This is a genomic window from Cryobacterium sp. Hh11 (assembly GCF_004404045.1).
Taxonomy (GTDB): domain Bacteria; phylum Actinomycetota; class Actinomycetes; order Actinomycetales; family Microbacteriaceae; genus Cryobacterium; species Cryobacterium levicorallinum.
In genome coordinates, this window is the sequence record NZ_SOHF01000039.1 from 1 (window position 1) to 57,671 (window position 57,671).

Annotated in this window: 47 protein-coding genes, 1 tRNA gene and 1 pseudogene (1 of these 49 running past the window's edge); 25 read left to right on the forward strand and 24 right to left on the reverse strand. The window is 66.4% G+C overall.

The genetic code is table 11. The features are described 5' to 3' along the window. Positions 1–165: 165 nt before the first annotated feature. Together araA and araB are read right to left on the reverse strand one after the other, a co-directional pair. Entirely contained in the window at positions 166–1,683 is a 1,518-nt protein-coding gene (araA, locus tag E3T46_RS16955) for an L-arabinose isomerase (protein ID WP_134579447.1), read from the reverse strand. Positions 1,684–1,749: 66 nt separating this feature from the next. Further along, the gene (araB, locus tag E3T46_RS16960) at positions 1,750–3,453 is read right to left on the reverse strand and encodes a ribulokinase (RefSeq protein WP_134579448.1); all 1,704 of its coding nucleotides are present in this window, start codon (positions 3,451–3,453) and stop codon (positions 1,750–1,752) included. A 250-nt stretch (positions 3,454–3,703) separates the two neighbouring features. Between araB and E3T46_RS16965 the strand changes: the two genes are divergently transcribed. After that, complete coding sequence (locus E3T46_RS16965; RefSeq protein WP_241980879.1) at positions 3,704–4,750, forward strand: substrate-binding domain-containing protein; 1,047 nt, start codon at positions 3,704–3,706, stop codon at positions 4,748–4,750. On the opposite strand, the gene galK is transcribed toward E3T46_RS16965, so the two are convergent. Then, a complete protein-coding gene (gene galK / locus E3T46_RS16970) occupies positions 4,743–5,906 on the reverse strand; it encodes a galactokinase (protein ID WP_241980895.1) in 1,164 nt (387 codons plus the stop codon). The two genes, E3T46_RS16965 and galK, sit on opposite strands and share 8 nt — an antisense overlap. 5 nt (positions 5,907–5,911) lie before the next feature. Next, positions 5,912–7,090: a galactose-1-phosphate uridylyltransferase gene (gene galT / locus E3T46_RS16975; protein ID WP_134579450.1), complete on the reverse strand. Its 1,179-nt coding sequence runs from the start codon at positions 7,088–7,090 to the stop codon at positions 5,912–5,914. 85 nt (positions 7,091–7,175) lie between these two features. Between galT and E3T46_RS16980 the strand changes: the two genes are divergently transcribed. Genes E3T46_RS16980 through E3T46_RS16990 form a run of 3 tightly spaced genes read left to right on the forward strand, consistent with a single transcriptional unit; the run spans position 7,176 to position 10,017 of the window. After that, on the forward strand, positions 7,176–8,030 hold the full coding sequence (locus tag E3T46_RS16980) for a DeoR/GlpR family DNA-binding transcription regulator (RefSeq protein ID WP_134579451.1): 855 nt from the start codon (positions 7,176–7,178) through the stop codon (positions 8,028–8,030). A 9-nt stretch (positions 8,031–8,039) separates the two neighbouring features. Then, entirely contained in the window at positions 8,040–8,984 is a 945-nt protein-coding gene (locus E3T46_RS16985; protein ID WP_134579452.1) for an aldose 1-epimerase family protein, read from the forward strand. Between the two features lie 28 nt (positions 8,985–9,012). Then, positions 9,013–10,017, forward strand: coding sequence for a DMT family transporter (locus tag E3T46_RS16990; protein WP_134579453.1), 1,005 nt, complete (start codon positions 9,013–9,015; stop codon positions 10,015–10,017). A gap of 124 nt (positions 10,018–10,141) precedes the next feature. Here E3T46_RS16990 and E3T46_RS16995 read toward each other — a convergent pair whose 3' ends face one another. Next, on the reverse strand, positions 10,142–12,166 hold the full coding sequence (locus E3T46_RS16995) for a heavy metal translocating P-type ATPase (RefSeq protein ID WP_198419255.1): 2,025 nt from the start codon (positions 12,164–12,166) through the stop codon (positions 10,142–10,144). Positions 12,167–12,516: 350 nt separating this feature from the next. Here E3T46_RS16995 and E3T46_RS17000 point away from each other — a divergent pair, with 350 nt between their 5' ends. After that, positions 12,517–13,800 (forward strand): DUF445 domain-containing protein, encoded by a 1,284-nt coding sequence (locus E3T46_RS17000; RefSeq protein ID WP_134579455.1) that lies wholly within the window; start codon positions 12,517–12,519, stop codon positions 13,798–13,800. Between the two features lie 32 nt (positions 13,801–13,832). On the opposite strand, the gene E3T46_RS17005 is transcribed toward E3T46_RS17000, so the two are convergent. Genes E3T46_RS17005 through E3T46_RS17015 form a run of 3 tightly spaced genes read right to left on the reverse strand, consistent with a single transcriptional unit; the run spans position 13,833 to position 17,437 of the window. Continuing rightward, positions 13,833–14,843, reverse strand: a complete 1,011-nt coding sequence (locus E3T46_RS17005; protein WP_134579456.1) for an acetamidase/formamidase family protein — start codon at positions 14,841–14,843, stop codon at positions 13,833–13,835. 4 nt (positions 14,844–14,847) lie between these two features. After that, on the reverse strand, positions 14,848–16,275 hold the full coding sequence (locus E3T46_RS17010) for an APC family permease (protein ID WP_241980880.1): 1,428 nt from the start codon (positions 16,273–16,275) through the stop codon (positions 14,848–14,850). A 58-nt stretch (positions 16,276–16,333) separates the two neighbouring features. Next, positions 16,334–17,437: an ABC transporter substrate-binding protein gene (locus E3T46_RS17015; RefSeq protein WP_134579458.1), complete on the reverse strand. Its 1,104-nt coding sequence runs from the start codon at positions 17,435–17,437 to the stop codon at positions 16,334–16,336. A gap of 61 nt (positions 17,438–17,498) precedes the next feature. Between E3T46_RS17015 and E3T46_RS17020 the strand changes: the two genes are divergently transcribed. From E3T46_RS17020 to E3T46_RS17030, 3 genes are all read left to right on the forward strand, one after another. Next, positions 17,499–17,978 (forward strand): MarR family transcriptional regulator, encoded by a 480-nt coding sequence (locus tag E3T46_RS17020; RefSeq protein WP_134579459.1) that lies wholly within the window; start codon positions 17,499–17,501, stop codon positions 17,976–17,978. Between the two features lie 100 nt (positions 17,979–18,078). Next, positions 18,079–19,305, forward strand: a complete 1,227-nt coding sequence (locus tag E3T46_RS17025) for a GAF domain-containing protein (protein ID WP_134579460.1) — start codon at positions 18,079–18,081, stop codon at positions 19,303–19,305. 107 nt (positions 19,306–19,412) lie between these two features. Then, complete coding sequence (locus E3T46_RS17030) at positions 19,413–19,931, forward strand: pyridoxamine 5'-phosphate oxidase family protein (RefSeq protein ID WP_134579461.1); 519 nt, start codon at positions 19,413–19,415, stop codon at positions 19,929–19,931. A gap of 245 nt (positions 19,932–20,176) precedes the next feature. Here E3T46_RS17030 and E3T46_RS17035 read toward each other — a convergent pair. Then, a tRNA-Lys gene (locus tag E3T46_RS17035) sits at positions 20,177–20,249 on the reverse strand. Between the two features lie 95 nt (positions 20,250–20,344). Between E3T46_RS17035 and E3T46_RS17040 the strand changes: the two genes are divergently transcribed. The 7 genes from E3T46_RS17040 to E3T46_RS17070 all read left to right on the forward strand — a co-directional run bounded on the left by E3T46_RS17040 (position 20,345) and on the right by E3T46_RS17070 (position 26,960). Continuing rightward, complete coding sequence (locus tag E3T46_RS17040; RefSeq protein WP_092449680.1) at positions 20,345–20,974, forward strand: DNA-directed RNA polymerase subunit beta; 630 nt, start codon at positions 20,345–20,347, stop codon at positions 20,972–20,974. A gap of 392 nt (positions 20,975–21,366) precedes the next feature. Then, the gene (locus E3T46_RS17045) at positions 21,367–21,951 is read left to right on the forward strand and encodes a sigma-70 family RNA polymerase sigma factor (protein ID WP_241980881.1); all 585 of its coding nucleotides are present in this window, start codon (positions 21,367–21,369) and stop codon (positions 21,949–21,951) included. Then, complete coding sequence (locus E3T46_RS17050; RefSeq protein WP_134579463.1) at positions 21,948–22,856, forward strand: anti-sigma factor; 909 nt, start codon at positions 21,948–21,950, stop codon at positions 22,854–22,856. Before E3T46_RS17045 ends, E3T46_RS17050 begins: the two co-directional genes overlap by 4 nt. 132 nt (positions 22,857–22,988) lie before the next feature. After that, the gene (locus tag E3T46_RS17055) at positions 22,989–23,876 is read left to right on the forward strand and encodes an aminodeoxychorismate lyase (protein ID WP_134579464.1); all 888 of its coding nucleotides are present in this window, start codon (positions 22,989–22,991) and stop codon (positions 23,874–23,876) included. A gap of 128 nt (positions 23,877–24,004) precedes the next feature. Continuing rightward, positions 24,005–24,205: a hypothetical protein gene (locus E3T46_RS17060; protein ID WP_134579465.1), complete on the forward strand. Its 201-nt coding sequence runs from the start codon at positions 24,005–24,007 to the stop codon at positions 24,203–24,205. Between the two features lie 125 nt (positions 24,206–24,330). Next, the gene (locus E3T46_RS17065; RefSeq protein ID WP_134579466.1) at positions 24,331–25,641 is read left to right on the forward strand and encodes a UDP-glucose/GDP-mannose dehydrogenase family protein; all 1,311 of its coding nucleotides are present in this window, start codon (positions 24,331–24,333) and stop codon (positions 25,639–25,641) included. Positions 25,642–25,910: 269 nt separating this feature from the next. Next, the gene (locus E3T46_RS17070; protein ID WP_134579467.1) at positions 25,911–26,960 is read left to right on the forward strand and encodes a putative sulfate exporter family transporter; all 1,050 of its coding nucleotides are present in this window, start codon (positions 25,911–25,913) and stop codon (positions 26,958–26,960) included. Positions 26,961–27,195: 235 nt separating this feature from the next. Here the strand turns inward: E3T46_RS17070 and E3T46_RS17075 are convergent. Further along, positions 27,196–27,607: pseudogene (locus tag E3T46_RS17075) on the reverse strand (DeoR family transcriptional regulator); the annotation flags it as partial. A 361-nt stretch (positions 27,608–27,968) separates the two neighbouring features. Between E3T46_RS17075 and E3T46_RS17080 the strand changes: the two are divergent. Then, on the forward strand, positions 27,969–30,185 hold the full coding sequence (locus tag E3T46_RS17080) for an acyltransferase family protein (protein ID WP_134579468.1): 2,217 nt from the start codon (positions 27,969–27,971) through the stop codon (positions 30,183–30,185). A 161-nt stretch (positions 30,186–30,346) separates the two neighbouring features. On the opposite strand, the gene E3T46_RS17085 is transcribed toward E3T46_RS17080, so the two are convergent. Continuing rightward, complete coding sequence (locus E3T46_RS17085) at positions 30,347–30,970, reverse strand: flavin reductase family protein (RefSeq protein WP_134441081.1); 624 nt, start codon at positions 30,968–30,970, stop codon at positions 30,347–30,349. Between the two features lie 78 nt (positions 30,971–31,048). Between E3T46_RS17085 and E3T46_RS17090 the strand changes: the two genes are divergently transcribed. The 7 genes from E3T46_RS17090 to E3T46_RS17120 all read left to right on the forward strand — a co-directional run bounded on the left by E3T46_RS17090 (position 31,049) and on the right by E3T46_RS17120 (position 39,084). Next, the gene (locus E3T46_RS17090; RefSeq protein ID WP_134579469.1) at positions 31,049–31,816 is read left to right on the forward strand and encodes an HAD-IIB family hydrolase; all 768 of its coding nucleotides are present in this window, start codon (positions 31,049–31,051) and stop codon (positions 31,814–31,816) included. A gap of 282 nt (positions 31,817–32,098) precedes the next feature. Beyond that, on the forward strand, positions 32,099–33,157 hold the full coding sequence (locus E3T46_RS17095; RefSeq protein WP_166790320.1) for an acyltransferase family protein: 1,059 nt from the start codon (positions 32,099–32,101) through the stop codon (positions 33,155–33,157). Further along, complete coding sequence (locus tag E3T46_RS17100; RefSeq protein WP_134579471.1) at positions 33,154–34,065, forward strand: alpha/beta hydrolase; 912 nt, start codon at positions 33,154–33,156, stop codon at positions 34,063–34,065. The genes E3T46_RS17095 and E3T46_RS17100 overlap by 4 nt, the downstream gene beginning before the upstream one ends. Before the next feature lie 105 nt (positions 34,066–34,170). After that, complete coding sequence (locus E3T46_RS17105; RefSeq protein WP_134579472.1) at positions 34,171–35,661, forward strand: polysaccharide biosynthesis tyrosine autokinase; 1,491 nt, start codon at positions 34,171–34,173, stop codon at positions 35,659–35,661. A gap of 128 nt (positions 35,662–35,789) precedes the next feature. Next, entirely contained in the window at positions 35,790–36,776 is a 987-nt protein-coding gene (locus tag E3T46_RS17110; RefSeq protein ID WP_198419245.1) for a glycosyltransferase, read from the forward strand. Further along, positions 36,773–37,891, forward strand: a complete 1,119-nt coding sequence (locus E3T46_RS17115) for a polysaccharide pyruvyl transferase family protein (protein WP_134579473.1) — start codon at positions 36,773–36,775, stop codon at positions 37,889–37,891. Before E3T46_RS17110 ends, E3T46_RS17115 begins: the two co-directional genes overlap by 4 nt. Further along, positions 37,888–39,084 (forward strand): glycosyltransferase family 4 protein, encoded by a 1,197-nt coding sequence (locus E3T46_RS17120; protein WP_134579474.1) that lies wholly within the window; start codon positions 37,888–37,890, stop codon positions 39,082–39,084. The genes E3T46_RS17115 and E3T46_RS17120 overlap by 4 nt, the downstream gene beginning before the upstream one ends. Here E3T46_RS17120 and E3T46_RS17125 read toward each other — a convergent pair. From E3T46_RS17125 to E3T46_RS18100, 8 genes are all read right to left on the reverse strand, one after another. Continuing rightward, complete coding sequence (locus E3T46_RS17125) at positions 39,038–40,963, reverse strand: right-handed parallel beta-helix repeat-containing protein (protein ID WP_134579475.1); 1,926 nt, start codon at positions 40,961–40,963, stop codon at positions 39,038–39,040. The genes E3T46_RS17120 and E3T46_RS17125 overlap by 47 nt on opposite strands. A 504-nt stretch (positions 40,964–41,467) precedes the next feature. Continuing rightward, complete coding sequence (locus tag E3T46_RS17130; protein WP_134579476.1) at positions 41,468–43,003, reverse strand: right-handed parallel beta-helix repeat-containing protein; 1,536 nt, start codon at positions 43,001–43,003, stop codon at positions 41,468–41,470. A 487-nt stretch (positions 43,004–43,490) separates the two neighbouring features. After that, a complete protein-coding gene (locus tag E3T46_RS17135; protein WP_166790321.1) occupies positions 43,491–44,495 on the reverse strand; it encodes a glycosyltransferase in 1,005 nt (334 codons plus the stop codon). Then, positions 44,492–45,541 carry a polysaccharide pyruvyl transferase family protein gene (locus tag E3T46_RS17140; protein WP_134472892.1) on the reverse strand — a complete coding sequence of 350 codons (1,050 nt, stop codon included), beginning with the start codon at positions 45,539–45,541 and terminating at the stop codon, positions 44,492–44,494. Before E3T46_RS17140 ends, E3T46_RS17135 begins: the two co-directional genes overlap by 4 nt. Further along, on the reverse strand, positions 45,538–46,800 hold the full coding sequence (locus tag E3T46_RS17145; protein ID WP_134579478.1) for a glycosyltransferase: 1,263 nt from the start codon (positions 46,798–46,800) through the stop codon (positions 45,538–45,540). The genes E3T46_RS17140 and E3T46_RS17145 overlap by 4 nt, the downstream gene beginning before the upstream one ends. Then, positions 46,797–49,727: an oligosaccharide flippase family protein gene (locus E3T46_RS17150; RefSeq protein WP_241980896.1), complete on the reverse strand. Its 2,931-nt coding sequence runs from the start codon at positions 49,725–49,727 to the stop codon at positions 46,797–46,799. Before E3T46_RS17150 ends, E3T46_RS17145 begins: the two co-directional genes overlap by 4 nt. An 8-nt stretch (positions 49,728–49,735) precedes the next feature. Further along, positions 49,736–50,734 carry a glycosyl transferase gene (locus E3T46_RS17155; protein WP_198419247.1) on the reverse strand — a complete coding sequence of 333 codons (999 nt, stop codon included), beginning with the start codon at positions 50,732–50,734 and terminating at the stop codon, positions 49,736–49,738. Between the two features lie 130 nt (positions 50,735–50,864). Beyond that, complete coding sequence (locus E3T46_RS18100; protein WP_166790319.1) at positions 50,865–52,295, reverse strand: O-antigen ligase family protein; 1,431 nt, start codon at positions 52,293–52,295, stop codon at positions 50,865–50,867. Positions 52,296–52,530: 235 nt separating this feature from the next. On the opposite strand from E3T46_RS18100, the gene E3T46_RS18780 reads away from it, so the two are divergent. Further along, positions 52,531–53,049 (forward strand): acyltransferase, encoded by a 519-nt coding sequence (locus tag E3T46_RS18780; RefSeq protein ID WP_277870992.1) that lies wholly within the window; start codon positions 52,531–52,533, stop codon positions 53,047–53,049. A 31-nt stretch (positions 53,050–53,080) separates the two neighbouring features. Here the strand turns inward: E3T46_RS18780 and E3T46_RS17165 are convergent, their stop codons facing one another. The 4 genes from E3T46_RS17165 to E3T46_RS17180 form a co-directional block, all read right to left on the reverse strand. Further along, positions 53,081–53,659, reverse strand: a complete 579-nt coding sequence (locus E3T46_RS17165) for a YdcF family protein (RefSeq protein WP_134579481.1) — start codon at positions 53,657–53,659, stop codon at positions 53,081–53,083. Further along, the gene (locus tag E3T46_RS17170; protein ID WP_134579482.1) at positions 53,656–54,765 is read right to left on the reverse strand and encodes an acyltransferase family protein; all 1,110 of its coding nucleotides are present in this window, start codon (positions 54,763–54,765) and stop codon (positions 53,656–53,658) included. Before E3T46_RS17170 ends, E3T46_RS17165 begins: the two co-directional genes overlap by 4 nt. A gap of 14 nt (positions 54,766–54,779) precedes the next feature. Then, positions 54,780–55,526 carry a hypothetical protein gene (locus E3T46_RS17175; RefSeq protein ID WP_241980885.1) on the reverse strand — a complete coding sequence of 249 codons (747 nt, stop codon included), beginning with the start codon at positions 55,524–55,526 and terminating at the stop codon, positions 54,780–54,782. 183 nt (positions 55,527–55,709) lie between these two features. Then, positions 55,710–56,198 (reverse strand): VanZ family protein, encoded by a 489-nt coding sequence (locus tag E3T46_RS17180; protein WP_134579484.1) that lies wholly within the window; start codon positions 56,196–56,198, stop codon positions 55,710–55,712. A gap of 200 nt (positions 56,199–56,398) precedes the next feature. On the opposite strand from E3T46_RS17180, the gene E3T46_RS17185 reads away from it, so the two are divergent. Then, positions 56,399–57,424 (forward strand): hypothetical protein, encoded by a 1,026-nt coding sequence (locus tag E3T46_RS17185; RefSeq protein ID WP_134579485.1) that lies wholly within the window; start codon positions 56,399–56,401, stop codon positions 57,422–57,424. On the opposite strand, the gene E3T46_RS17190 is transcribed toward E3T46_RS17185, so the two are convergent. Then, a protein-coding gene (locus tag E3T46_RS17190; RefSeq protein ID WP_134579486.1) for an MFS transporter crosses the window boundary here: on the reverse strand, positions 57,421–57,671 show its 3' portion. It continues 1,234 nt past the right edge of the window; 251 of the gene's 1,485 nt are visible here — the last part of the coding sequence; its start codon lies off the right edge, out of view; its stop codon occupies positions 57,421–57,423. The genes E3T46_RS17185 and E3T46_RS17190 overlap by 4 nt on opposite strands.

Consider the following 57,671-nt stretch of genomic DNA (forward strand, 5'->3'; position numbering starts at 1 on the left):
ACCGAGGCGGCGGGCCAGCACGGGTCGGCGAGCCCCTGAGGCGAGCAGCCGACCGGCCGCGGCCCGCGCTCGTCGCAGCGCGCAGGCGGCCCGCCCCGGAATCGGGGAGGCCGATCGCGAGGGCCGCAGGAGGCCGAGTTCGGGACCGAACTCGGCCCGGCGGGATCAGATGCCCTGCGCCAGCCGATAGTAGGCCTGGTTCCAGCGCACCTCGCGGGTGAAGTCGCGCAGGGTGGTGGACTTGTCGATCACGAGGAGCTCCGTGCGCGCGATCTCGGCGAAGTCCTGGAAGGCGTCGATGCCGACAGCCGTCGACATGACGGTGTGGTGGGCGGCGCCGGCGGTTAGCCAGGCTGCGGCTGACGTGGCGAAGTCGGGCTCCGGACGCCAGACGGCGCGCCCGACCGGGAGTTTCGGGAGTGCCTCGGTGGGCTCGACCACCTCGACGACGTTCGCGATGAGACGGAACCGGTCGCGCATGTCGCTCATCGCGACCACGACCGCGGGGCCGGGGGCAGCGTTGAAGACGAGGCGCACGGGATCCTCGCGGCCACCGATGCCGAGCGGGTGGATCTCGAGGGTCGGCTTCTCGGTCGCCAGTGCCGGGTTGACCTCGAGCATGTGTGCGCCGAGGATGAGTTCGGCCCCGGGGGTGAGGTCGTAGGTGTAATCCTCCATGAGGCTCGCGCCGCCGGGAAGACCGGCGCCCATTACATTGGCCACGCGCACGAGGATGGCCGTTTTCCAGTCGCCCTCCCCGGCGAAGCCGTAGCCCTGCTCCATCAGTCGTTGCACGGCAAGGCCGGGCAGCTGGCGAAGCGCGCCGAGGTCTTCGAAGCTCGTGGTGAAGGCGCTGAAGCCGCCGGCCTCGAGAAAGGACTTGAGCCCGATCTCGATCGCGGCGCCGTAGCGGAGCGACTCGTGGCGATCGCCGCCGGTGCGCAATTCGGGAACGACGTCGTAGCGCTCTTCATACTCGGCGATCAGGGCGGTGATCTCGGCATCCGTTGCCGCGTGCACTGCCTCGGCGAGTTCATTGACCGGCCAGGTGTTCACCTGCACCCCGAAGCGCAATTCGGCCTCGGTCTTGTCACCCTCGGTGACGGCGACGTAGCGCATGTTGTCGCCGAACCGGGCGAGTTTCATGCTGCGGCTCGCCGCCCAGCCGGCGGCAGCGCGGGTCCAGGTGCCGATGGTGCGAGTCACGGCCGGGTTGGAGACGTGGCCCACGACGGTCTTGCGGGATACCCCGAGCCGGGTCTGGATATAGCCGAACTCACGGTCGCCGTGGGCGGCCTGGTTGAGGTTCATGAAGTCGAAGTCGATCTCGCTCCAGGGCAGCTCCACGTTGGCCTGAGTGTGCAGGTGTAGCAGCGGTTTGGTCAGAGCGTCGAGCCCGGAGATCCACATCTTCGCGGGCGAGAAGGTGTGCATCCAGGCGATCAGGCCGATCACCGCGTCGTCGGAGTTCGCGTCGAGTGCCGCCCGGCGGATCGATTCGGAGTCCTTGAGCACCGGTTTCCACACGATTTTCACCGGGATATCGCTCGACGCGCCGAGCGCGTCGGCGATGGCTCTGGACTGGTCGGCGACTTGCCGCAGCGTCTCCTCGCCGTAGAGGTTCTGGCTGCCGGTGAGAAACCAGACTTCTACGTGGTCGAGGGTCGTGGTGAGAGAAGGCATGGGTTGAGTGCTCCTTGTGCTGCTAGCGATTGAAGTATGAGGTGATTGCGGCGTCGAGGCAGGTGGTCACGCCGCCGCGCCGGCATCGCGTTTGAGGCCCTTGAGCCGGTGCATGACGTCGTTTGCGCCGCGGCCGAAGTAGTCGTGCAGCAGGGAATACTCGGCGAAGAGCTGGTCGTAGGCCGTGGCCGACTCGGCATCGGGCGTGTAAACGTTCTGGTTGAGCTTGCCCATGGCCTCGCCCGCCGCGCGCACGTCCGGATACGCGCCGGCGGCCACGGCAGCGTGGATGGCGGAGCCGAGTGCAGGCCCCTGCTCGCTGTCAATCGTGGAGATGGGCATCCGCAGAATGTCACTGTAGGTCTGCATGAGGAACGCATTCTTGAGCAGTCCGCCGGCCACGATGAACTCGGTCACCGGCACTCCGCTGGCGTTGAAAGTTTCCACGATGGTGCGGGCGCCGAACGCCGTGGCTTCGAGCAGGGCGCGGTAGATCTCCTCCGGGCGGGTGGTGAGCGTCGTGCCGAGCACGAGGCCGGAGAGCTCATGGTCCACGAGTACCGAACGGTTGCCGCTGTGCCAGTCGAGGGCGATCAGGCCGTGCCCGCCGACCGGCTGGTCCTTGATCAGTTCGGTCAGATACTGGTGCACGCTCAGGCCCGCAGCTTCCGCCGCGGCAAAGTACCGTTCGGGAACCTGGTTGTTGACATACCAGGCGAAAATGTCGCCCACGCCGGACTGGCCGGCTTCGTACCCGTACAGCCCGGAGACGATGCCACCGTCAACGACGCCGCACATGCCGGGTACCTCGGCGAGTCGATCCGAATTCATGACGTGGCAGGTGCTCGTGCCCATAATGGCCACCATCTGGCCCGGGTTCACGGCGCGCGCGGCCGGTGCCGTGACGTGCGCATCGACGTTGCCGACGCTGACGTGAATACCCTCGGGTAGTCCTGTCCAGGCCGCGGCTTCGGCCGTGAGGGTGCCGGCGGATGCTCCCAGTTGGCCGATCTCGTGGCTCACCTTGTCGAGGGCGAACCGGGAAAAAGCCGGATTGAGCGCCCCGAGAAATTCCTCACTCGGGTACTCGCCGTCCTGCAGGATTCCCTTGTAGCCGGCGGTGCAGGCGTTGCGCACATACCGGCCGGTGAGCTGCCAGACGATCCAGTCCGCGGCCTCGACCCAGTGGTCCATGCGCTCGTACAACTCGGGATCTTCCTCGAGCAGCTGCAATCCCTTGGCGAATTCCCATTCGCTGGAGATGAGCCCGCCGTAGCGGGGCAGCCAGCTTTCGTCGCGCTCGAACGCGAGATCGTTGATGCGGTCGGCCTGGGGCTGCGCAGAATGGTGCTTCCACAGCTTGACGTAGGCGTGCGGACGGTCGGCGTACTCCGGCAGCTCGTTGAGCGGGGTACCGTCGGCGATGACCGGAACCATCGTGCAGGCGGTGAAATCGGTGCCGATGCCGATGACCAGGGCCGGGTCGATTCCCGCACTGGCTAGTGCTGCCGGAACGGCGCTCTTCAGCACGGCAACGTAGTCCTGGGGAACCTGCAGGGCCCACTCCGGTGGCAGCTTCGCGCCCGTGGCCGCGAGGATGGTGTCCATAACTGCGTGGGGATAGTCGAGCACGGCCGAGCCGAGTTCGGCGCCGTCCGAGACCCGTACGACGACCGCGCGGCCGGATAGTGTTCCGTAATCGATGCCGATGACGTAGGACTCGGTCCCGGCTGGTGCGTCTGCGCGCGATTGCTCTGCGGTCGTGCTCACTGATCGACTCCCTTGGCGGCATGCGGATGCGATCGGTCATGTGCGCGAGATACTCGCCGTCGATGACCGATCACGATTACTAAATGTTAGCGCACTATCACTTCCTGTCAATTGACAATTTCTACCCTGGTTGCGCTGATCGACAATTGGTCAGAGGACTGTTCGACTTGGTTTTCGAGCCCTTCTGACGCTATTCATGGTGCGCTAACATAGGGCGACCGGGGTTGTCGCCTCGGAGGGGAGGAGTCGCATGGCTAGGGAGCCTCGGCCGCGCGGTCAGAGCGTACGCATGATCGACGTTGCGAAACTCGCCGGGGTGTCACAACAAACCGTCTCCCGGGTCGTCAACGGGCACAGCAACGTGGGCGCCGAGGTGCGGGACCGCGTCGAACGGGCCATTGCGCAGTTGCGGTACAACCGCAATTGGGCCGCACGCGCCCTGGCCACGAACCGATCCATGAATCTGGGTGTGGTGTCCCATTCCCTTCCAGTGCACGGTTCCGCCCTGGTGCTCTTCGGTATTGCCGAAGAGGCGCGGCGCAACGGCTATACGACCAGTCTGGTGACCATTCCCCGGGTCGATTCGGCCGGCATCCGTACCGCGCTTGATACGCTCGTCGCCGATGCGGTCGATGGGATCATCGTGCTCGCGCCGATGACGGCCGCCGCCCCGGTGTTGCTGGGGCTGGATCCCGAGGTGGCGATCGTACGGTTCGAGCAGGGTTCACCCGCGAGTTCGACGGCGGTGTCGATGGACGATGCGCTGGGAGCACAGCTGGCGACCCGGCACCTGCTTGATCTGGGGCACGACACGGTCTGGCACGTCGGAGGGCCGCCCGGCTGGATGGCTTCGGAAGCACGGCGCGCCGGATGGCTGTCCGAACTCGCGCGGCGCCACCGAACGGTCAATCCCGAGTTCCGCACCGAGGATTGGACAGCGGATTCCGGCTACCGGGCCGGAGTGGCCATTGCCGAGGATCCCACGATCACCGCGGTCCTGGTGGCCAACGACGCGATGGCGCTCGGAGTCATCAAAGCCCTCACCGAACGAGGGATCGACGTGCCCGGCGACGTGAGCGTCGTCGGCTTCGACGACATGAGCGAGGCCCGCTATTTTCAACCTGGCCTCACGACCGTTCGGCTCGACTTCAACGAGGTCGGCCGGCTGGCGGTGGAGCGGGTGCTGCGGCTGATGGGCGGCGAGCCCGCGGAGCTGATCCCGGTCATCCAGCCGGACCTGGTGGTGCGCGACAGCAGCGCGGCGCCGGGTCAGCGCCGCGCTCGTTCCTCTAGTTGAGCGGACTGCCGTCGCGGGCGGCTCCATCGGCGGCGTGCACCACGAACAGGTCGGGGGTGGTGAAGCCGTGGGCGGCGAAGGCGGCGAGAACGGCGACCTGTACGGCGGGCACGAGTTCGGTCGGAGTCAGGGCGATGGCCGCGCCGCCGAAACCGCCACCGGTCATGCGCGCACCGATCGCGCCGGCCGCCCGTGCGGTGACCACGGCGAGGTCGAGCTCCGGCGCTGAAATCTCGAAGTCGTCCCGCATCGACCGGTGCGAGGCATCGAGCAGATCGCCGATCGCGGCGCATCCGCTCACTCGCAGGGTCTGCACGGTGTCGAGTACGCGCTGATTCTCGGTGACGATGTGGCGCACCCGGCGAAAGGTTTCGTCGTCGAGCAGCGCCTGCGCTCGGGGGAGATCGTCGACGCTGAGGTCACGCAGGGCGGGCACCCCCATGATGCGGGCGCCGGCCTCGCAGGATGCGCGGCGCGCGGCGTAACCGCCCGTTGCGTGCGAGTGGCTGACCCGGGTGTCGATGATCAGCAGTTCCAGGCCGGCCGGGTTGAGTCCGAGCGGGATCACCTCGGACGCGAGGCTCCGGCAGTCCAGAAAAACGGCCGCGTCGACCTGGCCGAGCAGTGACGCCGACTGGTCCATGATGCCGGTCGGGGCGCCCACAACGCGGTTCTCGGCGAGCTGGCCGACCCGGGCCAGGGTTGGCCGATCGAGGTTCAGGCCCCAGACCTCGTTGAGGGCGACCGCGACGGCGCATTCGAGCGCGGCCGATGAGGACAGTCCGGCCCCGACCGGCACATCGGAGTCGACGTAGATGTCGAACCCCGGCAGGACAGCGAGGTCTGCTCCGAACTGTCCCAGCGCCCAGGCGACGCCGAGCGGGTAGGCCGACCAGCCGTTCAGGTTTTCGGGAACCAGTTCGTCGAGCGACACCGCGACGGTCTCGGCGGCGAAAGAACTGGCCACGCGAATAACCCGGTCGGTCCTCGTCGCCAGCGCAACGACGGTGCGCCGGTCGATGGCGAGCGGCAGCACGAATCCGTCGTTGTAATCGGTGTGCTCACCGATCAGATTCACGCGACCGGGCGCCGACCACAGTCCGGTCGCGGTGCGATCGAAGCGATTCGCGAAGTCGGCCTGGGCGGCGCGATCCAGATCATTCACGAGGGTGTTCCGTTAGTTTCGTTGGCAGCGTCCGCCTCGGCGGTTCGCGCGACGGCTGCGCGAATTGTGGCCGCGGCATCCTCTGGAGTGACATCGCCGATCCAAGCACCCATCGCTGCCTCCGAGCCAGCGAGGAACTTGAGCTTGTCCTCGGCACGCCTCGGGCTGGTCAGCTGAAGCATTAGACGGATGTCCGTGCGATGCACCCGAACCGGTGCTTGATGCCAGGCGGCGATATAGGGAGTCGGGGTGGTGTAAATGGCGTCGATGCCGCGCAGCAGTCGACGATACAACACGGCCAGCTCGTCGCGTTCGGCGAGGGTCGTCTCGGCAAAGTCGGGTACCTGGCGGTGCGGAAGCATGTGCACTTCGATGGGCCAGCGCGCGGCGAACGGCACGAACGCGGTCCAGTGTTCGCCGCGGAGAATCACCCGGTCGCTGGCCTGTTCGCTGGCCAGAATATCGGCGAACAGGCTGGAGCCATAACGCTCGAGAGAGTCGGCGAGACGCTGCGTTCGGGGGGTGACATAGGGGTAAGAGTAGATCTGGCCGTGCGGATGCCGCAGGGTCACGCCGATCTGCTCGCCTCTATTCTCAAACGGGAATACTTGTTCAATACCCGGCAGCTGCGAGAGTACGTGGGTGCGTTCGGCCCAGGCTTCGATCACGGTTCGCGCTCTGGTTACCGACAGGCTCGCAAAGGATCCCTCGTTTTCGGGGCTGAAGCAGACCACTTCGCAGCGGCCGACGGACCGGCGGGTGCGACCGATGCCGATGCGGTCGAGATCGGCCAGATCCGTGGGAGCATCCGCTACCAGTGGACCAAACGACGGGGACTTGTTCTCAAACACGGCTACGTCGTAATTGCTCGGGATCTCCGACGCATTACCTGGCGACTGCGGTGCGAGCGGGTCTTGCGTGGCCGGCGGCAAAAAAACCCGGTTTTGGCGGTTGGCGGCGATCGAGACCCATTCCCCGGTGAGGGGGTCCTGACGCATAGTCGCGGTGGTCGCGCGTTCGCTGGGCTCCCGCAGATCGGGGGCGCGATCGGGCGACAAGGTGGTGTCGGGGTCGTCGAAATAGATGAGGTCGCGACCGTCGGCCAGGATACTGGATTGCCGGGCAATGGTCTCGTCGGCGACAAAGTGGGGGAGGCGGGGCTTTGAGTTCGTCATGGCACTGCCACAATATCAAATTTGCACAAGCGAAACCATAATATTTCGCATTGAAAAGTAAAAGTAAGTAAGTGATACTGGGGGAATGATCGAGAACGACGAGACGCGCAGCCGGCTACCCGATCCACTTCCCGCACACGTTCGTCGGGAGCAAGCACAGCAACTCGTTGACGAACGCGGGTTTGTGCGGGTGAGCGAGCTGCGCAGCGCCTTTGGCATTTCCGGTGTGACCGCCAGGGCCGACCTCGATGCCCTCGAGCTTCAGGGCGGCGTGCGGCGCGTACACGGCGGAGCGGTGCCGGCCCAGTCCACGGGTGCGGGTCAACGGGCCGAACGTGAGTCCTCGTTCGAGGAGGCGCTCGGAGCATCCGTTGTTCCCAAACAGCAGATTGCCCAGATCGCGGCTGCCCTCGTGCAGAGCGGGCAGAGCGTGATTCTTGACGTCGGCACGACAACCCACGCCATCGCCCGCGCCCTGGTTGCGCGAGAAGACCTGCACGACGTGGTCATCATCACCAATGGGCTCAGCATCGCCCTCGAACTGGAAAAGGCCATCCCCCGATTTACCGTGATCGTCACCGGCGGGTCGCTGAGGCCGCTGCAGCACTCCCTGGTCGATCCGCTCGCCGGCCTGGTGCTGAGCCAGATTCACGCGGACCTGGCCTTTATCGGTTGCAACGGCGTCGATCTGGACGGCGGCGTGACCAACATCAACCTCCCAGAGGCGGGGGTCAAGGCGCTCATGCTCGCCGCGGCGGAGCGGGTGATCGTCGTGGCTGATCGTTCCAAGCTCGGCCAGGTGCACCTCGGTCGGGTCGGCCCGCTGAGCGCCTTCCACACCCTGATCACCGATGCCGCTGCCGACGCTGGAGCGCTGAAAGCGCTGCGCGAGGGCGGGCTCAGCGTTTTGCTCGCCCAAGCGGCGCAGCCGCGGTCATAGGCTGATCGGATGCGCGCACCCACCGGAATCCAATATGACCTGACACTGCAGACACCGAGCGGAACGGCCCGAGCGGTCGTGACGGAGGTGGCGGCCGGTCTGCGGGCATATTCCGTGAATGGCATAGACCTGGTCGAGACCTTCGACGAGTTCGTGCAGCCACCGATGGCAGCCGGAATCGTCCTCGTGCCCTGGCCCAACCGCATTCGTGACGGTCAGTGGACTCAGAACGGCATCAAACGTCAACTGGCCCTCACCGAGCCGACCAGGCAGAACGCCATCCACGGGCTGCTGCGTTTTGCCGCCTATCGTGAACTGTCCCGGCAGAGCGACTCGGTGACGCTCGGCGCCACCGTCTTCCCTCAGTCCGGCTATCCGTTCCACCTCGAGACCGAGGTGACCTACGCCCTCACCGCCGAGGGCCTGAACGTGACGCACCGGGTGACCAACGTTGGCGCCGAGGCCGCGCCGGTGGCCGTGGGGGCGCATCCGTATCTGAAAATTGGCGACGTACCGACCGGCGACCTCGTCGTGAGAGTGGATGCCGCGACCCACCTTGACGTGGACGACCGCCTCAACCCGACCGGCGAGACCCCGGTCGACGACACCCGGTTTGACCTTCGCGCGGGCATCGAGGTCGGCGACCTCGATCTTGACGACGGGTTTGGCGGGGTTGGAAGTGCTGGCGAACACACCCTCACCGCAGCGGATGGCCGCCGGGTCACTCTCTGGGGCGACGAGAACATGCGTTACGTGCAGGTGTTCACACCGCGCATCTTTCCGGTGAGCACCGCCGGCGCCGAGCTGATTCGCGGCCAGGCGATCGCCATCGAACCCATGACGGCACCCGCCGATGCCTTCAATTCCGGTGCGGGCCTGCGCTGGCTGGCGCCGGGGGAGCAGTGGGTCGTGCGGTGGGGCATCCGTCATGCCGGGTTTGACCTGTCGGCCTAACGCGGATGCCGCCGAGCAGCATTGCCCCATGATCACAGTCTTGAACCGACGCACGCTGCTGCCGCACGCTCTCGGGCGATACCGCGTCGACCTCGTGCTGCTGCTCGTGGCCGCGGTCTGGGGTGGCAGCTATCTGAGCGCGAAGGTGCTCACCGAGCAGGCGAGCGTGTCGGCCGTGCTCGCCCTGCGGTTTCTGGTGGCGGTCCTGGCCCTGCTGATCGTCTGGGTCGTGCGGCGCGAACGGCTTCCAACGCGGCGAGCGCTCGGGCTCGGTCTGCTCCTCGGGGTGACGCAGGCGAGCATCCTCTGGCTGGAAACCCAGGGAGTCGCGTTCACCTCCGCCACGAATGCCGGGCTCATCATCAGTCTCACCATCATCGTCACACCGGTGCTGGAGTCGGTCGCGGCCCGGCGCTGGCTGCCGCGCCCGTTCTTTGTGGCCGCGGTGCTCGCGGTCGTCGGCGTCGCCCTGCTGGTCTCGGGCAACGGATTTGCCGAACCGAATGTGGGCGACTTGCTCATCCTCGCGGCGGCACTCGTGCGATCCCTGCACGTGACCATGATGGGCCACCTCACTCGCGGCCGGAGCGACAGCACCATCACGCTCACCCTGCTACAGGCGCTCGTCGGCGCAGTCGTGTTCACGGCCTTCGACGTTGCCGGACTGGCCGCGGCGATTTCGACCTTTGATGTAGCCGCCTGGATCGGCGTGCTCTACCTGGGCCTGGCCTGCAGCGTGTTCGCGTTTCTGGCCCAGATGTGGGCGATTCGCCGCACCTCGGCGGCCAGGGCCAGCCTGCTCATGGGCACCGAACCGATCTGGGCGGTGCTCGTGGGAGTGTCGCTCGGCAGCGAAACACTCGGCCTGGTGGGCGCTATCGGGGCGATCCTCATCATTGCCGGAACCTTCTGGGGCCAGCGCATCGAGGCCGGTCACCGGATGAGTGCGGCGCGCCCGAACCAGCCCGACGTCGGGGGCCCCGGTCGCTCGCCGAGCCGTGAGTTTCGGCCCGACGAGCTCGCCGAGCCGTGAGTTTCGGCCCGATTCTGGCTCAAATCTGCCTGAAACTCACGGCTCGATGCCTGAAACTCACGGCTCGGTGAGTGGATGCGCGGGCATCCACTGGTCGAGACCGCTAGCCGACCGATCCGGCCGGCTAGCGCTCGCGTACGCTCGACTCCGGCCGTAGGTCGAGGCGACGCAGCAGCTGTGCGTTGAGCGCGACGACCACGGTGGACACCGACATGAGCAGCGCGCCGATCTCCATCGGCAGCACGAACCCGATTGGCGCGAGCACTCCGGCGGCGAGCGGAACCGAGAGCAGGTTGTAGCCCGCAGCCCACCACAGGTTCTGCTTCATCTTGCGGTAGCTCGCCCGCGACAGCTCGATCACCGAGAGCACCGAGCGCGGGTCGTCGCTCGCCAGAATGACGCCAGCCGACGCGATCGCCACGTCGGTGCCGGCGCCGATCGCGATACCGACATCGGCTTGGGCGAGCGCTGGAGCGTCGTTGACGCCGTCGCCGACCATCGCCACGCGGCGGCCCTCGTGCTGCAACTCGGCGACCTTGCGCGCCTTGTCCTCCGGGTGCACGCCCGCGAACACCCGGTCGATTCCGAGCTCAGCGGCCACCGACTGGGCCACCGCCTCGGCATCGCCGGTGATCATGACGACCTCGATGCCCTGTCGGTGCAGGGCGTCAACGGCCTGCCGTGATTCCTCGCGAATCTCGTCGGCGAGACCGATCGCACCGATGACTTCACCGTCCCGCAGCACGTGCAGAATGATCGCACCCTGACTCTGCCACGCCTCGGTCTCGGCCAGCGGCGCCGCCCCGTGCTCATCGAGCATATTCGGCCCGCCGACACCGATCCGACGCCCGTCGACCAGGCCGGTCACGCCGACCGCCGCGGCAGTCTGAAACTCGCTCGCACGCGGCACGGTCAGCCCGCGGGTGCGCGCCGCCGAGACAATGGCGCGGGCAAGCGGATGCTCACTGTCACCCTCAACCGCGGCCGCCCAGGCGAGCACCTCGTCCGCGGTGATCGGAACCGAAGCCGCGGCATCCGCTTGGCTGACGGCGAGGTGGCTGACCGTGGGCTCGCCCTTGGTGAGCGTGCCGGTTTTGTCGAACAGCACCGAAGTGACCTGGCGCATGCTCTCGAGGGCGAGGCGGTCCTTGATCAGCACGCCGCCCTTCGCGGCGCGTTCGGTGGCGATCGACACCACGAGCGGAATCGCCAGCCCGAGGGCGTGCGGGCAGGCGATCACGAGCACGGTGATGGTGCGCACCACGGCATCCTGCGGCTGGCCGAGCGCGGTCCACACGATCGCGGTGATCACTCCGGCGCCGAGCGCGAACCAGAACAGCCAGCCGGCTGCCCGATCGGCGATGCGCTGCGCCCGCGACGACGAGCCCTGCGCTTCGGTGACGAGTCGCTGGATTCCGGCCAGCGCGGTGTCATCGCCGACCGCGGTCACGCGCACCCGCAGGGCGGAATCGGTCGCGACCGTGCCCGCCACGACCTGGTCGCCGACAGTGCGCTGCACCGGGCGTGATTCGCCGGTGATCATGGACTCGTCGACGTCGGCCGTGCCCTCGGTGATCTCTCCGTCGGCCGGCACGCGCCCGCCGGGCCGCACCACGACGAGGTCGCCGAGCACCAGATCGCTCGGCGAGACCACCACAATGGCGTCGCCCTCAACTCGCTCTGCCTCATCCGGCAGCAGCGCGGCGAGCGATTCCAGGGCAGTGGTTGTCTGCGCGAGCGACCGCATCTCGATCCAGTGGCCGAGCAGCATAATCACGATCAGCAGGGCGAGTTCCCACCAGAAGTCGAGCTCGGAATCGATGAGGCCGAGGCTCGCGCCCCAGGACGCGAGGAACGCGACCGTGATCGCGAGGGCGATCAGCAGCATCATGCCCGGCTTGCGGGCCTTCAGCTCGGAAAAAGCCCCGGTGAGAAATGGGCGGCCGCCCCAGACGTACATGACGGTGCCGAGTACGGGGGAGATCCAGCTGACGCCCACCACGTTCGGCAACGCGTAGCCGACGAACATCGAAAACATGTGGCTGAATCCGACCACGGGCACAGCGAACACGAGCATTGTCCAGAACAGGCGCCGAAACTGCCCGACGTGGTCGCCGTGCCCGGCGTGGTTCATGGCGCCGTGGTCCATGGCGGAATGGTCCATCGCGGAGTGCTCGGGACTTGTGATTGTGCCGTGGTGCTCGTTGGGGTTCGTCATAGTTTCCTCGGTACTGAATCGATCGATACCCCCTTAGGGTATCCCTAAAGTTGCGCTCACGCATCCGCTGTGCGCCGCCTCACCGAGCCGTAAGTTTCGAGTCCCTGGATTGGTCAAATCGGGTAGGACCCACGGGTCGTTGCACGAAACTCACGCTTCGGCGAGCGGATGCCGCGGCCAACCATGCCAGAACCCACGACCCGGGTTCGCCCCGAAGATTCCGTGGCACGCCGCATCCAAATGTGCGCATACCGCACCGCACAATCGGGCAGGCTTGACCCATGGCCCAGATCGAAACGGCACCACCCGTTGAATCCCCGCAGGACACCGCCCGCAGCACCGCGCTCACCAGCATGAAGCGGCTCGCCGGCGGGCTGCTCGTGCTCATGGCGCTCATCTTCACGGTCTCGTTCGCCCTGCAGGAACGCTACCCCTGGCTCGAATACGTGCGCGCCGCGGCCGAGGGCGGCATGGTCGGCGCCATCGCCGACTGGTTCGCCGTCACCGCCCTGTTTCGCTACCCGCTCGGCCTACGCATCCCGCACACCAACATCATCGCCAACCGCAAGGACGAGATCGGCGCGAGCCTCGGCGAGTTCGTCGAGACCAACTTTCTCTCCGAGGCGATTATCCGCGGCAAGCTCGAATCCGTGCACCCTTCCCGGCGCCTCGGCGCGTGGCTCAGCGACGAGAAAAACGCCGAAAAGCTCACCGACGAACTCGCCGTGGCCGGCCAGGGGCTGCTCAACCTGCTCGGCGACGACGCCATCAAGAACCTCATCGAGTCCGTCGCCCGCGAACATCTGGTCAAGCCCGAGTGGGGCCCGAGTCTCGGACGGGTGGGTGAGCGCCTCGTGACCAGTGGGCAGCAGCACGCGGCCGTCGACCTGCTGCTCGACCGCGCTGACGGCTGGCTGCGCACCCACCCCCAGGCGTTTGGCCGCGTGGTGTCGCAGCGGCTGCCCACCTGGCTGCCCGGATTCGTCGACAAACTCGTCGACGACAAGGCCTACCGCGAGGTGCTCGCCTTCGTCGCGTCCGCCCGACAGGACCGGCAGCATCCGGTGCGACAAGCCCTCGACGACTACCTCAGCGAGGTCATGCACGACCTGCAGTACGAGCCGACCATGATCAACCGGGTCGAAACCCTCAAGGCCGAGGTGCTCGACAACGCCAAACTGCGCGAGTTCGCCGGCGACACCTGGGCGGCGGTCAAGGCCTCACTCACCGAGGCACTCCAGGACCCGGCCAGCGCGCTGCGGGTCGGCATCCGTTCGACGCTCGAAGACGTCGGCCGACGACTGACAACGGATGCCGCGCTCGGCTCCCGCATCGACCGCTGGCTCGCCGACACGGCCAGCTATGTCGTGGCCAACTATCGCCATGAGATCGCCGGGGTGATCACCGAAACCGTGGAGCGCTGGCCCGCCGCCGAGACCGCCGCGAAGATCGAATTGCAGGTCGGCCGCGACCTGCAGTTCATTCGCATCAACGGAACCGTCGTCGGCGCCCTCGCCGGTCTGGCCATTTTTACCCTGGCCCGGGCCGTGTCGCTGCTGTTTTAAGCGACTGGCGGCCCGGGCCTGGCGGAGACCCGCTACCGAGCGGCGGTGTATTCCGCTGCTGCGGCGCGCAGGCGGCCGTGAACGCCGCCGTAGGCTTGCGCGTCTTTCAGGGTCCACTTGGGCAGCTTCGCCACCATCGTATAGTTGGGATCGCACACGTTTGCGGCCGGTGCGAGTCCCATTTGGCTGACCAACTGATAGGCATCCATCGTGTCTAGGCCGGTGAGGTCGGATGCCCAATGCACGAGGTCTTTCTGGCTGATCCGAAAGGCATCTTCCAGAGGCCGAGCCGACCCGGTGCTCATGATGAACTCGTCGTTCTCAAGCCGCGGCCAGGCCGAAGCGCCACCCTTGACCAGGTCGAGTGCGATGACGGAATTCATGGCCGACTCGAGGCCGGTTCCACAGACCTCACCCTCACCCTGGCGGGCGTGACCGTCACCGAGCGACAGCATCGCGCCGGCCACATTCACCGGAAGATACAGCGTCGTTCCGGCCCGCGCTTCCGGGGTATCCATGTTTCCGCCGTGGGTGGATGGGGTCACGACCAACCGCACCTCGCCGCTGGCGGGAGCAACGCCGACGGTGCCGTGCATGGGATCGAGCGGGAGAGCCAGCGTGTAATCCGAGTTCGTGGCACGAAAGGTGGCCGTCCAGGCATCCAAATCGATGTCGTAAAACCAGACCCGCTCCGGCAGCGGCTCGTGCAGCATCGCCGTCTCGTGCGTTGCGGAGAGCGCACCAAAGAGCGGGAAGGTGCTCGAAATCGCGTAGGAACGTGCCGGCACGATGGAGACAAAGTGCACGGCCAACAGGTCACCGGGCTCAGCCCCGATCACCTCGATCGGACCGGAGACAGGATTGAGCTCGGAAAAAGGCACGATTTGGCTGGGAACGTCTGTGGGCGTCGTGACCCGTCCGCCGAAGCAGTCTTCCGTGCTCACCTCGACGATATCGCCGGGGCGAACGCTCAGCAGCGGCTCCCGACCCCCGAACACATAGGAATACTGTTCGGGGAGCGGAGCGAGCTTGTGTACAGCCATCGAGCTACCGCGCATCCGTCATCGCAGACTCCGTGGCCGTGCTGACCTTCATCCGGCCGGTCTTGTACAGCACGAAGGCGACGACGATTCCAATGATCAGCCAGGCCACGCCGACGACCTGGGCCGACACTCGCGCGTTGTAGAGCACAAAGGCGAGAACCACGAAGCCCAGTACAGGGAAGACCAGGTGCACGAACCAGCGCCGGGACTTCTGCCGCACAATGAACCACCACACCACCGACACGTTCAGCAGCAGGAATGCGGTCAGGGCGCCGAAGTTGACCAGGGCCGCGATCACGCCGAGGCCGTCGGGGAGGAGGGTCAGGAATAATCCGAGCACCAGCGAGATTCCGGCCACCAGAAATGTCGCGTTGACCGGCACGCTGTGCTTTTCGCTGACCTTCGCGAGGAATTTCGGCAGCTGGCGATCGCGCGCCATGGCGTACAGCAGGCGAGAGGTGGACGCCTGGGCAACGAGCGCATTGGCGAAACCCCAGGCGATGGCTGTCGAAGCAGCGGTCAGGATATACATGAACGGTCCACCGGCGACGGCTGCCGCTTCATAGAAGGCCACCCCGGCCGGGTCGCCATTGGCGATGAGCGCTGCGGGGTCTTCAACCAGCATCGAGGCCACCCAGGTCTGCACGACGAACAGGACTCCCAGCAGGCACAGGGCCGCGATCATGGACCGACCGAGGGACTTGCTGCTGCCGCTGTTTTCCTCGGCCAGGGTGGAGATCCCATCGAAACCGAGGAAGGACAACACAGCAATGGATGCTGCGCCAAACAGCAGCGGGAGGGAGAATGTGTCAGCGTTGTAGAACGCGTCGAAGCTGAAGCCCTGACCCTTGCCCTGCGAGACTGCGACGATGCCAACAACCAGGAAGATCGCCAGCACGAGGAGTTCGAGCACCAGCATGACCCGGATGACAACCGCGGCCAGGTGGATTCCGAGGTAGTTGATCACGGTGTTCAGTGCAACGAAGGCAATCAGCCACAGCCAGATGGGAACCTGGCTGATGATGCCATTCATCGCGATTGCCGCGACAAAATACAACAGGGTCGGAATGAGGATGTAGTCGAGCAGGATCATCCAGCCGGCGATGAAGCCCGTTGGGCGGTTGATTCCGCGACCCGCGTAGGTGTAAACCGAACCGGCCATCGGAAAGGCCTGGGCCATCTGCGAATAGGAATTCGCCGAGAACATCATTGCAACCAGGGCGATGATGTACGCGATCGGCGGCATTCCGCCCGAGTCGTGAAAGACGCCGCCAAAGATGGCGAATGGTGCGATGGGCACCATAAAGATGAGGCCGTAGATGATCAGGTCGCTGAACGTCAGCGTTCTCTTCAGCTCTTGCTTGTAACCAAATTGTTCAATACCCGCACTCGTGGTACTTGCAGAGGTGCCCGGGGTGGTGGAGCTGTTCACGCGTGTTCCTATCGTCATCGACAGCCGTCATTATTTCCATGTGGAAATTTTGTTTATGCTACACCTGGCGCAATGTTCTGACAACTTCTAGGTCGGTGCCGCTGGCCCGCGCCATGCTCATGGGTCGACGTCTGAGATCGATTCCCGCCTGGGCAAAATCCGACCGATTGGCGTCTGAAAAAAGCCGCTCGGCCACCTGGGTGGCGGTGTTTGTGGTGAGCAAGCCACTTTCACACATGGCGGCCAGCAGGTGCACGCCGTCGTAGCATCCTTCGGCGTAGGAGCCGGGCAGCGGTGCGGTCAGTCCAAACCGAGCGACGTACGACTCGAGCAATCGACGGTGCCGGTCATCATCCTGCAGCAGAAATGTGGGCATCGCGGTGTAGAGCTCCCCGCTGCTGTCGCCGCCCGCCGCGACCAGACAGCTCTCGTCCAGAGCGGTACACAGTCGAACGAACGCCGTGTTGGCATCCAGCTCGGTGACCCCGCGATGAAATTCAATGCCATCGCGGCCGACCAGGGAGACCAAGATTGCATCGGCCCGTGCTCGCTGTGCGGCGGCCACGAGCTCCGCAACGTCGACGTGTCCCATCGGCACGAGTCGGTCCATGACGACGCGCTGCTGCAGATCGCGCAGGACGCGAGTGGCGGCAGCGTGTACCTGACGTGGCCAGACGTAATCATTGCCGATGAGGGCCCATCGTTCTACCCGCCGGTGTTTGGCGAGCCACGCAATCGGCTGACGCAGATGCTCGGCCGGGTCGCTGCCGAGAAATACCGATCCGGCCGACGCTCGCCCAAACTCGTGCGGCGGCGTAAAGACATAGGGCACCCGATTGTTCACGCGCGCCTCGACGGCCACACGAATATTCGAGGTGTGTGTACCCACCAGCCCGTCGACGAGCCCGGCACCCACCAGTAGATCCACCTCGCGCGCGACGTCTTCCGGGGCTCTGCCGGCATCGACCAGGACGAGGTCGATGGTCGTTCCCGAGGCACGGCACGCTTCTTCGGCCGCCAGAACCGCGCAATTGATAATGGCTGGGCCGGCCACGCCCATCAGGCCCGACAACGGCGCGAGCAGTCCCAGCCGAAGTGTCTGCTGCGTAGGACCGCACAGGAAAACTTCACTGGAGAGCACTACTCTGACCTGGGGCGCCATCTGACCATTATCACGTAGCGGGAATCCCTGACCTTATTTTTCGCGAACATGGAGGAGTACCATGGCCGAGCAGCTGGGGAGCGGGGCGCGTGCGCTTGGAATCGTGGCACCCCTGGCCGAGCTCGTCTGGGCCCTCGCTGACCTGGAACGGCGCCTCACACTCGGACTGAGCGTTGCCCTGTCTGAAGAGAACACCACGATGGATCAGTGGCGAATTCTGGAAGCCTTGGACCGCCTCGACTCGCCGACCATGGGTGAGCTGGCGGAGGTGTCCGGCATGGCAAATGCGAGCCTGAGTCGAACGGTGGACTCACTGGAAGATTCGGCTTCGGCGTTCCGCCTGCCAACCGCGACCGACCGTAGACGCATTACCGTGCATTTGTCGGATCGGGGCCGGCAGCGGCTCGCACGCATTCGTGAAATCGTCTCCGCGTGGGGGCAAACCATCGAACACCGGTTGGGAGCGGATGCCGTAACAGCCTTGGTCGAGGCTGCCGGCACTGCCGCGCGCGCGCTCGAAGACACCCCAAGAAAACCCTGATGGGGGTTTCGCCGCCAATTGGCTGCAAATCTGGGGCAAGATGATGGGATTTTATCCATTCGGGGCAGAATAAACCTTTGTCCTGTTCCGAAAGGCCCCCATGCACGACCTCGTCCGGTGGGCCCTTCGCCCGGTGATGCGCATTTGGACGGCATCCGCTGAACGGGCGGACCGCCACCTGCCTCGCCCAAGCGATGCCCCGCAGGCCCACGCCCCTGGTATCGACAGCGACCGCGTGCTGATCCTCGGCTGCGGTCCCGCGGTCGGCTGGGGGGTGCTCAGCCATCAGCTCGCCCTGCCCGGCTCGCTCGCCCGCGAACTCTCGGTCCGCACCGGGCGCGGCGTCGACATCGACCTCCTGGCCAGCCGTACCATGACCGCCGAGAATGCGCTGACGGCGCTTGCGGACACCCGGCTCGGCCGTTTCGACGCGGTCGTCGTCATCCTCGGCCTCAACGAAGCGCTCGCCCTGACCAGCGTCACCGAATGGCGCGAGCGGTTGACCGCGCTGCTCCAGGAGCTGGAACGCGAGACCTCACGCAGTACCCAGATATTTCTGCTCGGGATTCCGCCCGTTCACAGCATCGAGATCTTCCGACGTCCGCTCGTGCGCATCGCCGATTGCTCGGCCACCGACTTGAACGCGGTCACCGCACGGTTGGCCGCCGGGGCCCCGCGCACCACGTTCGTACCGTTCTCGCCGTCAGCGACGGTCGAAACCGACCGGCACCGCACCCCCGCCGACTACCGCGATTGGGCCGTGCTCCTGGCCGACGCCCTGGCCGACAGCCTCGACTCCGCGCGTGTCGGCATCGTGCCTCCCACCGATCCGCGTGAAACGGATGCAGCCGGCCAGGAACGCGCCCGGCAGGCGGCCGTTGATGGCCTGGCCATTCTCGATACCCCGCCAGAGGCTCGGTTCGACCAACTGGTTGTCTTGGCTCAGCGGCTCTTCGGCACCGAATCAGCGGTGATCAGTGTTATCGATCGCGACCGTCAGTGGCACAAGGCCCGGGTCGGGCTCGCCGCCACGGAGATTCCGCGCGCCGATTCCTTCTGTGCACGCACCATTGAGGGGACCGGTGCTCTCGTTGTCGAGGACGCGCGAACGGATGCCAGGTTCAGCGGCAGCCCGGTCGTGGTGGATGAGCCGCGCATCCGCTTTTATGCCGGGTTTCCCATCGAGTCGCCATCGGGGGAGCGCATCGGCGCCCTGTGCGTGTTCGACCCCCAGCCGCGGGCGCTCGCCGAAGTCGACCAGGTGCTGCTGCGCGAGCTCGCGCTACTGGTGCAGCGCGAACTGCGGGTGCCGTCGGTCTTCGGCTGACCTCGAGCGAGCGGCCGCATGCGGTAGGCGAGTACGAGTTTGGCCGGTGTCGTCGACGTCGGTGCCTTCGCTGTTGCTATCGGCACCCAGGACGATAAGCTCGCGGCGTGAGCGACTCCTTACGGCGCAGACTGCGCGCCCTGCCCGACTTTCCCGACCTGCTGCCCGCTTTCGATCCGTCCAGCGCACCGGTCGACCCGGTCGACCTGTTTCTGCAGTGGCTCGATCACGCGCTCGCCGCGGGCGTGCCGCAGCCCCACGCCTTCAGTCTCGCGACTTCGACCCCCGATGGCCGGGTGTCATCGCGCATGCTCATCCTGAAGAACGTTGACGGCGGGGCCTGGCAGTTCGCGAGCACGCGCACTTCCCGCAAGGGACGCGAGCTCGCCACCAACCCCCAGGCGGCGATGAACTTCTACTGGCCGGCTCTCGGGCGGCAGGTGCGCGTTGTCGGCGCGGTCTCGCTGCTGACGGCCGAGGCATCCGCTGTGGATTGGGAGGAGCGGCCAGGAGCCGATGGTCGGGCCAATCCCGACTGGCAGCTCTACGCGCTGCACCCCACCGAGGTCGAATTCTGGCAGGCCAGCCCGGATCGCCGTCACATCCGCCACCGCTACGACCTCTGAAAGCCGCCCTGAGGCATCCACTGGCCTCGTCGGTCTCGGTTGCGGTGGCTAATTCAGGACAGCCGGTCGCGCAGTCGTGGCTGGGCCAGCAATACAGCGGGCGTGAGTGTGCCGTGGCGGCGGATTTCCTGCAGTAGCCACCGAGCGGCCCACTAACCGCAGGCAAACGGGCGGCGGAAACACAAAATGCGCACCGAATCCAGCGGATTCAGTGCGCATTTGCCGCGCCACCTGCGCGATCATTGTGGGCCCCGTCGGGCTCGAACCGACGACCCAAGGATTAAAAGTCCTTTGCTCTACCAACTGAGCTAGAGGCCCGTAGGTTCTAATCTACCGTGGATTCGCGCTCAGCTTTTCTGGGTAGCGTTGAGGGCAGCAAAAACCAGCCATCTAAACCCGAAGGAGAACCCGCCGTGGCCGACAACTTTCACAAGCCCACCCTGTTCTCCGGGAACAAATTCGAGGCATTCCAGGGCGGCGATGACCCGGCGAACATCAGCCGCGTCGCGCACGAGACCGCGCAGGCCCTGCTCAACCGGGTGCGCAGCAACCCCGACCCGGCGACGGTCGAGCGCCTCGTCGCCTACACCGACGAAAACGGCATCGACGCGGTCGCCGAGCTGTGGTCGCGGGCCACTCCCCGTAGTCTGCCCGGCGCACTCTGGCGCATCTACCTCGTCCGCATGCTGATTCGGCAGGACCCTGAGGGCTGTGCGTACCTGTACCAGCGGGGAACGGATGCTGCCGCCACGATCGATCCGCTCGTCGCGGGTGCCGCGGTGCCGACGGGTCCGGCCGAGATCATTGTGCTCGCCGATGAGATTCTGCGCGGCCTGTTCACGGGAGATTTCGCTGTGGCGCTCGATCGCGGCGCGGCGTATTGCCGGGTCACCGCACTCGGCGCCACGAGCATCGCCGACGACCTCGAGCTGACCGAGCCGCACCGCTCCTCGGAATTGACGACCCGAGCACTGCGGTTCTCCACGACCGCCGCCGAGTTCGCGGCCTGCGCGCGCCTCTGGCGCCGCGACTCCCTGGAGTAGTCCCCGCCCTTGTTTTTACCGGGCCCGGGCCCGGAATGTGGGCCCATGATCTATCGTGGGCCCGCTTCCGTAGGGTGGGCCCGGAGGCCCGCCCCGCGCAACCCGAAAATCCCCTGTGCGCCGACGGCGAACATTCGACGCCGGCCGCCCGGCTCGAATACACTGGAGTCTGGTCGGGCCGCAGTAATCCCGGGTTCCATTATTCGCCGCTTCGAGCGGCCTCGCGCCGAGAGGTGCTCTGCGGCCCGGCCTTCTGCATTCCCGCGGCGGGCGCGATAAGACCGGCCGCCGGCATCCGTTTCGAAGCTTATTTCGCGTCTTGACCAATCTGTTAGCGACTTCGCACCGAACCCTAGTCATGGAACGGGACGAGACCTGACATGCTAGATCTCATGACAGCTGATTCCGCCGGACATCTTGCATCGGCAGCCCCTGCCACCAAGGAGGAGCTGCTCGCTCGAGTAGCGCTCGGCGACCAATCGGCCTTCGGAGAGCTGTATGACCAGATCGCCCCGCGGGTGCTTGGCCTGGTCAAGCGTCTGCTCATCGACCACGCGCAGTCGGAGGAAGTGACCCAGGAGATTTTTCTGGAGATCTGGCAGTCGGCCACGCGGTACGAACCCACGCGTGGCGGGGCGAGTACCTGGATCCTCACCATGGCACACCGGCGAGCGGTCGACCGAATTCGGTCGTCGCAGGCCGGCCGTGACCGCGATACCAAAATCGGAATCCGTGACCTGGCCGTTGCCTACGATCACGTGGCCGAAACCGTTGAAGTACGAATCGAACATGAAAGGGTGGAGAAGGCGATGACTCGATTGACTCAGCTGCAGCGTCAGGCAGTGAGCCTCGCGTATTACGGCGGGTTCAGTCACAGCGAGGTCGCCGACATGCTCCACATCCCGTTGGGTACCGTGAAAACACGGCTCCGCGACGGACTGATCCGCCTCCGCGACGAATTGGGCGTGGCATCATGACCGATCGTAACGAGCAGCACCCGGCCGACCTCGCCGGCGCCTACGCCCTGCACGCCCTTGACGCCGACGACACGGCCGCGTTCGAAGCGCACCTGGCCGAATCCGAGCGGGCCCGCATCGAGTCGGCCGAGTTGAACGACACCGCGGTGGCCCTCGGCCTCGCCGTGGCACCGGTCCAGCCCTCGAGCGCGCTCAAGGCCAACCTCATGTCGATGCTCGCGTCGACCCCGCAACTCGCGACACTGCCGCGCGCCGCTGGCCCCGCCACAACGGATGCTGCCGCCTCCGCCTCCGAGACGACTCCCGTCGTTCCCCCGGTCGCGTCCGGGACGGCACCGTCCGGGACGACTCCGGCCTCGCCCGCTACGCCGCCGTCCTCCGGCAGCGCACCCGGTGATGCGCCCCGCCCACACCTTTCGTCGGCGACCGAGCGTGCCGAGGCGCGCTGGTTCAAGCGGCCGGCGCGGTATCTGCTGGCCGCTGCGGCGGCGGGAGCCCTGTTCGTGGGCGGATCCTTGTTCGGCCAGACCCTCAACAACTACCAATTTGAGTCGCAGCAGGCCGCCGGGCTCGCCCAGATCAACGCGGCCGATGACTCCCAGCGTGCCGCGACGACCACGGCCGAGGGGCAGGAAGCGACGCTGGTCTGGTCGAACACCCTCGGAATATCCGCCGTGCTCGTTGACGACCTGCCCGCGTTGCCCAGCGATCAGGACTATCAACTCTGGTACATCAACGGTGACGGCCCGGCCTCGGCCGGAACCTTCGACTCGACCGGCAACGGCACCGCCTGGCGCGTGCTCGACGGGACCATGCACGCCGGCGATCAGGTCGGGATCACCGTCGAACCCAACGGTGGGTCCGACCAGCCCACGAGCACCCCGATCGTCGCGTTCCAGAGTTAGCGGTCTCGCCGCGGCCGCTCGTCGGTGAGGGGTCGCAGAATGTCCTAATTCTGGCTTCCACACGGCCCCTCATTCGGCAGCGGCCGGAGACGCGCCGCACGCGCCCTGATGAGCGCGAAGTAGGCTCGGGGCATGAGACTGCCCTTCACGCTGCTGATCGACCCCGTCCCCGCCGATTCGGTGCAGCAGAACTTCGACGACACGTTCCACGAGATGGAATCCAGCGCCCCGGCCCTGCGGGTCGGCGAACTGAGCACGCAGCGTGGCGACGGAATCTTCGAGACCCTCGCCGTCGTCGACGGTCACCCGCAGGAGGTTGAGCCGCACATCAGTCGGCTGCGCAACTCCGCCCTCATCTGCGATCTCCCGGTTCCGAATGCCGAGCAGTGGCGCGCCGCGATCGCCTACGCTGTCGCACGCGTTCCGCAGCGCGGTGAGATCGCGCTCAAGTTCGTGCTCAGCCGCGGTGTCGAGCACGGCCCGGCACCGACCGCCTGGCTGCACGCGGTCGCCGCGGCGGACTTCAGTGCCGTGCGCGCGACCGGCGTGCGCGTCGTGACCCTCGACCGCGGCTACCCGCGTGGGGTCGCCGAGAAGGCCCCCTGGCTGCTGATGGGCGCCAAAACCCTCAGCTACGCGGTGAACATGGCCGCTATTCGCGAGGCCCACCGCCGCGGCGCCGACGACACCATCTTTCTCACCACCGACGGCTTCGTCATGGAAGGCCCGACCTCGAGCGTCGTGCTGCGCAGCAACGGTGCATACGTCACGCCCGCCCCGAGCGGCGCGATTCTGCACGGAACCACGCAGCAGAGCATGTTCGAGTATCTGAGCGGGCAGGGTGCTTCCGTCGAATACCGCGACGTCACGCTCGATGAACTTCGTCAAGCGGATGCCGCCTGGCTCGTCTCCAGCGTGCGCCTCGCCGTCTCCGTGGTCGCCCTGGACGGTGAGCCGTTCCCGGCCGACCAGCCGGTGACCGACGCCCTGAACGCTTACCTGCTGGCGCGGACCGCGTAGGGCCAGCCGGGGCATCCGCTTGTCAGCAGAATGGCGGCGACCTCGCCGGTGCCGCTGGGCAAACCAACCGGGCGGGACTACATTGTGGACGAAGAAATGCGTTGCCCCTGAGCGGAAGGGGGGTCACGATGCTGTCCAGCCTGGTGCCTGGATTGCGCGACCTGCGCACGCCCCGCACTGTCGGCTCTCTCTGGTTGACCAGTCTCCGGGTACTGTTCGGCTCCCAGATTCCCAGTTCGACCGCCGAGGCCGACGGGCTCGCGCACGAACTGTTCCGCCTGGCCGGCGCCTTCGGTGCGCCCATTCTGCTCGCCGGCGGGACGGCGTAAGCCGGTCTCGGAAACCCGTGGACCGACGCGCGGGCCGGGCCGCGTGGGCATCCGCTCTGAAAGAGACCGCGAATTGGGGCAATCTGCCACTGCCGCTATGCTCTGGGTGGACCGAGAGGGATAAAATGAGAATTTCTGTCATTGGATGTGGCTATCTGGGCGCCGTACACGCGTCAGCTATGGCCGAATTGGGGCACGATGTCGTCGGAATCGACGTCGACGCCGCCAAGATCGCGCAACTTGCCATCGGCAAACCCCCGTTCTTTGAACCTGGACTTCCCGAGGTTCTCACCTCGGCCATGAACAGTGGCCGTCTGCGATTCAGTACCGATATAGCGGATGCCGCCGGCTCGCAGGTGCACTTCATCGCCGTCGGCACACCGCAGAAGCCCGGCAGCTACAGCGCCGACCTGCGTTATGTCGATGCGTCGATCGAGTCGCTCATTCCGCATCTGGCCGACGGCGATCTCGTCGTGGGCAAGAGCACCGTTCCGGTGGGAACCGCGGCCCGCCTGGCCGAGCTCATCGCCGCCGGTAGTGGCGCGTCGCTGGCCTGGAACCCGGAGTTTCTGCGCGAGGGATTCGCCGTGCAGGACACCATTAGCCCCGACCGCCTGGTCTACGGCGTCGCCCCGGGCGCGCCCGGTGAGCACGCCGTCGAGCTGCTCAACGAGATCTACGCCACGGCGCTCGCCGCCGACACACCCCTGGTCATCACCGACTACGCCACGGCTGAGCTCGTCAAGGTCGCCGCGAACGCGTTTCTCGCGACCAAGATCAGCTTCATCAACGCCATGGCCGAGATCGCCGAGGTCACCGGTGCCGATGTCACCCAGCTGGCGGATGCGATCGGCTACGACGGCCGCATCGGCCGCCGTTTTCTCGGTGCCGGCGTCGGGTTCGGCGGCGGCTGCCTGCCCAAGGACATTCGCGCCTTCACCGCCCGCGCCGAAGAGCTGGGTCGCGGCGAGTCCGTGGCTTTTCTCAAGGAGATCGACAAGATCAACCTGCGTCGCCGCCAGCGCGTCGTCGACCTGACCACCGAGGCCCTCGGCGACACGGTCTACAACGCCAAGGTCGCGGTGCTCGGACTGAGCTTCAAGCCGCACTCCGACGACGTGCGCGACTCGCCGGCACTCGACGTGGCCGTGCAGCTGCGCGGTCTGGGTGCCGAGGTGGTGGCGACCGACCCGGAGGCCATCGAGAACTCGCGGGCGCGGCATCCGCAGCTTACTTACGAGGAGTCCCTCGAAGACACCCTGCGGGGAGCGGATGCTGTCGTGCTCGTCACCGAGTGGCCCGAGTTTCGACACCTCGACCCGGTCTGGGCGGGTTCGCTCGTGAAAACGAAAACCGTGATCGACGGCCGCAATGCGCTCGACCCCGCCGTCTGGCGTGCCGCCGGGTGGACTTATCGCGGGCTCGGGCGGCCGTAGTACTTCGGACGGGGCCGGGCCCCGTGCAGGGGCCCAGCTTAGAAACTGAGCCCATGGTCATAGCCTGGGCCCCTTCTTCTGACCAGGCCCGGGCCCAGAAACTGGGCCCATGATTGATCATGGGCCCAGCTCCGCAACCTGGGCCGGGCCGTTCGAACGCCGTCCCGCGGGCCGGGCCCACCCCGTGAACGTGGGCCCAGTTTAGGACCGGGGCCCGGGCACGGGCCCCGTGCAGGACACCCTGTGGGCGCGAGCGTAAACTCGACTGAATGTGGCTTCGGGGAGTACTCGTGGCGGCCCTCGGGGCCCTTTCCGCCTGGGGCGTGAACGCCGCCGTGCCCGCCTTCCCCCTGCTCACCGTGGCCGTGGTGCTCGGAATCATCGTCGGCCAGATCCCGGCCGCACGTCCCCTGCTCAATGGAGTCCTCGCACCCGGCCTCGCGGTCGCCACCAAACCGTTCATGCAGCTCGGAATCGTGCTCCTCGGCCTCAAACTCAGCCTCGTCGACATTATGGCGCTCGGCTGGGTGACCATCGCCACCACCGTCGCGATTGTGCTCATCACCTTCGCCGGCACGCTCGGACTTGGCCGCTGGTTCGGCCTGCCCGGTCATCAGCCCCTGCTCATCGCCACCGGATTCAGCATCTGCGGCGCCTCCGCAATCGGGGCCATGAGCGGCGTCGTCAGGGCGAAAGACGAGGAGACCGCCACCCCGATCGCGCTGGTCACCCTGTGCGGAACTCTTGCGATCGCCGTATTGCCGCTGGTGTGGCATCCGCTTGGGCTCAGTGCGCTGCAATTCGGACACTGGGTCGGCGCCGGCGTGCACGACGTCGGCCAGGTCGTCGCGACCGCACAAATCGCCGGCTCGGCCGCCCTCGCCGTCGCCCTCGTCGTCAAACTCACCCGCGTGCTCATGCTCGCCCCGATCGTGGCCGTCGCGTCCATCATTGAGCGCCGCCGTTTCGGCGCCATCGAAGCGGATGCCGCCACTTCGGTCGACCCCGCTGCCGGTGACACTTGGGTGCCCGGCCCAGCCACCCGGAGCATCCGGTCGACGCGGCCACCGATCGTTCCGCTGTTCGTCGCGGGGTTCATCGTTGCGATGCTGGTGCGTACGCTGGTTCCGCTACCCGTCGAGGCGTTCGAGACCGCCGACCTGCTGCAAACCGCACTGCTGGCCATGGCGCTGTTTGCCCTCGGCGCGGCCGTCAATCTCGGCACGCTTCTGCGCACGGGCGGCCGCGCACTCGCCGTCGGGCTGCTCTCCTGGGCCCTGATCGCTGTACTGGCCTTGGGTGCCGTGCAGCTTTCCTGACCAATCATGATTGAATTTGCTACTCCTGAGTCAGAAGCAATCACTTAGGAGCGTGCCCGTGGCTGAGATCGTCGTGGCCCGGAGTAAGCAGGCCGCGGGGGAGGTGGTAGCCACAGAAATTCGCCGGCTGATCGCGTCGAAGGCCGATTCTGTGCTGCGGCTCGCGACCGGGTCCACTCCCTTGCCGGTCTATGCGGCCCTCGCGGCGTCCTTCCGGGCGAACCCGCTCGACGTCCACCGTGGCACCGCCGACCGGGTCGATGCCGGTCACCCCGATGAACGCCAGATCAAGCCGCACCTGGGTGAGCACCGATTCAGCGTAGGCGCCGACCAGCTCGTAGGAGCGCGCGTGCACGACTCCGCCGGTCACCACGGTCTTGATCTGCGGTCGCATCGCGAGTTGCGCGGCAATATTGATCGCGTTCGTCACGACCGTGAGGTCGGCGTGCGGGCTGGCCGTAGGCGACGGATTGCCCGATCGCACCGCTGCGCGTGCGGGTGAGCAGCTGCTGTTCGGCGAGGGTGTCGAGGTCCCGGCGCGCGGTCGCGGTTGACACTCCGAGCTTGTTGATGATGTCATCGACCTCGACTTGCCCCGAATCGGCGAGCAGATCGAGCACGGCGGCGAGCCGTCCGGCGCGGTTCATGGTCGCTCGCTTTCGTGGGGGGCCGGATCGTCAAGAGACATGCGGGCGCCGGGCCCAAGCAGAGGGGTCGTAAAGGGTTCGAAATTGATTGATACTGATCGAAAACTAGGCTTCTCAATCACTGTAGTTGGGCGGAGGAGGTGGGAGCCTCGTCGGCAGGGTGGGGCGGCTCGATGTGGCGTTCCTGTATATACGTCGGTCTCACGCGCACGGGTGAGGTCGTGTCCGTCAGGTAAATAATTCGGCCGGGTTTGCCTCGATAGCTGAGATTACGTCATAATCGCAGGACGTACCCGGCCGACGGGTAAAAAGTCGCCGGGTGAAAACAGGTGCCAATTCCGCAACCCGAGTCGGAGGCTACATGTCCGTTCAGCCCATCCTGGAACGCCGACAACCCGCGCCCGGAGCCACCGGAACCGGCGGCAAGTCCGCCACCCGCACCTTTCGCGGCGACATCGAGGGCCTGCGCGCGATTGCCGTGATCGTCGTCATTTTCGATCATCTGCTCGGCTGGCCGTCCGGCGGATTCATCGGCGTCGACATCTTCTTTGTCATCTCGGGCTTTCTCATTACGAGCCTGCTGCTCAAGGAACACGCCCGCACCGGCCGCATCTCCCTCGTCGACTTCTACCGCCGCCGCATCCGCCGCATCCTGCCGGTATCACTGCTCGTGCTCGTCGTCACCGTGGCGATCGGCTACCTGCTCCTGCCGAGTGCCCGCGCCCTCAGCACGCTCTGGGACGGTGTCTATTCGGCACTGTTCGTGGCCAACTGGCACTTTGCCTTCGTCGGTACCGACTACCTGCAGGCCACCAACGCGGTCTCTCCGCTGCAGCACTATTGGTCGCTCGCCGTTGAGGAACAGTTCTACTTCGTCTGGCCGTTTCTGCTCATCGTCATCTTCGCCCTGGCCGGCCGCCACACACTGAGCGCCCGCGCCCTGATCACGACCGTCGCCGTCAGCACCGGTGTCATCACCCTCGGCTTTCTGGCCTGGAGCTTCTTCGAAACCTCCACCAGCAGCGCCATCGCCTACTTCTCCACCGGCGCTCGCGCCTGGGAACTCGGCATCGGCGCCCTCCTCGCCGCCTCCGCCCCCGGCATCGCCAACCTGCCGGCGGCCCTCCGTCCGGTGCTGGCTTGGCTCGGCCTCGTCCTGATCGTGGCGAGCCTCGTGTTGATCAGCCGCGACTCGCCGTTCCCCGCCCCGTGGGGCCTGCTGCCGGTCGCCGGAAGCGCCCTCGTCATCGCCGCCGGCATCGGATCCTCCGAACAGCGCCTGCTTTTTCCCCTCACCAATCCGGTGAGCCGCTACATCGGCAAGATCTCGTACTCCCTCTATCTCTGGCACTTTCCGGTGGTCATCCTGCTCGCCACCGTCTTCGCGACCGACTCGCCGATCTACCTGCCGCTTGCCCTCGTCCTCATGGTCGCCCTCTCGGTGTTCTCCTTCCACTTCGTCGAAGATCCCATTCGGCACTCGCTTTGGCTCGAAAGTTCGCAAACCCGTCAGCGAGAACGGATGCGCCGCCCCGCCACCCCGCACCGCTCCGGCCTCACTCCGGCCAAGGCCTGGATCGGCGCCCTCGTCGTCGTCACCCTGGTCATCGTCTCGGTCTCCTTTGTTGCGCTGAAGTCCCGCACGTCGTCGGACCCGTCTGCCGATGCCGCGCCGATCGGTGCCGAGGCCAACCTGGGTGTGGAAGCTCCCGCCGAACCCGCCACCCTGCTGGCCACCCGGCAGGCCGCCATTACCGCGGCCCTGGCGAACACAGCCTGGCCCGAGGTGAAGCCGGCGTTCGACGCCCTCAGTGACAACTCGGGCGTGCCGGAATGGGTCGACGACAGCTGTCTCTCGGTGAGCGAGAAGAACGCCGCCGGCTGTGTCTATGGCGACCCGGCCGCGGCCAAGACCGCGGTCCTGCTCGGCGATTCCATGGCAATCAGCTACATGCCGGCCATTCGCGCCGCGCTCGAACCGCTCGGCTACAACGTGCGTTCGCTCACCATGTTCTCCTGCCCGGCCGTGAACATTTCGGTCGCGGCCAAGAGCGCCTCCGATGCGTCCGCCGCCAAGTGCGACGCCCACCACGCCTGGGTCTACGCCGAGGTCGCTCGCCTGTCGCCCGACCTCGTGCTCATGTCGAGCCTCGCCGGATCCATCGTGCGCCTGGCCAGTGGCAACGAGGGTGCCGATGCCCTCACGGAGTGGCAGACCGCCACGGCCGCCACGATTACCGCGCTGCAGGAGTCCACCGACCACGTCGCTGTGCTCTCACCGCCGCCGGCCAGCACCCCGTTCGCCGAGTGCAAGACCCTCACGAGCGTGCCGACGGACTGCATCTACAGCCCGTCGAACCTGTACCAGAAAGTGGTGACGGCCGAGCAGGCCGCGGTTGAGCAGCTGGGCGATTTCGCCCAGTATGTGAACGTCGTGCCGTGGCTCTGCGTCGACGAGCGCTGCCCGGCCTTCATCGACAACACCCCGGTGTTCTTCGACGGCCAGCACTTCGTGCGTGAGGCGAGCACCCAGCTCGGCCCGCTGCTCGCCGAGGCTCTGTTCCCGCCGGTCGCGTAGCCGCCCAAGGCGCTCGCGAGTGGATGCTGCCGGCCTGGCCGCCGCATCCGCTCGCCGTGGTCTCGTGGCGCGCGACCGCCCCCGATTTGGGCAGCCGCTACGGTAATCGCCGTAGCGCGCACCCAAATGGGGCGCGTGCATCCGCTCGCTGCAGACTCGCCTCAGTGTTCGCGCGGCCGAAACTCGCGCGGCCAATCGCTCGCGCGAATGCGCTTGATCTCCTTGACCACGCCGGTGGTTCCCCACTCGTCGAGGCCGAGCCGCGACAACGGTCGCAACTTCTCAATGAGTGGATGCCCGCCGTCCAACACCGCAGACGACACCGCGACGTGCGTCACCTCGCCGAACACTAGCGTGCAATCGCCCAGTTCGAGCGTGGAGTGCAGGCGGCACTCGATCGCCGCGGGGGACTCGGCCACCCGCATCGATGAAACGGTCAGGCTCGGTTCGCGGGTGAGCCCGGCGCGGTCAAACTCGCTCTCCTCCGGCCCGAAGTCGGTCCCGGTGGCATTCACTTCCTCGAACAGCGATTCCGGCGTGAAATTCACCACGAAGTCCCCGGTTTCAAGGATATTGCGCACGGTGTCCTTGACACCCACCGAGGTGAATTGCACGATCGGCGGCGAAACGGATGCCACGGTGAAGAATGAATGCGGCGCCAGGTTGTCGACCCCGGCCGCCGAGCGGCTGGACACCCAGGCAATCGGCCGCGGAACCACGAGGGAGTTCAGCAGGCGGTAGAAGTCGCGGCGGGCAAGGTCTCGGGGATCGAAGTCAGTACGCACTCGCTCAGGCTAACAACTCGCCCCCATCCCCGGATCCGCTCACACCGGCCGGCTTCCCACGATCGATAGAGTGGCCTGATGCCTATCCTTCCCCGCCTGGTGGCCTTCGACCTTGACGATACGCTCGCGCCGTCCAAGTCCGCGCTCGACCCGACCATGATCGACCTGCTGGTGCAGCTGCTCGGCGTCACCGAGGTTTGCGTCATCTCCGGAGGTCAATTCGGCCAGTTCCAGGCGCAGATCATCGACAACCTGCCCTCGATTCCCCCCGATCTGCTCGCCCGGCTGCACCTCCTGCCCACCTGCGGCACCCAGTACTACCGCAGCGAAGCCCAGGGCTGGACGCAGGTCTACGCCGAAAACTTGAGCGACGAGCAAAAGACCCGGGCCCTCGATGCCGTCGAGCAGACCGCGCGCAGCCTCGGCTACTGGGAGAACGACACCTGGGGCCCCATCCTCGAAGACCGCGGCTCGCAGATCACCTTCTCCGCACTCGGCCAGGCCGCCCCGGTCGCCGCCAAGATCGCCTGGGACCCGACCGGGGAGAAGAAGAACACTCTGCGGGCGGCCGTGCAGGCACTGCTGCCCGACCTTGAAGTGCGTTCGGGGGGGTCGACATCCGTTGATATCACCCGGCAGGGCATCGACAAGGCCTATGGAATGAAGCGGCTGGCCACCCTTACCGGGGTCGACCTCGACGACATGCTGTTCGTCGGCGATCGCCTCGACGAGAATGGCAATGACTACCCGGTCAAGGTTCTCGGCGTCGAGTGCATCGCCGTCGAAGGCTGGCCCGACACCGTCGCCCTGCTCGAAGATCTCATTCCCCGCTACGTCGCCGTCTGACTGCCCGGCAGCCCCCGGTACGCCGCCGCGCCGCCGCTAATTCCGGAAGACTGCTGCAGGCAGATGCCGAAATACGCGGGGCACCACCTCGGTCCCCGCAGATCTCCTGATTTAGCCACGGGGGGGCAACTCATCGACCGCGGTCACGAGGTCGGCAGTGCAGTAGCTTGACCCCCAGTTCACGGCCTCTTTTGCTGCAGCGGCTCGTTTTGGCAGCCCCTGACCACCCCTGCAACCCGGCCCAAGATTCCATACTGAGTTTTTCTCGTGTACATTTCGTCTGTGAAAGAGATACAGGCCCCCGAGAACCGTGAGTGGATCAACTTCGCCAAGGGAGCGGCGATCATCCTCGTCGTGCTCTATCATTCATCGCTGTTTCTGAATGATCTCGGACTGGCCGGCAGCACCCCGCGGCTGCGCCTGGTGCTCAGCTACTTTCCCATGCCGGTGTTCTTTTTCATCGCGGGTCTCACCGCCCGGCGCATGCTCACCTGGAACCTGCACGACCTGTGGCGGCGTCGGCTGCTCACCCTGGTCTACTTGTACCTGCTCTGGTCGGTTATTCGCGTGCTGTTCTACCTCGTCGTGCCGCACCTGCGGGGAACCGAACGTTCCCCCACCGACCTGCTCAATATCATTCTCATGCCGGTCTGGCCGACCAGCAGCTACTGGTTCATCTGGGCCCTCGCCGTTTTCACCCTGCTCGCCTGGCTGCTACGCAAATTGCCGATCAGCGTGCAGATCACCCTTGCTGCACTGGTCGCCGCAGCGTCCACGACACCGAACCTGCTCGACCTCGACAATGTCGGCTGGGACCGAGTCGCCGCCAACTTCATCTTCTTTATCGTCGCGGTCTATTTTCCGCACACCGTGTACCGGCTGGCCGCGCGGGTGCGGGTCTGGCACGCCATCGTGCTGGTTGCCGCCTACCTCGGCCTCGCCGTGCTCCTGGTGCCGTTCCACCTCTCCCGCCTGCCCGGCCTGATCCTGATCGAAAGCGCCGTCGCCGTGGCTATGGGTATCTCCCTGGCCACCCTGCTGGTGCGCGTGAAATGGCTGAACTTCATGAACACGCTCGGCCAATACAGCTTTCAGATCTACTTGCTGCACCTGTTTCTCGTGGCCACAGCCCTCGCCTTGCTCGCCCCGATCGCCGAGGCAGCCTGGCTGGAACGCGCGGCCAACGCCCTGCCGTTTCTGCTCGCCGCAATCGCGCTCGTCGGCTCGGTCTACCTCGCCAAGCTCCTGCGCCGGTTCTCCTTCCTCTGGGTCAGCCCTTTCCGCAGGCGGCAGGCCAAATCGGTCTCGCATCGCGCACGGTTGAACGGAGACCTGCTGTGAAGCCCGCCCGCGCGGCATCCGTTGGCCTGCTGGCCGTTGGTCTGCTCTTGAGCGGATGCTCCGCCACGCCGACCACGCCCGACCGGTCTGCGCCGCCCGGCCCGGTCGTGGTGGAGCACGACCTGCAGTACGGCACGGCCAAGGGGCAGGACCTGATGCTGAACGCCTGTCTGCCCGAGGAGAAGTCTCAGCGCACCCCGGCCGTTATTCTCATCCACGGCGGCGGATTCGACAGCGGCAGCAAAGATTTTGGCGGCATGACCGCCCTGTGTGAGGAGCTGGCCGGCAGCGGCGTGGCGGCGTTCGCGGTGGATTACCGGCTCGCCCCGAAATTCGCCTTTCCGGCGCAGGTGAACGATGTCACCGACGCGCTCGAGTGGCTGCGCGATCCGCAGCAGGTCAGGGAATTCAACATCGACCCCGAGCGCATCGGACTGCTCGGCAGCTCGGCCGGGGCGATCATCGCCTCGTCGATCGGCACCAACGGCTCCGGCAGCCTCACCAAGGGCGACCGGGTTGCCGCGGTTGTAGCGCTGTCGCCGGCGGTTGACCTCACCGAGACGGGCCTCAGGCTTGGTCGTCCCTCGAGGCTGGCCGTCGGGTCGATCCTGCAATACCTCGGTTGCGACGACTTCACCGATTGTCCCAACTCGCGTACAGCCTCGCCGCTGTACGCCGTCGACAAGACCGATCCACCGTTTTACCTCGCCATCTCGAAAAATGAATTTGTTCCGGTGCAGCAAGCCGAGGCGATGGCGGACGCACTCACGGCCGTCGGCGTTCCCGTCACCCTCGACGTGAAACCCGGTGAACGACACGCTTTGGAGCTGCTCGACGAGGCAACCCGAGCGAATATTCGTCAGTTTCTGATCGACAATCTCGTGAACTCCTCAACACGGACGGATTAAATCTTCAATACTGACGGTCCAAAAGTGAGGATTTTTATGCCAACATAGGTTTCTGTCGTCGTACACCCGAAGTACGACGCATTAATCACTCGGAGAGAAGCGCGCATGGAACTGAAGCGTCTGGCTCGAATTCTACGAAAGCGATGGATTCTCATCGTGGCTTTCACCTTGTTGGGCGTCGTCGGTGGGGCCGCAGCCGCGTTGCTCACCCCCGTGCAATACCAGGCCTCGACCAGGGTCTTCGTAGCCGCGCAGATTCAGATCGGATCCACCCCCGGTGATCTGGTGCAGGGCAACAACTTTGTCGTGCAGAAGCTGCCCTACTACCTTGACGTGGCGACCAGCCCCCGCGTGCTCGACCCGGTGATCACGAGCCTGGGCCTCAACGAGACCGCCGCCAACCTGGCCGAGCGGGTCACCGCCACCACCCAGCCCGGTTCGGCTGTCATCGAAATCACCGCCCTCGCTTCGACAGCGGATGCCGCGCAGCAACTCGCCGAGGCCGTGTCGGAAAGCTTCACCGACGTGGTCATCAACCAGCTGGAAACCCCAGCGGACGGCGGAGCCAGCCCGGTCACGGTCGGTGTCCTCGACCCCGCGGTGGTGCCGGACAACCCGGCGCTGCCCCAGCTCTACCTCAACCTCGCTGTCGGCCTGCTCATTGGACTGTTGGTCGGCCTGGTGACCGCGTTCCTGATCGGACTGCTCGATCGTCGCATCTACAACCGTGACGACATCGAGCGCCTCACGGTGGTTCCAGTGCTCGGCGGCATCCCCCTTGAAGCGCACGCCAACCCGATCATCACCCCCGACGGTCCGGCCACCGCACGCGCCGAGGCATTCCGGGTGCTGCGCACCAACCTCGAGTTCGCCGACGCCGATACCAGCCGGCGCAGCCTGGTCGTGACGTCGTCCGTCACGGGTGAGGGCAAGACCACCACCCTGGTCAACCTTGCCATCGTCCTCGCCGAGAGCGGCGCGACCGTCGCCGTGATCGACGCCGATCTGCGCACGCCCCGGCTGGCCGACTACCTCGGCCTTGACCCAGACCGCGGCCTGACCGACGTGCTGGTCGGGGATGTGCCGCTCAAGGATTCCTTGCAATCGTGGGGCACGCTGCATCCGCTCACCGTGCTCTCCTCCGGCAAGATCCCCACCAACCCGAGCGAACTGCTCGGTTCGACGGCCATGGGCACCGTGCTCGATGTGCTCAGCAGCAGCTACGACTACGTACTCATCGACGCCCCGCCGGTACTCGCGGTCACCGACGCTGCTGTGCTCAGCCGCTGGACCGGTGGCACGGTTTTGGTGGTTGGCGCCAACCGGGTGAGTGAGGCCGAGTTGCTCGCCGCGTTCGACGCCCTCGAAGCCGTCGGCACGACGCCGCTCGGCGTCGTGCTTGCCATGGTCCCCACCCGCGGCCCCGACGCGCTCGTGCGTGACGGCGGATTCGCGGTCTCGCCACGCCCGCCCCTGCGCCCGTCGCTGCGGCCGAGCCGATCCGCCGCCGCGACCGCGATCGATCGCGGCGCGACTCCGGTTGATAGCGACATTTCCTCGACAGACAACCCGGCCCACACCCGCGTCACCTGGTAATTCAGCGACACCTGCTCAGCCGTACCAGTTCAGTTTCGCCGATCGACAACTCCACCGCCCGAATAACGCACGTTCGATGACGCACGTTCGAAACCGTCCCACCCAGGCTTTACCCGAAGGGAGCCTCAGTGTCCGTGCACTCGTCATACCCGCTCGATCCGCTGCCGCCCACGCAACGGAAGCTTCTGCTCGTCGCCTCAACCGGCGGCCATCTCGCTCAGCTCGTTCGCCTCGCCCCCGGACTTGGCGCCTCGCCGAGCTCGCTCTGGGTCACCTTTGACTCCATGCAAAGCCGATCCCTGCTGGCCGGTCAGCGCCGCATCCACGTGCCCTATGTACGCCCGCGCGACTACCTCGGCATGATGCGCGCGGCCGGAATCGTCCGGCGGGTGCTCAAGCACGAATCCTTCGACGGTGCTGTGAGCACGGGGGCCGGCCTGGCCGTGGCCGCGCTGCCCCAGGCCGCGATCAGTGGCGTGCCCAGCCTGTACATCGAGAGCGTCTCGCGAGTGGAAGGCCCCTCACTCAGCGGCCGGGTGCTCGCCGCCAGCCGGCTGGTCAGCGTGCGTACCCAGCACCCGGCCTGGGCGACGGAGCGGTGGAGAACATACCCGAGTGTGCTCTCCACGTACCATGCGCTGGTCAAACACGCGCCGGACCGCCCCAGCCTGTTCGTCACCCTCGGCACCATCGAGGGGTACCGGTTCGACTCCCTCGTCGATGCCGTGCTCGCGAGCGGTCTCGCCGACGAACGCACCGTTTGGCAGCTCGGTTTCACCACCGACCGGACTGACCTGCCCGGTCAGGTACACCAGATGATGCCGACCGCGATGTTCGTCGATGCTGCCCTCACGGCCGACGTCGTGATCACCCACGCCGGCGTTGGCACCTTCATGGGCCTGCTTGAGCTGGGGGTCTTTCCGGTGATCGTGACCCGCCGCAAGCACCGCGGCGAACACGTCGACGACCACCAGATGCAGATCGCCGAGCTCGCCGAATGCCTCGGAGTCGCTCGGGCCGTTGATGCGCCCGACCTGACGGCTGAGGTTATCCGCTTCGCTGCCGGCCGCGCGATCGACACCGGCGTGAGCGTTTCGCTGATCACCGACCGATGAGCGCCACCGCACCAGGCGAGCGGATGCCGCGCGAAATTTTCGTGCCGGCCCGCGGACAGTACGACAATATTGGTGACATTCTGCTCCGCCGGCAGCTGCTCGACTGGTTGCGGCCCAATGGCCCGCTGCACATCTATGTCGGCGAAGCCCCCGATGGCTACGCGGAAGGACTCGGCCTGGCGCCGGACGATGTGCAGTACCGGTCCTTTCGTGCCTGGTACGCGGCGGCACTGCGCAGCGCCGCCCGCGGCCGGGCATCGTACGTGTTCAAGCCGGGAGAAATTCAGCTGACCCTGATCGGTATGAAGGAGCACCTCGCCATGCTGCCGGTGCTCGCGCTCGTGCGCGCTCGACATGGCCGGGTGGCCCGGGTGGGCGTGGGCAGCCGCAATTTTGCACCGTTGCCGCGCGCCCTGATGGGTCCGTCCATTGCACTGTCCAATGTGTCGCTCTGGCGCGATGCCGCCACCGCCGGATATCTCGGGCAGGGCCGCATCATGCCCGACCTCGCCTTTGCGAGCGACGGTCGGGCAGAAAAGCGTGATCTGGCCGACGAGGTTCGCGACGTGCTGGTCGTATCCATGCGCTCCGATCTGGACTATCCGAGCGATGAGTGGCTCGCCGGGGTGCGAGCCGTGGCGGCCGACAATGGCCTCACGATCTGGTGCGTGACCCAGGTTCTGCGCGACGACGACAAGTGCGGCCAACTCGCCGCCGACCTCGACGGGCAGGCCCTGCGCTGGAACGGCACCGGCCACGACGAGCAGGAGCAGCGCCTGCGCGACCTCTACCGACGGGCGGCGCTCGCCGTGAGCGACCGCCTGCACGTGCTCGTCGGCGCGCTCACCGAGGGAGCAGTTCCGGCCGCACTTTTGGTCAGCGGACAGCCCAAAGGTGGTCGGGCGGACAAGATCGCCCGGCATTTTGCAGCGGCCGGCCTGCACGACGTGAGCATTGACAGCGCCGGACTCAGTATCGCCCAAATCCGGGATCGGCTGCAGAACCTGCTCGGCCGGCGCGAGCCCATTTTGGCCGGCCTGGCCGAAGCGCAGGCCGAATTACAGACCGTGCGTCGCCTGCTCGACCAGGTGCTGAGCATCGAAAGTGTGCGGTGAGCATCAGCGAAGCGGACGATACCGAGCCGATCAACGTAGCGGCGCTCACGATCAACCCGCAAAACGCTGACCCGCTCAATACCACCCCGGTCGCCGCCCAGCGGCACGTATCCCGGCGCACGGCCGAACGTTTCATTGCCGTGCACGTTGGACGCAGCGGTGAGGTCGCCGGCGGCATGAGTCAGGTGGTCAATGGCTATTTGGCACATTCCTTTGTCGACTTCGAGCTGCGTATGGTGTCCTCGCGGGACGGCAGCGGCGGGCTGCGCGCGGCCGGGGTTGCAGCATCCGCTTTCTGGAAGCTGCTGCGGCTGGCCAACCCGGAGCGCACCGTCGTCGTTGCACACCTGTCCCAGGGCGGATCCTTCGCCCGGGAAGGCGCGCTGCTCGCCCTGGCCCACGCGCGAGGTTTCGCGACCGTGGCACAGCTGCACGGCAGCTCGTTTGCCGACTTCGCCCGCAAGCGCCCCGGTCTGGTGGGGAGCGTGCTGCGCTCCGCCGACGTGGTGCTGACCCTGTCGGTTGAATCGAACGCTGCGGCGGCGGAGTTCGTGCCGGGGGAGCGGGTTGTACTCGTGCCGAACGCCGTCGCTGCTGGTGCCGTGCGGCAGATCGAGAACCTCGTCGTGTTCGGCGGTGCGGTCAGCAAGCGCAAGGGCGTCGACGTACTCGTGGCGGCGTGGGAACGGCTCGCGCCGCAGCATCCGCTCTGGAAATTGGTCATTGCCGGGCCGATCGGCGACCAGCCTGCGCAGCCGCTGACTGGGGCGGAATTTGTCGGCCCGCTCAGCCATGCTGCCCTAATGGAGCTGCTCGAGCGCTCCGCGATCGCGGTGTTGCCCTCCCGCGACGAGGCGATGCCTATGTTCATTCTCGAGGCGATGGCTCGCACCAATTGTGTCGTGGCGACCAGCGTCGGTGGGGTGCCGGCCGTCCTGGCCGGTGGGGTCGGCATGCTCATGGAGCCCGGCGACGTCGACGCCCTCGAGGCGGCCCTGCACCGGGCGATGACGGATGCCCCCTGGCGCGCCAAAAAGGCGGATCTGGCCAGATCCGCCTTTGAGGCTACCTATTCGGCTGCCGCGGTCTTTCCGCGTATCGAGCGCAGCTGGACCACTGCACTCGAACGACGAAGCGACCGGGTGGCTAAGAGGTACAGGCCAGGTTCGAGAAACCGGACCCAGCAGCCGTGACGGTGTTGGAGCAGTAGACCTTGGTGCCGCTGGCACCCTTGCTGCCCTGTTCGTGGATGAAGAAGCCGAAGCCCGCGGCGTTGACCGGAACGGTGTTATCGAAGAACACGTTGCGCAGGCCCCAGCCGGCAACGCTTCCGTTGACCGCGAAGCCGTGCATGGTGCTGTTGGTGCCCTTGTTTTGGTAGATCTGCCAGTCGTTACCCTTGACCTTGACCCATTCCTCGGCGCGCGGCATGGCGTTGGTGCCGTCAATGACGTTGTCGCGGATGATGCCGTACGAGGTGCCTTCCTTGACCTCGATCGGCTGGGCGCCGGTCAGGCTGATGGTGTTGCCCATCAGGAGGGTGCGGTCGGTGCGGTCGGGCAGGCAGTCAGTCTGGGCGCACCAGTTGGCGTCTGAGGTTCCGATGTAGATGCCCTCACCGTAGAACGGGTCGCGCTTGCCGGTATTGCGAATGGTGTTGCCTACGACTTTGCTGTCGGTGGTGAAAGCCCGCAGGTGGATGCCTTCATAGCCGATGTTGTCAACCAGGGTGTCGGCGATGGTGACGTTCTTGCTGCGGATCACGCTGATGCCCTTGAGGCTGTTGGTGACGGTCATTCCGGCGACCACGAGGTTCGAGGAGTTGGAGATCTGGATACCGTGGTTGTTCTGGATGCTGCCGACGTTGACCACCGCGGTGCGCGGTCCACAGACCCAGATCGGGTTGGTGGCTGTTCCGTTGACGGTCATGTTGATCTGGGCGTTGTAGGTGCCGGGGGCCATCTTGATGACGGTGCCGGGCTGTGCCTGGGCTGCAGCGGTCATGAGCTCTTTGGCGGTCGTCACCGTGACGGTTGCGGCCGGGCAGTCGGCGTAGCGGTGGGTGCTGATCGGTGCCGGGGTGGGCGCGGTGCTCGGCACGGCCGACACGACGAAGGCGTCGACGATGCTGCTGGTGCCGGTGGAGCGGGCATCCTTCTGGCCGGTGCGGGATACCGTGATGGTGTGGGTGCCGGCGGAGAGGCTCGTCGTGCTGTAAGCAACCTGCTTATAGGCCGTGCTCGCGGAGTAGCCGTTGACCGTAGCGACGACCTGGCCGTCGATGGCGATGTCGCTCGTGCCGGAGGCGCTGGTCAGACGGGTGATGAACGCGACGCTGGTGCCCTGGAAGGTGAAGGAAGCGTTACCCGAGGTGGTCGAGAACCTGACCGATCCGCCGGAGTCGTTGCTGGAGCCGGAGGTGCGCCAGGTGCCGGCGTACGTGACCTGCGCCGATTCGCTGTCGACGGTGGTCGAGCCGACCGGGGCATCCATCGTGGCCGTCGTGGTCACCGGGACCGCGGTGGCGGTCGGGGTGGGCGCCGGCGCCGGGGCGGGAGCGGTTGCGGTTGCGGGGGACTTGGTGAGGAACGCGTCGACGATGCTGCTGGTTCCGGTGGATCGGGAATCCTTCTGGCCGGTGCGGCTGACCTTGATGGTGTGGGTCCCGCTGGAGAGGTTCGTGGTGCTGAACAGGCTCTGCTGGTACTTCGTCGTGGCGGAGTAGCCGTTGACCGTGGCGACGACCTTGCCGTCGATCGAGATATCGCTCTTGCCGGAGCTGCTGGTCATTCGGGTGATGAAGGCCACGGTCGAGCCAGTGAAGGTCAGTGAGGCGCTCGTTGCCGTTGTGGAGGCGAACTGCACCGATCCTCCGCTGTCGGAGGGTGAGCCCGTGGTGCGCCAGGTGCCGGCGTACTTGACCTGTGCGGAGGCGCTGTCGATCACCGTGGTGCCGGCGGGCGCTGTCGCGGCGGAGGCCGCTGCAGCGGGGATCATGGCGCTGAGCGGAACCAGCGCGGCGATCGCGACGGCGGCGATGGTGGCACGTCGGGTGAAGCGGGGGAACAACATAGTGGACCTTCCGGATGTTCATGGACTTGGTGGTTACGTCCGTGAACCCGGGGGTTTTCGACGCACATGATCTTCGTGATGCTCGGCGGTGATCGCCGTGCTCACGTCGTCAATTAGCGTCTGAACTGCTGCACGTTACCCGTGTGCAAATGGGTTTGTGGGCACGAATTAAGCGGATGCGAACGCCTCTCCTCGCGCGGGCGTGCGCGTGCGCTGCAGCGTCAATCTCGGCGGTCGGCCGCTGCGAAACTGAGCGAGCCTCTTGATTTGGCCCTGACCAGTGCTAATGCCCATTGTGGGCTATGTCACCGACTCGACGGGAAGGAGGCAGCGGGCTGTCCGACGTGCGGCACCCGTCATTCCTGTGAAAGTGCCTAGAGTGGTTTTTGAACCCTTGAGTTTCTGTCTCCCGGACTTCTGTCGCACTGCTCGGCCGCGCGGGTTTGCTGCTGGCGCGAGCAACTCAGCTCAGCGCGTGCAGCGTTCGGCTACGCGCCGCAGCCGCTACCCGGTGCAGGGGAGGTTGGAGAAGCCCTCGGCCGCGCGGGTGACCGAGTTCGCGCAGGAGACCTTGGTGTCGCTCGAGCCCTTGCGGCCCTTCTCGTGGATGAAGAAGGCGTATCCCCCGGCATTGACCGCACCGGAGTTGTCGGTGAAGGTATTGCGCAGGCCCCAGCCCGCGACACTGCCGTTGACCGCGAAGCCGTGCAGGGGGCTGTTGCTGCCCGTGTTTCCGACGATGGTCCAGTCGTTGCCCTTGACCTTGACCCATTCCTGAGCGTTCCGCATGCCGTTGGCGCCGTAGATGACATTGTCGCGAATGACGCCGTTTGACGTGCCTTCTTTCACCTCGATCGGCTGGGCGCTGGTGCTGCTGATCGTGTTGCCCAGCACCCGGATGCGATCGGTACGATCCGGCCTGCAGTCGGTCTGCGCGCACCAGTTGTTCTCCGAGGTGCCGATGTAGACGCCCTCGCCGAACTGCGCATCGCGCTGGCCGGTGCGTGAAATCGTGTTGCCGACGACGGTGCTGTCGGTCGTGAAATCACGCAAGTGGATGCCCTCGTAGCCGATGTTCTCGACGCGCGTGTCGGCAATCGTGACGTTGGTGCTGTGAACCACGCTGATGCCCTTGAGGCTGTTGGTGACGGTCATGCCGGCGATCACGAGGTTCGAGGAATTCTTGATCTGGATGCCGTGGTTGTCCTGAACGCTGCCGACATCGATGACGGCGTCACGCGGGCCGCAGACCCAGATCGGGTCGGCTTTCGTGCCGTTCGCGTGCATGTTGATCTGGTCCCGGTAGGTGCCGGGCGCCAGGTGGATGACGGTCCCGGGTCGGGCACGGTCGACGGCGGATATGAGCTCGGCGGCGTTGCTCACCGCCTCGGTCGCGGCCGGGCAGTCGGCGTAGCGGTGCGCGCCGGACGGCGTCTGCATGGGCGGGAGAGCTGGGGCGGCGATCGGCGCCGGTGCTGGAGCGGAAGCGGCTTGGGGATTGACGACGAACGCGTCAATAATGCTATTGGTGCCGGTGGAGCGGGGGTCCTTCTTGCCGGTGCGGGTGATTGTGATGGTGTGGCTGCCGCTGCCGAGGCCCGTCGTGCTGAACGCGGTCTGCTTGTGTTGGGTGGTCGCGGAGTAACCATTGACGGTTGCGACGACCTTGCCGTCGATGGAAACCGTGCTCTTTCCGGAGCTCGTGGTGGTGCGTGTCACGTAGGCGACACTGGATCCCTCAAAGGTCATTGAGGCGCTGCCCGGGCTGAACTGAAACCGCACCGATCCGCCGCGGTCGGCGGCATTGCGGGTGGTGCGCCAGATTCCGGAATAGTTGATCTTTGACGACTTGCTGTCGATCACGGTGCGCACGGTCGCCGCGGCCGCCACTTCACCGCCTGGAACAGGAATGGTGAGGGGAGCGAGCGCCGCAATCGTGACAGCGAAGAAGGCGGCGACAGCGATCACGGCGTGGCGGGCGGACGTCGTGGGCCGGTGAGCGTGCGGTTTACTGTCAGTGGGCTGGCGAAAAAGGGGCACGGTGGACGTCCTCCGGAGACTCGGGTTCACGAATGGACAGCGGGTGCTGTACTCGTTCGAAGCGCTAGGTACGGTTCGAACGAGCTGATGCAGCGGTCGCACCGGCTGCGCGGGCGAGGGTCGGTTCGTCGACCTTGGCGATCCGGTCAGGAGTGTCGTGATTCCGCATTATCTGAAGCAGCGTGTCGTTCTGACAGGTGCCTGGTGGCGGATGCTGGCCCGGTGGGTGCATGGTGCGTATTCAGCGTTCGATGACCGACAGCGTAGGGACTACTCGGATTGAACTATCGGACCGAGCCTATCGATCACCAAAGTCGAATCCGTTTCACTTTCCTGTGAAAGTGCCCCGAATGCCGCTGTCCCGCGTGACGAAATATTCCGGCGGGCGGAGGCAGCGACTCTGCCGAGCCGTGAGTTCCACCGCGAAAAATCGTTCCCATTGGCACGAGGTTCACGGCTCGGTGAGTGGATGCCGCAGCGAGGCAGCTCAGGCGGCGCCCTGCTCGGCCGCGAGGCGCAGCACACGACGGTGCAGCCCAACGCTCACCTTGGCGGTGGCGGCCAGCGCGAGGCGCTTCCAATCGCGGCGGCTTGCGGCGAGCAGCACGAGCCGCCAGGTCAGCCGCGAGCGCAGTTCGGCGACGATCTCGTCGCGCTCCTCGGCGTCGTATGGACCGCTCAGAGCGTCTTTCAGCCCGGACAGCAGCACGTAGCGCAGTCGAAAATAGCCGTACGAGTTGGAGCCGATGATGCGGGTGTCGAGGGTGATCGCGGCAGTGGTGACGGCCTGCTCGACCAACAGCAGTGATTCAGCCCGGCGCGACCCGGAGCGGATGATCGACCCGCCGCGCACGACATAGAAGTAGAGCGTGTCGCTGATCGCGGCGACCCGATCGGACGCGGCGAGCAGCTGCGCGACCATGGCCAGGTCGGAGTGCACCCGGGCCGGCGTGAACTCGATCTCGCTGGCGAGAGCACGTCGGAACAGCTTGTTCCAGAGATGCCCGGTGATGTCGCCGTCGAGCAGCAGCCCAAATGCCGCCGCACCGGTGATCGGCTGCGGCAGAGCGGGCGCGGCCAGGGCGCGCCGCTGGCCGGGATAGACGTACTCCGCGCCGCAGATCACCACGTCGGCGCCGGCCGACCGGGCCGCAGTCACGAGCTTGTCCAGCGCGGACTCGGCCCAATCATCGTCACAATCGACGAACCAGAGAAACTCACCCCGGCTTTCGGCGACCGCCCGGCTGCGGGCGAGCGCGACTCCACCATTGCGTTCCTGCTGAAAGAAGTGAACGGATGCGTGCGCGCCGGCCACCCGCGCACCGATCGCGGCCGTCGCATCCGTTGAGCCGTCGTCGACCACGATGATCTCGATGTTGGACAGAGTCTGGTGGAGCAGCCGGTCGATGGCACCTTCCAGAAACTCGGCGGCGTTGTAGGCCGGAACGATGACGCTCACGACCGGGCACTCGGTCGCGTCGGCCTCGCTCACTCGGTCAGCTTTCGAATCGCGCGGGTCAACTCCGAAAGCGAAGCCCGGGCCTCGACCACGTGCCGGAGAATCGGTTCCCGGCGGCTGATCACATCGCGGGCGCGACGCTCGAGCGCCGCGGCGTCTGGCAGGGTCCAGCCGATCGTGGCGCCCTTGATGCCGACCGCATCGAGCGTGCGCGCTGCCTTGGAGTGTCCGCCCTCGGCGATCACGAGCGGCAGGGCGCCCTCGGTCAGTCCGATCACCGCCGCGTGCAGCCGGTCGGTCACCACGAGCAGCGACCGCTGGTAGACCGCCCGCAGCTTCACTTCCTGCTCGGCATGGTCCGGTCCATCCCAAACCAGCGCGGTTCCGCCGAGCTTGACGGCGAGTTCCTCGGCCAGTGGTCCGTCGCGTTCGATCTGGGAGACCGCGACGATTTGCAGCCCGAAGGCGCCGGCGAGGCCGCGCATGGCCTGAATCCACTCGGAGTCCGGGCGTCTCCCGTTGTAGCGCACCGACACGGCGAGCAGTGGCCGGTCGGGCGTCGACGCGAGCAGGTCGGCATCCGCTGCCCCGGTGGCAAAAGCCCAGTCGGGAGCGATGCGGCCGAGCCCCATCGCTGCCAGGCTATAGTCGTCGCGCCAGGCCACGAGGTCGCAGAGGCGCAGGGTCGCGGCCACCGGAATGCGCCACTTCGTGTTCTGCCGCACGCCGAACCCGGTGTGCACGGCGTGCCCGCCGCGCAGCCGATTGAGAGCGAGGTGCGGCGCAAGGCGCAGATAGCGCAGCGCGTAGGCGCGTTGCAGCTCCATTTCCCCGGCATTGAAGGCATAAACGGATGCTTCCCGCAGCGTCGACCGTGAAATCTCGCGTCGCCAGTCGGTGCTCGTGCGAAACAGCCGATCGGCGTCGTGCAGACCGAGTCCGCTCAGGTAGGAGTCCGCTCGGGATCCGACGAACACCTGCAGCTCGCCAGCTTCCCGCAGGGCGTCGAGGAAGGCCCGGCGCAGCACGGTGTCGCCGACATTGTCGATCTGGCCCATGGCCGAGGCAAAGATTCTCATGCGCGCTCCAGCGTCGAAATGAGCACTCGCTCCAAGTCGGCGCCGCTCGATTGCTCGGAGAAGCGAGCCAGCCACGGCTCGATGTGGTCGAGCGGGAGCTCGGCTGCGCGCAGAATAGCGTCCGCGAGGTCCGCGGGCCGCGCGGACAACGCGAGCTCGCCCGTGATACCGGGCACAATTGCATCCGCTACGCCGAGCGCCCCCGATACGGCCACCGAGGGATACCCGGCCGCGGCGGCCTCGACCAGTACGTTGCCGAAGCCCTCCCGGCTCGAGGTGAGCAGGGCCACGGCGTTGTCGCCGAACTCGTCGAACCAGGTCTCGACCCAGCCGCGGTGGTGAAAGATCACGTCGGCCTGTCGGGCTGCGGCCTGCACATCGCCAAGCAGCGGACCGCCGCCGAACGACACGACCTCGACAGCGACGCCCCGCCTGGCCAGTTCGGCCGCCGCCGCAATGGCCAGCAGCGGTCGCTTCTGTTCGACCAGCCGGCAGGCCAGCACGATCTGAATTCCGTTGGCCGTCCCAGGCCGCCGCGCCCCGGGCGCCACGATCGTAGCGGTGCCGGTCCGGTCGGCTCCGCTCTCGGTCACGGCTCCGTCTCCGTCTCCGGCAACGCGGGCGTGCACACTCGTCCGGCCCGGCCCGCGCGGTGTTCCGCGCAGCTTCGCAGTGGCCGGGTTGGCGACGACGGTGATGCGGTCTCCGCGCACGCCGAACGCCGAGACCAGCTCAGCGGCGACCGGATGCGAGATGGCGATGACATGGTCAGCCCACCGATATATCCGCTTGGCGATGAAGATCTTGACCCGGTGGGCGAGACTCGATCCGGGCAGGCCGAGCGAGACCAGATTGCGTTCGCTCACGAGCACCCGGGGTCGCACGCGCGCCGGCAGCAGCCGGGCCGCGGTCAGCAGCACGAGGTTGGGATACACCTGCAGGGCCACGGCGACATCGGGCTGCCAGTCGATCAGGCTGCGCCGCAGGGCCGCGGTCTTCGCGACGTGCCCGTGCTGTCCGGCGAGAGATCGCCCCTCGACCCCCTCGGGAAGGTATCCCGGCTCCACCTCGCCGGCGGTGAGCACAACACGTACCTCGTAGCCCTGGTCGGCGAGCCAGCCCATCCAGGTGCGGGCGACGAATTCCGCGCCCCCGCCGTGCAGCGACGGAATGACAAAGAGGATGCGGCGCAGCAGTGGGTGCGCCGGCTTCGGGTTCGCCGGGGGATGGGTGGTGTCGGGCGATGTGGGCTGGGTCATGCTCGGCCTTCTCTGTCGTCGCGTGGTCGCGAGAATGTGGGGCGGGATCGGGGCTGGTTAGATCGGGGTGGGTCGGCTCGGGCGCCGCTCGCAAGCCCGGTAAAATTGAGGGCGGCGAGGCGCTGCACCTCGGGCAGCTGGGCGGCCAGGCGGGCGCGGTACTCGCTTCGCTGGGCGAGGACCGCGCGCACGACGGGGACCATACGCGCGGCCAGGCCGACGCCTGGTTCTACGCACAGGTCCTGCGTGCCGAACAGGCTCATCATGCCCGCGACCTTGCCCTGGGTGGACAGTGCGACGGCGGGAACCCGGTGGTACAGCGCCTGCACGGCGAGGTGCATGCGACCGGTCAGCACGATTGACGCCCCAGCACAGAGTCCGCGCACCTCGGCCGGCGTGAGCAGCCGGTTCACCAGAACCACCCGATCTTCAGCGCCGGCCCCCTGGGCGAACCGGTCGAACACCGCGCGGCAGGCGGCGGCATCGTCGCCGCTGTGCCGCACGACATGCGGTAGCAACACCACTCTCAGCCCGGCCTCGAGCAGGGCGGTGATGATCACGGCGTACTCCGAGATCTGGTCGAAGCTGCGCCCGACCAGCGCGCTCGCGTTCACCACGGCGTAGGGCGTCGGCGCGGTGCCGAGGTATTCCGTGGCGGCGGTGGGTGAGCTCGTGCGCACCGCGAACACGGCGTCGGCGACGTCGATCACGTTCCTGAATCGGTCGGCGCGCGCTCGCGCGGATGAGACCGGGTCGCGCAGCTGCAGCCGGGTTCCCAACCGACCGGCGCGGCCGAGTGAACGGCGTACCCCCAGATTGGCGTGGCCGTTCCAGCTGAAGCCGAGAATGCGCGCTTCAACCCCGACGCTGCGGGCCAGGCTCGCGACATCCGCTCGCCGTGACGAGGCCCGCACGCTGTAGGCGCCGTCCATGATGTCGGCGCCGACCACGGTCAGTGACAGGGCTCCGCTCAGCACGGCCGCGAGCTGCACCATGGACTGTCGGTGGGCGCGGTCGTTGCCATAGATCAGGTGCGCGATCGGCTCCAGCCGTGCCCGGGCGGAATGTTCCGCCGGAATGCGCACATCATTGGGGCCCCGCACGAGTACCCGCACCGGCCCTGTGACGTTCTCGAGGTACGCCTCGATCATGGCCTGATCGCCAATGTTTCCCTCGCCGGGCGGCGCAACGAGCACGTGCCAGCGCTCGGTGCCATCCGGGGCCGGCCCCAGTTGCCCGATCGCCCGGCGCAGTGCTGCCCGATCACGCAGATACGGCAGAGCGGATGCCGCGGCCAGGCCGTGCAAAATGCGGTCCAGCTTGCGCACGATGCGCAGCCGGGTGCGCCCACCGCGGCGGGTGCTGCGCGCGGCGGGGGGCGCCGGAGTGAGCTGATCGGTCGCCGTCGCGGACCCACCGGCAACAGCGGGTGAGACCTTCGCCGACCGCAGAAAGCTGCGGGCCTGCGCGATCGAGCGAACATCGCGCCGAAACCGGGGCCAGACCAGCATGACGATGCCAATCGCGACGAGCAGCGCAACACCGCCGAGCGCCACCCGGGCGAGGGGCAGTTCGATCGGAATCCACTGCACGGCAGCCCAGGACGCCCCGGTGGCGAAGCCGTAGCCGAGGATGGCGCGAACGCCGGCGAAAAACATGGCGCGGGCCGGGGCATCCGTTACCCGGCTGATCCACCACAGGCCGATCGGCCAGATCAGGGCGACGCCGAGTGAATATCCGGCGGCGACGCCGTAGACGCCCCAGAAGGAGCCGAGCAGCACGAACGCGACCAGTAGCGGCCGGGTGCAGAGGGCGAAGTACAGGTTCTGCTTGGTGACGCCCTTCGACAGAAACACCCAGTAGGTCGCGTAGGCCGCAGCCTCGAAGAACCCGGCGATGGCCAGAATCTGAAAGATTGGCGCAGAGCCGAGCCAATTGCTGCCGAGCGCGATGCTGATGATCGGCAGCGCCTGAGCGCAGGAAAACGCGAGCACGATGGTGACGGCGTGCAGCATGATGGTTTGCCCGAGCAGAATGAACCGGTCGTATTTGGCCGGGTCGTCCTGCAGTCGCGCCAGTACCGGCAGCGCCACCCGGGTGGACGGGCCGTTGATCTGGTTGAGCGGCAGCAGCAGCAGCTGAAAAGCGCGGTTGTACAGGCCGAGCGGGCCCGCGCCGAGGGTCGCGCCAATCACGATGGTGTCGGTGTTGCGGCTGGCGTAGCCGAGCAGCTGGGTACCGGCCAGGTTGGAGCCGAACGCGATCAGGTGTCGCATCGGCGTTTTGCGGTGAAACCAGCCCGGAAACCAGTTGGTAATGGGAACGAGAATGATGATGGTGAGAATGCCCTGGCTGATCTGCTGGCCGGCGAGGGCCCAATAGCCGAAACCATTGAGCGCCATGACGATGCCAATGGTCAGCCCGCCGACCTGCGCGCCGATCTCCGAGCCGGCCAGTGCCTTGAAATGAAAGTTGCGGTTGAGATCGGCCCGAAACTGGGTGGCGAGGCCGTTCAACAGAAACGTGCCGGCGAGTACCTGGGTGAGCAGCACGAGTCGGTCGTCGCCGTACAGTGTCGCGATCAATGGGCTGAACAGCACAGCCAGCAGCATGAGGGCGAGCCCGATCAGGCTGTTGATCCAGAACAGGTTGTCCTTCTGCTGCCGGCTGAGCTCGCGCACCTGAATCGCCGCCGACGACAGCCCGAAGTTGCGCAGCACCTCGCCGACACCGATGATGGCGGCGACCGAGGCGACGAGCCCGTAATCGCTCGGGTCGAGCAGCCGGCCCAGCACGACGATGCCGCCGAGCTGCACGCCGATGCGAATGAGCTGGCCGACCAGGGTCGTCGATGCGCCCCGGCCCGCTGTGTGCCCGAGTCCGGCGGTGGAACGGGGAAGCGGGGCTGAGGGGCTCGATGGTGGCATCGTCACGGTCAACGGATGCTCCGGCGGGGCCGACCGGTCAGCTGCAAGGCCCGCAGGTAGGTGCCATAACTCTGCAGACCCAGGGTTTTCCAGTCGCGCCCGTCAAGGTGGGGGCGCGGCCGCGAGCCGGCGGCGCGCATCCGCTCCAGGGTGTGGCGCAGGATCAACGGCGTGAGCTCGCCCTCGTACAGATAGATCCAGCCGGGGCCGACCTCCTCGGCCAGGGCCAGATTGGACGGTGTCGACGGCACGAGCACCGGCCGATCCAGGGAGAGGGTGACGAGCAGAACGCCCGAATTGTGCATTTCGCGGTAGGGCAACACAACCAGTTCAGCTTCGCCGACCTCCACCACGAGTTCCTCGTCGGAGACGAAGCGCAGCACCGAGCTGACGCGTTCGTCCTCGGCTTGTTCGGCGGTTATGACCGCGCCGAGGCCGCTGGACGGACGGCCGACGATGCGCAGCGTCAGATTCGCGCCCGGCACCGCGCGAAATACCTGCAGCAGGGTCTCGACTCCCTTATAGGGTCGAATCAGTCCGAAATAGAGGATGCGCCCGGGCACGGAGTCCGGCAGCGGCATGCCGGCGAAGCGGTCCCGATAGTGGCCGTGCAAAATGGTGACGGCCTTGGACTCCGGTTCGACCGGGGTGGTCGGATTCAGTCGAATAACGAGCGCCGTACGGGCATCGAGCGCGGCGAGGGCGCGGGTTTCCGCGTTCTGTCCGGCCTCGTGCGGGGTGAGGTTGTGCATGGTGCGCACGATCGGAATGCGCTGCAGCCGCGCGCGCAGCAGCAGTGCGTAGAGAGCGGCGCGACGAAGCTTTGCCTTCAGCGGCCGGGGAGCGCGAATGAGCAGCTCCGGCCAGTGCACGTGGAACACGTCGTACCGGCCCAGTAGCGCGGTGCGCCAGGTGAAGAACCGCATGGTCACGGCGTTAGGAGCGCCCTCGACGACCTGGTTGACGTAGCGCGTGGTGCCATCGGGTGCACTCAGCGATTGCAACACGGTGATTCTTGTCGAGCCCGTGCCTGTCGAACCTATCGTCGTCACGCCCATACCCCTTACGGGCCGGCAGGAAAAGCCGGCGGTAACTGAGAATCTGTCGGTTTAGAATAGCGTGCCAGGCGGCGGCACGTTAGATGCGCGCATACCCCCGTTTGGGGCGAGCGAGTGATCGTCGTGCCGGCGCCGTGGCAAGCCCGGCGGCGGCATCCGTTTTGCCCGGATTCAGCGTCAGAATCAACAGGCAACCAAGCAGCAGGTGCATCGGGCGCAGTGCGTCGATCGCGTTGAATCCGGCGATACAGACGGTGTACGCGACGAGAGCGGCCGCGGCGCCGACGGCACGTTGGGACAGCGCGTGCGCCACGGCCGAGCCGATCACGAGCAGAAACAGGAGCACTCCGGGCAGGCCGATGCTGATCAGCAGCTGCAGCAGCGAATTCTCGATCGTGACCTCGTTGAACAGGCGCCCGGTGATGCCGGAAGTGCCAGGCCCCGACCCGATCCAACCGGTCAGATTCGCGGCCTGCAGGGACACCCAGACGCCGAGGTCGCGGGCCTGCGACGACAGTTCGGCCTCGACCGAGTTATTGCGGGCGGTAAAGGCATCGAACTGGAAGAGTGCGACGATGCCCGCAGCCACGAGCACCGCGAGCAGCGCGAATTTGCCCCAGTGCTTTTCACCGCGCAGCACCAGCGACACGAAGTATGCGAAACCGATGGCGATCGCCGCCGACAGGATGGCACCGCGCGAGACGGTGGCGACGAGGCCGAGGCCGCTCAGGATCGCGGTGACGAGGGCCGGTTTCGAGTCCTCGCGCAGCCAGACGCCGATCCCCAGGGCGCAGGCGACGGCAAAAAACAGGCCGGCGAACAGCGGATGCCCAAACGATGCGGTCGCGCGATACACCGACCAGTGTTGGCTGTCGCTCAGGCCGAGCACCGTGTACAGCGTGCCCCAGATCGGATTGGCGCGCAGCGCCCCCTCGATCAGGGCGTACGCTCCGAGCCAGGCGCCGAGCAGAAGCCAGGCCCGCCGAATCCAGAAGGCCTCCCGGCTCGCGGTGCCGATGACAAGCGGAAGCAACGCGCCGGCGCTGAAACTGATAGTCCAGCCGAGGCTCGCCTGCAGGTCGGGGCTGCGGAGCAGCGTGAACAGCGACCAGACCAGAAAGAGCACCGCGAAGAAGCGGGTAGCCGACTTGAACGGCGCCGGTGCCGTCGTGAGCGGAACGTTCGCCGTGGTGGTGATCAGCCGGCGCAACGCCCAGATGACAATGATCATGGTGGTCAGCGGCAAGGCGCCGATCGGGCCGTCCTGGGGAAGCACGCGGGCCGGAATGAGCGCAAAGATGACTAGTGCCACGGCCGGCAGAACGTGCACCGGCAGCAGGAACAGGGTCACCATGGCGACGAAGGCGAGCAGGGCCAGCGGAATCACGATAAAGCCGAGACTGGCCACGAAGCGCGGCAGCGCCAGGCTCGCCACAATGACGAACAGGGCGGCGAGCGCGCTGATGATGATCGGCGTGCGGCGCAATCGCAACATGGTGAAATCGAACATCGGCCGCCTTCGGGTGGTAGCGCAGAGTGGTGGCGCAGAAACTGTTGATCGCGCAGGGAATAAACGGGATGGAGCCGCAGCGCTGTTGATGCGATTAGGCGCAACGATAACACGTGAATTTTCCTCAGCGCCAGTGAGAGGGCCGGAAAACCGATACTTTAGGCGGGTTGGGCTGCACAGGCCGCGAAATTCCAGCTGCTCCAGCACCGCACAGCCGACGAAATGGAGTCTTACGGTGAAATTATCCCGACTGACCTACAAGATTCTGCGGCGTGCCCGCGGGAGGGTCTACGCGATTCGGGCGCTGGGTGTGCAGATCGGCAGTGGATGTCGCATCCTCTCTGATATCGCCACTACCGAGCCGTGGCTCATCTCGGTCGGTGACCGGGTGACGATCAGCTCCGGGGTAACCTTCATCACCCACGACGGATCGGGCTGGCTCTACCGCGATGAGCGTGGCCGCCGCTATCGCTTCGCGCCGATTCGGGTGGGTTCGGATGTCTTTATCGGCGCCGGCGTGACAGTGCTGCCCGGAGTGAGCATCGGCGACCGTTGCGTGGTGGGTGCTGGGTCGGTCGTGACGGCATCGGTGCCGGACGGCACCATCGTGGCCGGCGTTCCGGCCCGCCCGATCAAGGCCTGGCCCGAGTTTCACGCGGCGCTGCGCGAGTGGCCGGCCGAGTCCGACATGGTGGGCCAGAGCTACCGGGAGCGGGTGGATTCGATCGCTGAGGGGCTGATGGCCCGGCGCTGACGGCTTCAGCCGGCGCGTTGAGCCGGCGCATTCAACAGGCCGGCGTCAGCCAGGCCTTGATGAATCCGGCGCTCTGGTACCCGAACTGGTACACCCACTTGGGCGGATCCATCGGCTGCGCGGCGCCGATCACCGCGAGTGCCCCTGGGTAACAGCGGGAGATCTGCAGGCGGGCCCTACTCACGTGATAGCTCGAGGTGACCACGATCACGCGGTTCCAGCCCTGAGCGCTCGCGAAGGCGGCGATGGCTTCGGCCTCCCCGCGCGTGCTCGTGGGGTGCGGGTCGAAACACTCCACCTCGATCGCCGTGCCCGGCACGGCCGGGTCACGCCCGCACAGGTTGGCCGGGCGGGTGTCCCCGCCGAAGGCATCCGAAATGAGCACGTGATCGCTGTACCCGGCCCTGGCCAGATCGAGGGCCTTCTGGACGACGGCCGCACTCCCGAGCCCGCCGAGCACGACGATGGCATCGGCGCTGCTCGGAGCGTCTTCACGCGGAAACATGACCGTTCGCGTGGTGACGGCTGCCAGGCCAACGGTCAGCAGGACGAGCCCGGTGAGGAGCACGAGGGCGCGCTGGCGCCCGGCACGGTGGTGCGGCGATTTCACTCGCTGCGCGGCAGCATCCGCTCTGCCGGGTCTGCTGTTTCTGCTGAAGGGGATGCCGCTGCTTCACCCGCCGCCGGCGCCCGTCCGGCAAACCAGATCGGCACCGCAAACGCGTAGCGCAGCACCGGCAGGTCGCGCACCAGTCGCCAGAGCAACAGCGACGCGGCGACCGCGAGGCCAGCGACCAGCGGGGGGAGTGCCGGGCCGAGGCGATCGAGCCAGGCCTGGCCGCGGTAGAGCAGCAGCAGGCTCGTGATCAGCGACACCAGGAGTACATGCACGACGTAGATCGGCAGGGTATTGCGGCCGACATAGGCGAGCCAGGCCATGGCGCGAAAGCCGACCAGGAATCGGGCGACGAGCAGGCCAGCGCCGAGGGCGAACAGGCTCACCACGACGAGCGTTCCGGTGATGAACGGCAGGCGTGAATCCACGGTGAGAATGAGCCCGGCCAACACCAGAAAGGCAGCGCCGCAGCCGAGGCCGAGACCGAGCGCGCCGAGGCGGCTGGGGCGGTTGACGAAGGCGAGGATCCATTCGCGCAGGTAGCAGCCGAGCAGAAAGAACAGAAAGTAGCGGCCGATGCCGTTCCAGGCGATGTTGCCGGTGTCCGCGCGGGCGAAGAACAGCACCGACAGCACGACGGCGCCGCCGAGCTGCACCCGCCAGTCGATGCGGTTGCGCATGAGTTTGGCGGCGACGAAAAACAGGGCGAGGGCGTAGATAAACCACAGGCCGTTGCTCGGGCGCACCGGCGCGAGCAGCAGATCGAACGGGTTGGTCTCGTCGAAGCCGGCCGGGTTGGTCAGGAGCGAGAAATAGCCGAAACGAATGAGGGTCCACAGGAGAAGGGCCCAGACCAGCAGGCTCAGCCGGGTTCGCCACAGCGTTGGCCAGCTGCGTTTAATGATCGAGGCGGCAAACAGGCCGGAGGCGAGAAAAAACAACGGCATGCGAAACACGATGAAGACCAGGTTGATCTTGTTCCAAAACTCCGGCGCGAGGCCGGAGAGTACCGTCCACTGCACCGCGTGCGCGAGGGCCACAAGCAGAATCGCGATGCCCTTGGCCCCGTCAACCCAGTCGACCCGGGTGCGTTCCGCCACGAACTACCTCCCTGCTAGATCGACCACTGCGCGAAGGTTTTGATCATGTCGGTGTGGGCGAACCCGGGGGTGTCGTGCGCGAGCGTGTGGTACATCACCTCGGCGGCAATGGCGACGGGCGCGATTTTCTTGATGAGCGCGAGGCCGTTCCTGCTCGGAATGACGACATTGTCGGGGTGAGCGTCGTCGGAGACCAGCACCTTGACCCGGCTGTTTGTCCACGGGGTGGCGCTGATCCGGGCCGGGTTGGTGCCCTTGATCAGGGTGAGGTCGTTGTTGTACGCATCGCCGACGTGGGCCTGGTTCTTGGTGTCGTAGGCGTACAGCCATTCGTTGTCGTAGAGTCCGTTGACCATGTACAGGCCGCGAATGTACGGAATGAGCTTCTTGCCGTAGGTGTAGCAGGCCAGGGATCCACCAAACGAGGTCGCGCGTAAGAAGTTGCGGCGCACGGTGTACAGCGCGTTCAGGTAGGTCCACGCATTCTTCTGCGCGTTGGTGGCGACGGAGTTGGTGTACTGGGTACCGCCGGCATTGATGCAGATGGCGATGGCGTTCTGATCAACCACGAGTTCGCCGGGGTACTTGAAGCCGCCGTTGAGCGCGTTGTGCGAACTCGAGGCTGCGTGGTAAAACCAGACGGCTCCGATCGAGGCCGTCGAATTGCGCGACACAGTCTGGGGAATGAACAGGCGGGCGCGGTCGCCGCCGATGTCCACTTCAATATTGTCGTAGAGCTTTTTTCCCTTTTGGGTGAGCACATTGGAGAGGCGGGATACCTCCCCTGGCAGTATCGGGGCGGTCGCGGCTAAGGCTCCGGGTGCGCCCAGCGCACTGAAACCCAGCGTTGCAGCGCCAGCGGACGATAATGTGAGAAACCCTCGACGATCCATTCTGCCGAAGATAGCAGAGAGACTCTCTGAGGTCCAACTCAAATTTCGGGATCAGGTTGTTTGTGCCACCGCGGCCGGCGGATGGGCCGGGCCGAGAGCCGCCCGCAGCACGATGGCAGCGATCAGGGTTCCCAGCAGGGCGCCGAGACTGTTGGCGATCACGTCGTTGACGGTGGCAAATCGTTCCGGCAGAAAGACGAGCTGGCCGAGCTCGATGGTGCAGCTGATCAAAGTTCCGATCAGCGTGCCGATCAGCGTACCGATCCACCAGCGACGTATGCCGGTCAGCAGCACGACGAGCAGACCGACCGGAACGAACAAAGCGATATTGGCGCTGAACTCAATGCTCTGGTAGTCGAGCCAGGCCGGTACCCCGTGCGCGCGAAGCCACAGCACGACCGATGAAATCGATCCGTTCAAGCCGCGGTCGACCGGCGTCGGCCAGAACGCGATCAAGGCCAGTGCAGCGAGGTAGGCGAGTGCCAGCCACCCCGCGGCACGGCGCAATATGGTGTGCCGACGTCGTCGGTTTGCGGTCATGACACCTCCTGGTTGCCGGCCCGTTTGAGCCGGCACGCCGACTAGCCACTATGCCCTACATTTCAGGCCGTGAACGCCCGGTCTAGTCCGGCTGGGGCCTGTGGAAGTCGGCGAAGTGGATGTTTAATGGCACCCCACCGCGCACCTCCCGTTGCGCTGCTGTCCCGTTCCGCAAGCCGACCCTCCCGAAGAGGACTGTTGTGGTCAGAGCCAGGCGTGTTCCGCTGCACCGACTGGTGCTCATCACGCTCGCCGTGAGCCTCACCGGGTGCGCAACAATACCCGACCTTCTCGCCGGCGGCTCGCCGCCAGCCCTGGCAGTGTCGTCGCCAACCGCACAGATGCTGACCGAATACAACTACAACTCGGCCGTCGCGAGCTTCATTGACGACCGCGCGCAGGCCACTCGTCTCATCAGCTCGGCCCGCGCCGACATCGCAGCCACCGAACTGGCCTGGCAGCAAAGCGCAGCCACAATCGGTGACAGTGTCGGTCGGGCCGAACTGCGCCGGCAGATCGACAGCGGTCTTCGCCGGGTGGATCGTGCCGCACACGAACTCGATCGGGCGAATACGGCGATCGACTTCTCCGCGGCCAGCGGCGTGTACTTCCCGTCCCGGCCCGACCTGGCAACGCAGACCGGGGTGCTGGACGGCATCCGTTTTGATCGGGCCGCCGGGCTGGCGGGTCTGGAGGAAGCGCTGGCCTCATCGGAGCTGATTGTGGCCGAGGCCGTCACTGCCTGGCATGTGGAGCAGGCTCGGTTGGCGGCCGAAGGGGCAGCGCGGGCGGAGGCAGCGCGAGTCGAAGCGGCGCGAGCGGCGGCAGAACAAGCCGCCCGGTCGGGCTCCGTCCAGTCGTCGGGTCCGGGCCGGAACGCGCCGGCGCCGGCATCCGTTTCATTCTCTAAATCGGTCTGGACGACCGGCTGGCAGAACGAGATCGACGCCTGCCAGGGTGCCGTCGACATCAGCGCGCACTACGGCGTGCCGGTGATTGCCGAGCACTGGTCGTGTGGAGGGTCACAGTTTCCGCGGGAGGGCAGCACGATCACCCTGACCGGGGCGGCCAGCGGCGCCTTTCGCGTCGGGCCGGTCACCGCCGTGCTGAATGTCGCGACCGACACCGCCGACAACGTGCCGCGCGGGTTCGACCTGCTATATCAGACCTGTCGGAACGGTTCGAGTGCCACCATGACGTTCACCGCACTCACCCGCATCGGCTAGCTGGCCGGAGCACCAGCGGCCACGCGTTTCGGCAGCGCGAAGACGAGTACGAGCGCGAGAATGGCGAACCCGGCACTGACCGCCATCGCCATGGTGGCGCTGTGCGTGAAGGCGGTGGCCACGGCATCCGCTCCCGGGCCGGTCACGGTGAGGGTACCGAAGAACACGCTGCCGATGACGGCGATACCGACCGCGCTACCGACGCGCTGCATGACGCCGACCACACCGCTCGCGCCGCCGGCTTCGG

What these genes read in the sequence shown, in the direction of transcription:
- E3T46_RS17150 (WP_241980896.1), bottom strand. Translation starts at nt 49,727, where the DNA reads ATGCCACCATCGAGCCCCTCAGCCCCGCTTCCCCGTTCCACCGCCGGA.
- E3T46_RS17065 (WP_134579466.1), top strand. Translation starts at nt 24,331, where the DNA reads ATGAGAATTTCTGTCATTGGATGTGGCTATCTGGGCGCCGTACACGCG.
- araA (WP_134579447.1), bottom strand. Translation starts at nt 1,683, where the DNA reads ATGCCTTCTCTCACCACGACCCTCGACCACGTAGAAGTCTGGTTTCTC.
- E3T46_RS17050 (WP_134579463.1), top strand. Translation starts at nt 21,948, where the DNA reads ATGACCGATCGTAACGAGCAGCACCCGGCCGACCTCGCCGGCGCCTAC.
- E3T46_RS17140 (WP_134472892.1), bottom strand. Translation starts at nt 45,541, where the DNA reads ATGAGAATCTTTGCCTCGGCCATGGGCCAGATCGACAATGTCGGCGAC.
- E3T46_RS17125 (WP_134579475.1), bottom strand. Translation starts at nt 40,963, where the DNA reads ATGTTGTTCCCCCGCTTCACCCGACGTGCCACCATCGCCGCCGTCGCG.
- E3T46_RS16980 (WP_134579451.1), top strand. Translation starts at nt 7,176, where the DNA reads ATGATCGAGAACGACGAGACGCGCAGCCGGCTACCCGATCCACTTCCC.
- E3T46_RS16990 (WP_134579453.1), top strand. Translation starts at nt 9,013, where the DNA reads ATGATCACAGTCTTGAACCGACGCACGCTGCTGCCGCACGCTCTCGGG.
- galT (WP_134579450.1), bottom strand. Translation starts at nt 7,090, where the DNA reads ATGACGAACTCAAAGCCCCGCCTCCCCCACTTTGTCGCCGACGAGACC.
- E3T46_RS17115 (WP_134579473.1), top strand. Translation starts at nt 36,773, where the DNA reads ATGAGCGCCACCGCACCAGGCGAGCGGATGCCGCGCGAAATTTTCGTG.
- E3T46_RS17005 (WP_134579456.1), bottom strand. Translation starts at nt 14,843, where the DNA reads ATGGCTGTACACAAGCTCGCTCCGCTCCCCGAACAGTATTCCTATGTG.
- E3T46_RS17045 (WP_241980881.1), top strand. Translation starts at nt 21,367, where the DNA reads ATGACAGCTGATTCCGCCGGACATCTTGCATCGGCAGCCCCTGCCACC.
- E3T46_RS17090 (WP_134579469.1), top strand. Translation starts at nt 31,049, where the DNA reads ATGCCTATCCTTCCCCGCCTGGTGGCCTTCGACCTTGACGATACGCTC.
- E3T46_RS17000 (WP_134579455.1), top strand. Translation starts at nt 12,517, where the DNA reads ATGGCCCAGATCGAAACGGCACCACCCGTTGAATCCCCGCAGGACACC.
- E3T46_RS17055 (WP_134579464.1), top strand. Translation starts at nt 22,989, where the DNA reads ATGAGACTGCCCTTCACGCTGCTGATCGACCCCGTCCCCGCCGATTCG.
- E3T46_RS17020 (WP_134579459.1), top strand. Translation starts at nt 17,499, where the DNA reads ATGGCCGAGCAGCTGGGGAGCGGGGCGCGTGCGCTTGGAATCGTGGCA.
- E3T46_RS17180 (WP_134579484.1), bottom strand. Translation starts at nt 56,198, where the DNA reads ATGACCGCAAACCGACGACGTCGGCACACCATATTGCGCCGTGCCGCG.
- E3T46_RS18100 (WP_166790319.1), bottom strand. Translation starts at nt 52,295, where the DNA reads ATGTTCGATTTCACCATGTTGCGATTGCGCCGCACGCCGATCATCATC.
- E3T46_RS17025 (WP_134579460.1), top strand. Translation starts at nt 18,079, where the DNA reads ATGCACGACCTCGTCCGGTGGGCCCTTCGCCCGGTGATGCGCATTTGG.
- E3T46_RS16965 (WP_241980879.1), top strand. Translation starts at nt 3,704, where the DNA reads ATGGCTAGGGAGCCTCGGCCGCGCGGTCAGAGCGTACGCATGATCGAC.
- E3T46_RS17145 (WP_134579478.1), bottom strand. Translation starts at nt 46,800, where the DNA reads ATGACCCAGCCCACATCGCCCGACACCACCCATCCCCCGGCGAACCCG.
- E3T46_RS17015 (WP_134579458.1), bottom strand. Translation starts at nt 17,437, where the DNA reads ATGGCGCCCCAGGTCAGAGTAGTGCTCTCCAGTGAAGTTTTCCTGTGC.
- E3T46_RS17060 (WP_134579465.1), top strand. Translation starts at nt 24,005, where the DNA reads ATGCTGTCCAGCCTGGTGCCTGGATTGCGCGACCTGCGCACGCCCCGC.
- E3T46_RS17105 (WP_134579472.1), top strand. Translation starts at nt 34,171, where the DNA reads ATGGAACTGAAGCGTCTGGCTCGAATTCTACGAAAGCGATGGATTCTC.
- E3T46_RS16985 (WP_134579452.1), top strand. Translation starts at nt 8,040, where the DNA reads ATGCGCGCACCCACCGGAATCCAATATGACCTGACACTGCAGACACCG.
- E3T46_RS17070 (WP_134579467.1), top strand. Translation starts at nt 25,911, where the DNA reads ATGTGGCTTCGGGGAGTACTCGTGGCGGCCCTCGGGGCCCTTTCCGCC.
- E3T46_RS16995 (WP_198419255.1), bottom strand. Translation starts at nt 12,166, where the DNA reads ATGGACCACGGCGCCATGAACCACGCCGGGCACGGCGACCACGTCGGG.
- E3T46_RS17080 (WP_134579468.1), top strand. Translation starts at nt 27,969, where the DNA reads ATGTCCGTTCAGCCCATCCTGGAACGCCGACAACCCGCGCCCGGAGCC.